The 55,354-nt window shown below is 69.4% G+C and carries 59 protein-coding genes and 1 tRNA gene (2 of these 60 only partly in view); 27 read left to right on the top strand and 33 right to left on the bottom strand.

Annotated features, from left to right (window positions below; genetic code table 11):
• The 9 genes in view from rplP to rpsJ are tightly spaced (at most 42 nt apart) and all read right to left on the bottom strand, a layout consistent with a single transcriptional unit that may run on beyond the window.
• On the bottom strand, positions 1-194 hold the 5' end (the start) of the coding sequence (gene rplP, locus OG446_RS22980) for a 50S ribosomal protein L16 (RefSeq protein WP_003966953.1). It extends 226 nt beyond the left edge of the window; only the first 194 of its 420 coding nucleotides appear in the window; the start codon lies at positions 192-194; its stop codon lies off the left edge, out of view.
• Positions 195-199: 5 nt separating this feature from the next.
• Positions 200-1,036, bottom strand: coding sequence for a 30S ribosomal protein S3 (rpsC, locus tag OG446_RS22975; protein ID WP_328895810.1), 837 nt, complete (start codon positions 1,034-1,036; stop codon positions 200-202).
• On the bottom strand, positions 1,036-1,383 hold the full coding sequence (rplV, locus tag OG446_RS22970) for a 50S ribosomal protein L22 (protein WP_026290933.1): 348 nt from the start codon (positions 1,381-1,383) through the stop codon (positions 1,036-1,038). Before rplV ends, rpsC begins: the two co-directional genes overlap by 1 nt.
• Positions 1,384-1,425: 42 nt before the next feature.
• Positions 1,426-1,707 carry a 30S ribosomal protein S19 gene (gene rpsS / locus OG446_RS22965; protein WP_023539342.1) on the bottom strand — a complete coding sequence of 94 codons (282 nt, stop codon included), beginning with the start codon at positions 1,705-1,707 and terminating at the stop codon, positions 1,426-1,428.
• Between the two features lie 12 nt (positions 1,708-1,719).
• The gene (gene rplB, locus OG446_RS22960; protein ID WP_024494973.1) at positions 1,720-2,556 is read right to left on the bottom strand and encodes a 50S ribosomal protein L2; all 837 of its coding nucleotides are present in this window, start codon (positions 2,554-2,556) and stop codon (positions 1,720-1,722) included.
• Between the two features lie 39 nt (positions 2,557-2,595).
• Entirely contained in the window at positions 2,596-2,919 is a 324-nt protein-coding gene (gene rplW / locus OG446_RS22955; protein WP_014154589.1) for a 50S ribosomal protein L23, read from the bottom strand.
• Complete coding sequence (rplD, locus tag OG446_RS22950) at positions 2,919-3,569, bottom strand: 50S ribosomal protein L4 (protein ID WP_266781659.1); 651 nt, start codon at positions 3,567-3,569, stop codon at positions 2,919-2,921. Before rplD ends, rplW begins: the two co-directional genes overlap by 1 nt.
• Before the next feature lie 4 nt (positions 3,570-3,573).
• A complete protein-coding gene (gene rplC / locus OG446_RS22945) occupies positions 3,574-4,218 on the bottom strand; it encodes a 50S ribosomal protein L3 (RefSeq protein WP_136328436.1) in 645 nt (214 codons plus the stop codon).
• A 14-nt stretch (positions 4,219-4,232) separates the two neighbouring features.
• Entirely contained in the window at positions 4,233-4,541 is a 309-nt protein-coding gene (rpsJ, locus tag OG446_RS22940; protein WP_003948644.1) for a 30S ribosomal protein S10, read from the bottom strand.
• 506 nt (positions 4,542-5,047) lie between these two features.
• Here rpsJ and OG446_RS22935 point away from each other — a divergent pair.
• Together OG446_RS22935 and OG446_RS22930 are read left to right on the top strand one after the other, a co-directional pair.
• Positions 5,048-6,718, top strand: a complete 1,671-nt coding sequence (locus tag OG446_RS22935) for an RNA ligase family protein (protein WP_328895809.1) — start codon at positions 5,048-5,050, stop codon at positions 6,716-6,718.
• Positions 6,718-8,886, top strand: a complete 2,169-nt coding sequence (locus OG446_RS22930; protein WP_328895808.1) for an RNA repair domain-containing protein — start codon at positions 6,718-6,720, stop codon at positions 8,884-8,886. Before OG446_RS22935 ends, OG446_RS22930 begins: the two co-directional genes overlap by 1 nt.
• Before the next feature lie 4 nt (positions 8,887-8,890).
• Here OG446_RS22930 and OG446_RS22925 read toward each other — a convergent pair whose 3' ends face one another.
• A complete protein-coding gene (locus OG446_RS22925; protein ID WP_328895807.1) occupies positions 8,891-9,100 on the bottom strand; it encodes a DUF397 domain-containing protein in 210 nt (69 codons plus the stop codon).
• On the bottom strand, positions 9,097-9,975 hold the full coding sequence (locus tag OG446_RS22920; protein WP_328895806.1) for a helix-turn-helix domain-containing protein: 879 nt from the start codon (positions 9,973-9,975) through the stop codon (positions 9,097-9,099). The genes OG446_RS22925 and OG446_RS22920 overlap by 4 nt, the downstream gene beginning before the upstream one ends.
• Positions 9,976-10,138: 163 nt before the next feature.
• Here OG446_RS22920 and OG446_RS22915 point away from each other — a divergent pair, with 163 nt between their 5' ends.
• Positions 10,139-10,564, top strand: a complete 426-nt coding sequence (locus OG446_RS22915) for an ATP-binding protein (RefSeq protein WP_328895805.1) — start codon at positions 10,139-10,141, stop codon at positions 10,562-10,564.
• Positions 10,565-10,766: 202 nt separating this feature from the next.
• Here the strand turns inward: OG446_RS22915 and OG446_RS22910 are convergent, their stop codons facing one another.
• Entirely contained in the window at positions 10,767-11,444 is a 678-nt protein-coding gene (locus OG446_RS22910; protein WP_328895804.1) for a DUF4232 domain-containing protein, read from the bottom strand.
• A 280-nt stretch (positions 11,445-11,724) separates the two neighbouring features.
• On the bottom strand, positions 11,725-13,020 hold the full coding sequence (locus OG446_RS22905; protein WP_328895803.1) for a GNAT family N-acetyltransferase: 1,296 nt from the start codon (positions 13,018-13,020) through the stop codon (positions 11,725-11,727).
• A 206-nt stretch (positions 13,021-13,226) separates the two neighbouring features.
• On the opposite strand from OG446_RS22905, the gene OG446_RS22900 reads away from it, so the two are divergent.
• The 4 genes from OG446_RS22900 to OG446_RS22885 all read left to right on the top strand — a co-directional run bounded on the left by OG446_RS22900 (position 13,227) and on the right by OG446_RS22885 (position 16,330).
• Entirely contained in the window at positions 13,227-13,730 is a 504-nt protein-coding gene (locus OG446_RS22900; protein WP_328895802.1) for a DUF6301 family protein, read from the top strand.
• Positions 13,727-14,170 carry a TY-Chap domain-containing protein gene (locus OG446_RS22895; protein WP_328895801.1) on the top strand — a complete coding sequence of 148 codons (444 nt, stop codon included), beginning with the start codon at positions 13,727-13,729 and terminating at the stop codon, positions 14,168-14,170. Before OG446_RS22900 ends, OG446_RS22895 begins: the two co-directional genes overlap by 4 nt.
• A gap of 21 nt (positions 14,171-14,191) precedes the next feature.
• A complete protein-coding gene (locus OG446_RS22890; protein ID WP_328895800.1) occupies positions 14,192-15,811 on the top strand; it encodes a hypothetical protein in 1,620 nt (539 codons plus the stop codon).
• Between the two features lie 261 nt (positions 15,812-16,072).
• Entirely contained in the window at positions 16,073-16,330 is a 258-nt protein-coding gene (locus OG446_RS22885; RefSeq protein ID WP_328895799.1) for a hypothetical protein, read from the top strand.
• Positions 16,331-16,376: 46 nt separating this feature from the next.
• Here the strand turns inward: OG446_RS22885 and OG446_RS22880 are convergent, their stop codons facing one another.
• Positions 16,377-16,850, bottom strand: coding sequence for a hemerythrin domain-containing protein (locus OG446_RS22880; RefSeq protein WP_328895798.1), 474 nt, complete (start codon positions 16,848-16,850; stop codon positions 16,377-16,379).
• Between the two features lie 82 nt (positions 16,851-16,932).
• On the opposite strand from OG446_RS22880, the gene OG446_RS22875 reads away from it, so the two are divergent.
• On the top strand, positions 16,933-17,394 hold the full coding sequence (locus tag OG446_RS22875) for a GNAT family N-acetyltransferase (protein WP_328895797.1): 462 nt from the start codon (positions 16,933-16,935) through the stop codon (positions 17,392-17,394).
• A 119-nt stretch (positions 17,395-17,513) separates the two neighbouring features.
• Here the strand turns inward: OG446_RS22875 and tuf are convergent, their stop codons facing one another.
• The 6 genes from tuf to OG446_RS22845 all read right to left on the bottom strand — a co-directional run bounded on the left by tuf (position 17,514) and on the right by OG446_RS22845 (position 23,518).
• Positions 17,514-18,707, bottom strand: coding sequence for an elongation factor Tu (tuf, locus tag OG446_RS22870; RefSeq protein WP_148020219.1), 1,194 nt, complete (start codon positions 18,705-18,707; stop codon positions 17,514-17,516).
• A 159-nt stretch (positions 18,708-18,866) separates the two neighbouring features.
• Positions 18,867-20,996 carry an elongation factor G gene (gene fusA, locus OG446_RS22865; protein ID WP_328895796.1) on the bottom strand — a complete coding sequence of 710 codons (2,130 nt, stop codon included), beginning with the start codon at positions 20,994-20,996 and terminating at the stop codon, positions 18,867-18,869.
• 38 nt (positions 20,997-21,034) lie between these two features.
• The gene (rpsG, locus tag OG446_RS22860) at positions 21,035-21,505 is read right to left on the bottom strand and encodes a 30S ribosomal protein S7 (protein WP_014047773.1); all 471 of its coding nucleotides are present in this window, start codon (positions 21,503-21,505) and stop codon (positions 21,035-21,037) included.
• 2 nt (positions 21,506-21,507) lie between these two features.
• The gene (rpsL, locus tag OG446_RS22855) at positions 21,508-21,879 is read right to left on the bottom strand and encodes a 30S ribosomal protein S12 (protein ID WP_003948652.1); all 372 of its coding nucleotides are present in this window, start codon (positions 21,877-21,879) and stop codon (positions 21,508-21,510) included.
• Positions 21,880-22,182: 303 nt separating this feature from the next.
• Complete coding sequence (locus OG446_RS22850; protein WP_328895795.1) at positions 22,183-22,869, bottom strand: hypothetical protein; 687 nt, start codon at positions 22,867-22,869, stop codon at positions 22,183-22,185.
• A gap of 205 nt (positions 22,870-23,074) precedes the next feature.
• On the bottom strand, positions 23,075-23,518 hold the full coding sequence (locus tag OG446_RS22845) for a helix-turn-helix transcriptional regulator (protein ID WP_328895794.1): 444 nt from the start codon (positions 23,516-23,518) through the stop codon (positions 23,075-23,077).
• A 198-nt stretch (positions 23,519-23,716) separates the two neighbouring features.
• Between OG446_RS22845 and OG446_RS22840 the strand changes: the two genes are divergently transcribed.
• Both OG446_RS22840 and OG446_RS22835 read left to right on the top strand, forming a co-directional pair.
• A complete protein-coding gene (locus tag OG446_RS22840) occupies positions 23,717-24,466 on the top strand; it encodes a hypothetical protein (protein ID WP_328895793.1) in 750 nt (249 codons plus the stop codon).
• Positions 24,463-24,657, top strand: a complete 195-nt coding sequence (locus OG446_RS22835) for a hypothetical protein (protein ID WP_328895792.1) — start codon at positions 24,463-24,465, stop codon at positions 24,655-24,657. Before OG446_RS22840 ends, OG446_RS22835 begins: the two co-directional genes overlap by 4 nt.
• 376 nt (positions 24,658-25,033) lie before the next feature.
• Here the strand turns inward: OG446_RS22835 and OG446_RS22830 are convergent, their stop codons facing one another.
• Positions 25,034-25,294, bottom strand: coding sequence for a hypothetical protein (locus OG446_RS22830; protein ID WP_328895791.1), 261 nt, complete (start codon positions 25,292-25,294; stop codon positions 25,034-25,036).
• A 301-nt stretch (positions 25,295-25,595) separates the two neighbouring features.
• On the opposite strand from OG446_RS22830, the gene OG446_RS22825 reads away from it, so the two are divergent.
• From OG446_RS22825 to OG446_RS22810, 4 genes are all read left to right on the top strand, one after another.
• Positions 25,596-26,006, top strand: a complete 411-nt coding sequence (locus OG446_RS22825) for a hypothetical protein (protein ID WP_328895790.1) — start codon at positions 25,596-25,598, stop codon at positions 26,004-26,006.
• A gap of 122 nt (positions 26,007-26,128) precedes the next feature.
• Entirely contained in the window at positions 26,129-26,737 is a 609-nt protein-coding gene (locus tag OG446_RS22820; protein WP_328895789.1) for a phage tail tube protein, read from the top strand.
• An 84-nt stretch (positions 26,738-26,821) separates the two neighbouring features.
• Positions 26,822-27,112 (top strand): hypothetical protein, encoded by a 291-nt coding sequence (locus OG446_RS22815; RefSeq protein WP_328895788.1) that lies wholly within the window; start codon positions 26,822-26,824, stop codon positions 27,110-27,112.
• A gap of 65 nt (positions 27,113-27,177) precedes the next feature.
• Positions 27,178-27,510, top strand: coding sequence for a hypothetical protein (locus OG446_RS22810; RefSeq protein ID WP_328895787.1), 333 nt, complete (start codon positions 27,178-27,180; stop codon positions 27,508-27,510).
• Positions 27,511-27,581: 71 nt separating this feature from the next.
• Here OG446_RS22810 and OG446_RS22805 read toward each other — a convergent pair whose 3' ends face one another.
• Positions 27,582-28,286 carry a hypothetical protein gene (locus tag OG446_RS22805; protein WP_328895786.1) on the bottom strand — a complete coding sequence of 235 codons (705 nt, stop codon included), beginning with the start codon at positions 28,284-28,286 and terminating at the stop codon, positions 27,582-27,584.
• A 35-nt stretch (positions 28,287-28,321) separates the two neighbouring features.
• Between OG446_RS22805 and OG446_RS22800 the strand changes: the two genes are divergently transcribed.
• The 11 genes from OG446_RS22800 (at position 28,322) to OG446_RS22750 (ending at position 38,729) form a co-directional block, all read left to right on the top strand.
• Positions 28,322-29,044 carry a hypothetical protein gene (locus tag OG446_RS22800; protein WP_328895785.1) on the top strand — a complete coding sequence of 241 codons (723 nt, stop codon included), beginning with the start codon at positions 28,322-28,324 and terminating at the stop codon, positions 29,042-29,044.
• Positions 29,045-29,086: 42 nt separating this feature from the next.
• On the top strand, positions 29,087-30,286 hold the full coding sequence (locus OG446_RS22795) for a phage tail protein (protein ID WP_328895784.1): 1,200 nt from the start codon (positions 29,087-29,089) through the stop codon (positions 30,284-30,286).
• Positions 30,283-31,566, top strand: a complete 1,284-nt coding sequence (locus OG446_RS22790) for a tape-measure protein (protein ID WP_328895783.1) — start codon at positions 30,283-30,285, stop codon at positions 31,564-31,566. Before OG446_RS22795 ends, OG446_RS22790 begins: the two co-directional genes overlap by 4 nt.
• Positions 31,567-31,608: 42 nt before the next feature.
• Positions 31,609-32,553, top strand: coding sequence for a phage tail protein (locus tag OG446_RS22785; protein ID WP_328895782.1), 945 nt, complete (start codon positions 31,609-31,611; stop codon positions 32,551-32,553).
• A 49-nt stretch (positions 32,554-32,602) separates the two neighbouring features.
• Complete coding sequence (locus OG446_RS22780; protein WP_328895781.1) at positions 32,603-33,802, top strand: hypothetical protein; 1,200 nt, start codon at positions 32,603-32,605, stop codon at positions 33,800-33,802.
• An 8-nt stretch (positions 33,803-33,810) separates the two neighbouring features.
• The gene (locus OG446_RS22775; RefSeq protein ID WP_328895780.1) at positions 33,811-34,917 is read left to right on the top strand and encodes a hypothetical protein; all 1,107 of its coding nucleotides are present in this window, start codon (positions 33,811-33,813) and stop codon (positions 34,915-34,917) included.
• A gap of 3 nt (positions 34,918-34,920) precedes the next feature.
• On the top strand, positions 34,921-35,640 hold the full coding sequence (locus OG446_RS22770) for a hypothetical protein (RefSeq protein WP_328895779.1): 720 nt from the start codon (positions 34,921-34,923) through the stop codon (positions 35,638-35,640).
• 90 nt (positions 35,641-35,730) lie between these two features.
• Positions 35,731-37,188: a phage tail protein gene (locus tag OG446_RS22765; RefSeq protein ID WP_328895778.1), complete on the top strand. Its 1,458-nt coding sequence runs from the start codon at positions 35,731-35,733 to the stop codon at positions 37,186-37,188.
• Positions 37,189-37,296: 108 nt separating this feature from the next.
• A complete protein-coding gene (locus tag OG446_RS22760; RefSeq protein WP_328895777.1) occupies positions 37,297-38,214 on the top strand; it encodes a peptidoglycan-binding protein in 918 nt (305 codons plus the stop codon).
• A 13-nt stretch (positions 38,215-38,227) separates the two neighbouring features.
• Positions 38,228-38,482, top strand: a complete 255-nt coding sequence (locus tag OG446_RS22755) for a hypothetical protein (protein WP_328895776.1) — start codon at positions 38,228-38,230, stop codon at positions 38,480-38,482.
• Entirely contained in the window at positions 38,469-38,729 is a 261-nt protein-coding gene (locus OG446_RS22750; protein ID WP_328895775.1) for a hypothetical protein, read from the top strand. The genes OG446_RS22755 and OG446_RS22750 overlap by 14 nt, the downstream gene beginning before the upstream one ends.
• Before the next feature lie 73 nt (positions 38,730-38,802).
• On the opposite strand, the gene OG446_RS22745 is transcribed toward OG446_RS22750, so the two are convergent.
• From OG446_RS22745 to OG446_RS22700, 10 genes are all read right to left on the bottom strand, one after another.
• Complete coding sequence (locus tag OG446_RS22745) at positions 38,803-42,702, bottom strand: DNA-directed RNA polymerase subunit beta' (RefSeq protein WP_148020217.1); 3,900 nt, start codon at positions 42,700-42,702, stop codon at positions 38,803-38,805.
• A 128-nt stretch (positions 42,703-42,830) separates the two neighbouring features.
• Complete coding sequence (rpoB, locus tag OG446_RS22740; RefSeq protein WP_219567760.1) at positions 42,831-46,316, bottom strand: DNA-directed RNA polymerase subunit beta; 3,486 nt, start codon at positions 46,314-46,316, stop codon at positions 42,831-42,833.
• A gap of 596 nt (positions 46,317-46,912) precedes the next feature.
• Complete coding sequence (rplL, locus tag OG446_RS22735) at positions 46,913-47,293, bottom strand: 50S ribosomal protein L7/L12 (RefSeq protein WP_328895774.1); 381 nt, start codon at positions 47,291-47,293, stop codon at positions 46,913-46,915.
• Positions 47,294-47,376: 83 nt separating this feature from the next.
• Positions 47,377-47,934 (bottom strand): 50S ribosomal protein L10, encoded by a 558-nt coding sequence (rplJ, locus tag OG446_RS22730; protein ID WP_148020214.1) that lies wholly within the window; start codon positions 47,932-47,934, stop codon positions 47,377-47,379.
• Between the two features lie 273 nt (positions 47,935-48,207).
• Entirely contained in the window at positions 48,208-49,131 is a 924-nt protein-coding gene (locus tag OG446_RS22725; protein WP_328895773.1) for an LppX_LprAFG lipoprotein, read from the bottom strand.
• A 159-nt stretch (positions 49,132-49,290) separates the two neighbouring features.
• On the bottom strand, positions 49,291-50,013 hold the full coding sequence (rplA, locus tag OG446_RS22720) for a 50S ribosomal protein L1 (protein ID WP_148020212.1): 723 nt from the start codon (positions 50,011-50,013) through the stop codon (positions 49,291-49,293).
• A 78-nt stretch (positions 50,014-50,091) separates the two neighbouring features.
• The gene (rplK, locus tag OG446_RS22715) at positions 50,092-50,526 is read right to left on the bottom strand and encodes a 50S ribosomal protein L11 (RefSeq protein WP_007445924.1); all 435 of its coding nucleotides are present in this window, start codon (positions 50,524-50,526) and stop codon (positions 50,092-50,094) included.
• A gap of 177 nt (positions 50,527-50,703) precedes the next feature.
• On the bottom strand, positions 50,704-51,606 hold the full coding sequence (nusG, locus tag OG446_RS22710) for a transcription termination/antitermination protein NusG (RefSeq protein ID WP_328895772.1): 903 nt from the start codon (positions 51,604-51,606) through the stop codon (positions 50,704-50,706).
• Positions 51,607-51,681: 75 nt separating this feature from the next.
• Positions 51,682-51,969 carry a preprotein translocase subunit SecE gene (gene secE / locus OG446_RS22705; protein WP_073732696.1) on the bottom strand — a complete coding sequence of 96 codons (288 nt, stop codon included), beginning with the start codon at positions 51,967-51,969 and terminating at the stop codon, positions 51,682-51,684.
• Positions 51,970-52,075: 106 nt separating this feature from the next.
• Positions 52,076-52,148, bottom strand: a tRNA-Trp gene (locus OG446_RS22700).
• A 236-nt stretch (positions 52,149-52,384) separates the two neighbouring features.
• Here OG446_RS22700 and OG446_RS22695 point away from each other — a divergent pair.
• Together OG446_RS22695 and OG446_RS22690 are read left to right on the top strand one after the other, a co-directional pair.
• Positions 52,385-53,611 (top strand): pyridoxal phosphate-dependent aminotransferase, encoded by a 1,227-nt coding sequence (locus tag OG446_RS22695; protein ID WP_328895771.1) that lies wholly within the window; start codon positions 52,385-52,387, stop codon positions 53,609-53,611.
• A gap of 133 nt (positions 53,612-53,744) precedes the next feature.
• Positions 53,745-54,767, top strand: coding sequence for an adenosine deaminase (locus tag OG446_RS22690; RefSeq protein ID WP_328895770.1), 1,023 nt, complete (start codon positions 53,745-53,747; stop codon positions 54,765-54,767).
• Positions 54,768-54,785: 18 nt separating this feature from the next.
• On the opposite strand, the gene OG446_RS22685 is transcribed toward OG446_RS22690, so the two are convergent.
• Positions 54,786-55,354, bottom strand: the 3' portion of a protein-coding gene (locus OG446_RS22685; RefSeq protein ID WP_328895769.1) for a TetR/AcrR family transcriptional regulator. The gene runs 37 nt beyond the window's last position; 569 of the gene's 606 nt are visible here — the last part of the coding sequence; the start codon falls outside the window, past its right edge; its stop codon occupies positions 54,786-54,788.

Genomic DNA, 55,354 nt, shown 5'->3' with positions numbered 1-55,354 from the left:
CAGACCTTGCCGCCACGCTTGATGTGACGGGTCATCGCGATACGAGCGGACTCGATCTGACGGTTCGTCACGTACGCCGGGGTCAGCGCCTGGATGCCGTACTCGCCGAACGCAACCTGCGTGCCACCCTTGGACATACCGCTGCGCTTCGGGTGGTGCTGCTTGCGGTGCTTGACCCTACGGGGGATCAGCATTTCGGTCAGGCCTCCGTTCCGGTGCTCTCAGCCGCCGGAGCAGCGGCGGTCGCCTCGGCCTTGGGGGCCTCGGCGGCCGGAGCCGACTGCTGCGGCTTGCGGCCGCGACCGCCACGCTCGCCACCACGGCCACCGCGGCCGGCCGGACGGTCAGCGCCGCCACGGGCCGGGCGGTTGCCCGCACGGGCAGCAGCGTTCTCGGCGCGGACCTCGGCGATGTTCTTGACGTCGCCCTTGTAGATCCAGACCTTCACGCCGATGCGGCCGAAGGTCGTCTTGGCCTCGAAGAAGCCGTAGTCGACGTTCGCACGGAGGGTGTGCAGGGGCACGCGGCCCTCGCGGTAGAACTCCGAGCGGGACATCTCGGCGCCGCCGAGGCGACCGCCGCACTGGATCTTGATGCCCTTGGCGCCGGCCTTCATCGAGCTCTGCATGCTCTTACGCATGGCACGACGGAAGGAGACGCGGGAGGAGAGCTGCTCGGCGACGGCCTGGGCCACCAGCTGAGCGTCCACCTCGGGGTTCTTGACCTCGAGGATGTTCAGCTGGACCTGCTTGCCGGTCAGCTTCTCCAGCTCGCCACGGATGCGGTCGGCCTCGGCGCCGCGGCGGCCGATGACGATGCCCGGGCGGGCGGTGTGGATGTCAACGCGGACGCGGTCGCGGGTGCGCTCGATCTCAACCTTCGAGATGCCGGCTCGCTCCATGCCCTTCGTCATCATGCGACGAATGGCGACGTCTTCCTTGACGTAGTCCTTGTACAGCTTGTCGGCGTACCAACGGGACTTGAAGTCCGTGGTAATGCCGAGCCGGAACCCGTGCGGGTTTACCTTCTGGCCCATTACCGGGTTCCTTCCTTGCTGCTGACGACCACGGTGATGTGGCTGGTCCGCTTACGGATCCGGTAGGCACGGCCCTGAGCACGCGGACGGAACCGCTTCAGGGTCGGGCCCTCGTCCACGTACGCCTCGCTGATGACCAGCGAAGAGGCGTCAGGGTGGTCGTAGTTGTGTGCAGCGTTGGCAATGGCGCTGTCAAGCACCTTGCCAACCGGCACGCTCGCGGCCTGCGGGGCGAAACGCAGGACCGCCTGAGCCTCCGTGGCATCCATGCCACGGATGAGGTCCACCACTCGGCGGGCCTTCATGGGCGTGACGCGGATGTACCGCGCCTGGGCCCTGGCTTCCATGGTTGTCCCTTCGGTGTGAGTCATAGTCGTTTCCACCCCGCGCTAGCGGCGCTTCGACTTCCGGTCGTCCTTGACGTGGCCGCGGAAGGTGCGAGTCGGCGAGAACTCGCCGAGCTTGTGGCCGACCATCGACTCGGTGACGAACACCGGGACGTGAATCTTGCCGTTGTGCACCGCGATGGTGTGACCCAGCATGGCCGGGATGATCATCGAGCGACGGGACCAGGTCTTGATGACGTTCTTGGTGCCTGCCTCGTTCTGTACGTCCACCTTCTTGATGAGGTGGCCGTCGACGAAGGGCCCCTTCTTGAGACTGCGCGGCATCTAAACCCGCTCCTAGCGCTTCTTGTTCGTCTTGCGGCGGCGGACGATGTACTTGCTCGATGCCTTCTTCGGCGAGCGAGTACGACCCTCCTTCTGACCCCACGGCGAGACCGGGTGACGTCCACCGGAGGTCTTGCCTTCACCACCACCGTGCGGGTGGTCAACCGGGTTCATCGCGACACCGCGGACGGACGGGCGAACGCCCTTCCAGCGCATGCGGCCGGCCTTGCCCCAGTTGATGTTCGACTGCTCGGCGTTGCCGACCTCACCGATGGTGGCGCGGCAGCGGGCGTCGACCAGGCGGATCTCACCCGACGGCATACGAAGGTGGGCCATGGTGCCCTCCTTCGCCAGCAGCTGCACGGAGGCACCCGCGGAACGGGCGAACTTCGCGCCGCCGCCGGGCCGCAGCTCGATGGCGTGGATGGTCGTACCGACCGGGATGTTGCGCAGCGCCAGGTTGTTACCGGGCTTGATGTCGGCGGCCGGGCCGTTCTCGACACGGTCGCCCTGACCCAGGCCACGCGGCGCGATGATGTAGCGCTTCTCGCCGTCCGCGTAGTGCAGGAGCGCGATGCGCGCGGTGCGGTTCGGGTCGTACTCGATGTGCGCGACCTTGGCCGGCACGCCGTCCTTGTCGTGACGACGGAAGTCGATCACGCGGTAGGCGCGCTTGTGGCCACCACCCTGGTGGCGAACGGTCACACGACCGGTGTTGTTACGGCCGCCCTTGCTGTGCAGGGGGCGGACCAGCGACTTCTCCGGCGTGGACCGCGTGATCTCGACAAAGTCGGCGACGCTGGAGCCACGACGGCCCGGGGTCGTCGGCTTGTACTTGCGGATACCCATTTCTCAGTCCTCGTCCGATTCCGGACGACTCGACCTCCGCTAGGAGGTCGGGCCGCCGAAGATGTCGATACGGTCGCCCTCAGCGAGGGTCACGATGGCGCGCTTGGTGTCAGCACGCTTGCCGAAACCGGTCTTGGTGCGCTTGCGCTTACCCTGACGGTTGATCGTGTTGACCCCGGTGACCTTGACCGAGAAGACCGCTTCCACGGCCTGCTTGATCTGGGTCTTGTTGGAGCCGGGCGCGACGATGAACGTGTACTTGTTCTCGTCGAGCAGCGCGTAGCTCTTCTCCGAAACAACCGGCTTGACGAGAACGTCACGCGGGTCGGAGTAGGTCTTGCTGGTAACGGTCGCCTCACTCATCAGGCGTCGCTCCCTTCGGTCTCAGCGGTCTGGGGGCCAGACACGAAGGACTCGAAAGCGGCCTGGGTGAAGACCACGTCGTCAGAGACGATCACGTCGTACGTGTTCAGCTGGCCCGGGTCCAGGATGTGCACCTGGGGCAGGTTGCGCGCGGACAGCCACGCGGCCTCGTCGCTGCGCTCGACGACCAGGAGCACGTTGTTGCGCTCCGAGATCTTGCCGAGCAGCGTCTTGACGGCCTTGGTGGAGATCGCGCTCTCGACCACGCCGGTGACGACGTGGATGCGGGAGTGACGCGCCCGGTCCGACAGGGCACCGCGCAGGGCGGCGGCCTTCATCTTCTTCGGGGTGCGCTGCGAGTAGTCGCGCGGCTTGGGGCCGTGCACGACGCCACCGCCGACGAACTGCGGTGCGCGGGTCGAACCCTGGCGGGCGCGGCCGGTGCCCTTCTGGCGGTAAGGCTTGCGCCCACCACCACGGACTTCGCCGCGACGCTTGGTCGAGTGCGTGCCCTGACGGGCAGCTGCCAGCTGTGCGACAACGACCTGGTGGATCAGCGGAACGCTGGTCTTCGCGTCGAAGATCTCCGCGGGGAGCTCGACGGTACCGGCCTTGTCGCCTGCCGGCGAAAGGATGTCAATGGTGCTCATTACCTCAAGCCCCCTTGGCCGCGGTACGGACCAGGACGAGGCCGCCGTTCGGACCGGGGACTGCGCCCTTGATGAGGAGCAGACCCTTCTCCGCGTCAACCGCGTGGATGGTCAGGTTCTGGGTGGTGACGCGCTCGTTACCCATCCGACCGGCCATGCGCATGCCCTTGAAGACACGCCCAGGGGTGGCACAGCCACCGATCGAACCGGGGGAACGGTGCTTGCGCTGGACGCCGTGGCCGGCGCCGAGGCCCTTGAAGTTGTGACGCTTCATGACACCGGCGAAGCCCTTGCCCTTGCTCTTGCCCGTGACGTCAACCTTGACGCCGGACTCGAACACCTGGGCGGTGATCTCCTGGCCCAGCGTGTACTCGCTGGCGTCAGGGGTGCGGAGCTCCACCAGGTGGCGGCGCGGAGTCACGTCGGCCTTGGCGAAGTGACCCTTGAGGGGCTTGTTCACCTTGCGCGGGTCAATCTCGCCGAAGGCGATCTGGACCGACTCGTAGCCGTCGCTGTCGTTCGTACGCACCTGCGTCACGACGCACGGACCGGCCTTGACGACGGTCACCGGGACAACCCGGTTGTTCTCGTCCCAGACCTGGGTCATACCGAGCTTCTCGCCCAGGACGCCCTTGATGTTCTTGCTCATCTCGGCCCGTCCCCTCAGAGCTTGATCTCGATGTCGACGCCAGCCGGCAGGTCGAGGCGCATCAGCGAGTCAACCGTCTTCGGCGTGGGGTCGAGAATGTCGATGAGGCGCTTGTGCGTGCGCATCTCGAAGTGCTCGCGAGAGTCCTTGTACTTGTGCGGCGACTTGATGACGCAGTACACGTTCTTCTCAGTGGGCAGCGGCACCGGGCCCGCGACCGACGCACCAGTGCGGGTCACCGTCTCGACGATCTTCTTCGCCGAGGAGTCGATGACCTCGTGGTCGTAGGCCTTGAGCCGGATGCGGATCTTCTGTCCCGCCATGGCTACTAGTAGTCCTGTCTCTCGTAACGCTCTGGAACCCGAGGTTCTGGTAACTCCGCCTCCGACCCACGCGGTCGGGCGTGTCGCATCCCCTCTACGAAAATCTCCCGAAGAAGATCCCAACCAAGGGGGTGCGGGCCTGAGACCGCGCTGCCGGGGGAGGAACCCCACCGGGCGCCTGGCCGGTGCCACACATACGCTTCCCGAAAGATTCCCGTACGTCCGGCCCTTACAGGGCCGACGAGTACTGTGGGACTCGCTTCCGGTCCTCCCGGCGGGAGGCGCGCAGCATTGACACTCAACCGAGCAACCTGGTCAGTGTGCCATACGGGGCATGAGCCTGGCCAATCGGGCCGAGGATCTTACCCCCCGCGCCGCCGTGGTCAAACGCGGGCACGAGCGGTGGGGCCCGGCCCGTCCGCCCCGCCCCGATATTGGGTCGAGCGCCACACGCCCCCGCCCCTAGTGTGACCGGCCGGGACGGCGACTCACCGGGGGCACAGAACATGCGTACGCACTATCCGAGGACCCCGCATCTGCCCTGGTCACCCGGGGCCACCTCGGACGACGTGCGCCTGGCCGACCTCGCCGGGCTGACCGGCTCCGAGGTCGTGGTCACCGAGAAGCTGGACGGCGAGAACACCACGCTGTATGCCGACGGGCTGCACGCCCGCTCCCTCGACTCGGCGCACCACCCCTCCCGCGGCTGGGTCAAGGCGCTCCAGGGCCGCATCGGCCCGCGCATCCCGACGGGGTGGCGGATCTGCGGCGAGAACATGTTCGCCCGCCACTCGATCCCGTACGAGGACCTCGCGAGCCACTTCTACGGCTTCTCCGTCTGGGACGGGGACCGCTGCCTGGACTGGGACCTGAGCGTGGACTTCCTGCGGGACCTGGGCATTCCGACACCCCCGGTGCTGTGGCGCGGTGTGTTCGACGCCCGGGCCGAGAGGGCGCTGCGCGCGATCGGGCCGGACACGCTGCGCCAGGAGGGTTACGTCGTCCGCCCTGCCGAGAGCTTCCCGGCCGCGGCGTTCGGGCGGCGCGTCGCGAAGTGGGTGCGGCCGGGCCACGTGACGACGGACACGCACTGGATGCACGCGGAGGTGGTGGAGAACGGACTGGGCCCGGCCGCCGCCCTGTGGGCCGTGCGCTCGGGCGCCCCGGTGGACCCGGCGGCGCTCGCCGTCGCTGCGGGAACCGGTCCCGGCGACGCGGCCGCGGCTCTCGCGACGGCCGACGCCCTGGACGCACGGGGCCGCACCGGCGACGACCGGCTGGCCGGAGTACTCGCCGCCCTGCTGCACCGCACCCGCCGGACCGCACTCGCACCGGCGCTCGCCGGACCGCTCGGGATGCCGCTCGCCCGCCGGACCGCGGACCTGGTCGGTCTGTACCCCGCACTGCACCGCCCCTATCCGGACGACGAGCGCCACGCGGGCCTGGCCCGGATGGCGCTCGCCGCCGACCTGCCGGTCCTGCACGCACTGGCGGGCGTACTGGCCGAGACGCCCGAGGCCCGCGAGCAGGTGGAGTGGTCGGCGCTGCACGCGGCGGACGTGGCGGAACCGGCCGGGCTGCGGGAGTCCTTCGCGGACCTGGAGCCGGAGGCCGCCGCCCGCTGCCTGGCGCAGGCCCGCGAGGCGTACGCGCTGGGGCGCATCGGCACCGCCGAGGAAGCGGTCGCCGCGACCTGGCGGTGGCGGTCCGGTGACTTCCCCTCCCTCATCCATCTCGTCGGCCCGTCCGGCAGCGGCAAGAGCACCTTCGGCCGCGGGCTGCCGGGCATCGCCACGTACCTCTCCCTCGACGACCTGCGCGAGTCCCGCGGCTCCCGCGCCGACCAGAGCGCCAACGCGGATGTGTTGCGCGAGGGGCTGGACCGCCTCGACGCCGCGCTCGTCCCCGGCGCCACCGTGGTCTGGGACGCCACGTCGCTCAATCCGCACCAGCGCTCCCTGGTCCACGCGGTCGCCCACCGCAGGGACGCCCTGATCACCCACGCCGTGGCATGGATCGGCGCGGACGAGCTGACCGCGCGCAACGCCCGGCGCAGCCACCCCGTACCCCCGGAGGTCCTTGCCTCTCAGCTGCGCCGCTTCGTACCCCCGTATCCCGGCCAGGCCCACCGCACCTGGTACATCGGCACGAGCGGAACCGTGGAGGACCGGACCTGATGCGTACGAGCGAGGAGATCTACCACCGGGTCCGCTGGGACGCCCGCTTCGACCCGGCGCGCTTCGTCCTGGGCGTCGCCCAGCGCGGCCGCGACCCCAAGCGGGTGCCACTGGAGCGGTTCACCCCCGGCGGCGACATCCCCTGGCACCGGGTGCTGTTCTTCGAGGCGGACGGCGAGGTGGTGTGGGACCGGTCCTCGGGCACGGACCGGATCGACGCGTCGGAGGCGGGCCGGGTGCGCAGCCCGCGCCGGCTCCCCTCCCCCTTCTTCACCTCCCGCGTCCCGCACGCCTTCTCCCCTGCTACGGGCGCCTGGGAGCCGTCGCCCGCCCGGCCGCCCGGCCCGTCCGGTCCGCTGACGGTCCTCACCTGGAACACCCTCTGGGACCGCTACGACAGCGACCGCATCGACACAGCCCGACGCCGTCCCCTCCTCCTCGACGCCCTGCGCGCGGCGGACTCGGACGTCATCGCGCTCCAGGAGGTGGAGCCGGCGCTGCTGGAGCTGCTGCTGGCCTGCGACTGGGTACGGGACGGATACGTCCTCGCCACCGACCCGGCAGGGCACGACGTACCGGACTGCGGGCTGCTGCTGCTCAGCCGGCTGCCCGTGAGCGAGGCGGCTCTGCACACCCTCGGCCCGCACAAGGCGGTGGCCGCCGCCGTCATCGACACGGCCGAGGGGCCCGTCACGGTGTCCGTCACCCACCTCAGCAGCGACCACTCCCCCGAGGGGGCCGGTCGCCGGGACGCCGAACTCACCGACCTGGCAACGGGGTTGGCGGCCATCGAGGGCGAGCTGCTCCTCGTCGGCGACTTCAACGACGGCGGCGACCACCCACAGGCCCGCCTGGCGATGACGGACGCCTGGACCGAAGTCCACGGCTCCGCCGACACCACCCCCACCTTCGACCCGTCCGCGAACCCGCTCGCCGCCGTCTCCTCCCTGTCGGGCCGCGTCTCCCGGCTGGACAGGGTGCTGCTGCGTACGGAGCGGCTGTGCGCCCGGTCCGCCGTCCTGACCGGCGACGCCCCCGGCCCCGAGGGGCTGTACGTCTCCGATCACTACGGGGTACGGGTGGAGCTGGGCCCGCCCCTTGCGGTAGCTGAAGGGGTTACGGAACGGGTCGCCGCGGCCCTCCCCGGCGCCCGCGTCCACGTCGTCGGCTCCCGGCGCATGGGCTGCGCGCTGCCCGGCGCGGACCTGGACCTGGTCGCCGCGCTGCCCGGTACCCCGGAGCCGGCGGGGGTGCGCTCGCGTGTGATGGCCGCCTTCCCGGAGGCCCGGGACGTGCGGGAGGTGTCCGGTGCCCGGGTGCCCGGCCTGCGCTGGCGGCTCGACGGCCTCCGGGTGGACCTGGTCACCGTGGCGACCGGGACCCTCTCCCCCGCCGAGGCGGCCGCCCGCCGCTCCGAGCTGGGCGATGCGGCGGCGGTCGCACTGAGCGCGGTGACCGACGCCGAAGCGGTGCTCGCGGCGGCGGAACCGCACCGGGGCGCCTTCGCCTCTCTCGCCCTGGACGTCAAGGCGTGGGCGGGCGCGAGGGGCCTCGACTCCGCGCCCTGCGGCGGGCTGCCGGGCCTGGCCTGGACCGTCCTTGCCGCCCGCACCGCCCGCGAGGCGGGCGACCTGCCGCCGCTCGCGCTGCTCCGGCACTTCTTCGCGACGTGGGCGGCGTGGGACTGGGACGAGGCGGTGGGGGCGGCTGCGGCGACAGCAGACCCGGTCACGGTGCTGACGCCGACCGCTCCGGTGCGGTCCTGCACCACGCAGGTCTCCGCTGCCGGCCGCGATCTCCTGGCCGCCGAGCTGTACCGGGCGTGGGAGATCCTGGAGGCGGCGGAGGACGGCACCGACCCGCGCGCGCTGCTGCGCACGCCGCCGCGCCTGTCCGACCTGCACCCGTCCTGGGCCCTCGCCTCCGTGCCCACGGACGGCCCGGACGAGGGGCGGCTACGCGGCAGGCTCCTCGCCCTGGCCGCCGCCCTCACCGACGCGGGCGCCGCCGACTGCCGCGTCTGGCCGCGCCCGCTCACGGCCGGCGGCCGCACGGGGTACGCGATCGGGCTCGGCGCGACCCCGCCACCGGCTCACCGGCTGGCGGAGATCGGGGCGGAGGTGTTGCGGGGGATCCGGGACGCTTCATTGGCCCCGGTACGTATATAGGGGGTCAGTGATGGGCGGCGTACGGGACGAAGCCCGCCCATGCGGTCTCACCGAAGGTGAGCCGGGCGCCCTGCGCGTTCTTGGAGTCGCGTACAAGCACGGCGTCGGGGGCCACGGCGATCTCGACGCAATCGCCTTCGTTGCCGTTGCTGCTGTAGCTGCTCTTGAACCAGGCCATCTCGGAACCGCCCGGCGCGGAGGTCCTACGGATCATGTCTCTCCCAGCACTTGCTCGATGAAGGCCAGCGACTCCCGTGGCGCGAGTGCCTCGGCCCGGATGACGCCATACCGCAGTTCGAGGATACGGAGTTGCTTCGCGTCGGTCACCCGGCGTCCATTGAACGCCCCGTGCGAACGTCCCACCGCTGTACCGTCCTTGAACTTCAGAACGTCGATGTCACCGTCCATCCCAGGATGCGCCTCTCGATGCGTAGGCATCACCTGGAGGGTCACATTGCGCAACTTGCCGATTTCCAGAAGCCGTTCGAGCTGTCGCCGCCACTCCGCCGCGCCCCCGATGGGGCGCCTGAGTGCCGACTCCTCCTGGACGAAACTGAGAGCCGGGCCAGGCGACCGCTCGTAGATCGACTGCCGGCCCATGCGCGCGGCGACCATGCGTTCCACCTCGTCCTCCGAGTACGGAGGCTGCCGGGCCTCGAACAAGGCACGCGCGTGGCCAGGAGTCTGCAAGAGACCATGGAGACCGTGCGCCACATAGGCCGCGAGCTCAACCGCCTTGGCCTCCACGCCCGCCAGGTCCCGCACCTTCTTCGGGTACCGAACCGCCGCCACATCGCGCTTCATCATGGCGATCTTGCCGCCCGCGCCCAGTACCTCGTCCGACCGGTCCAGGAACTCCGGCCGGGGAATCCGCCGCCCGCCCTCGACCTTGCGGACCAGGTCCTCCCCGTACCCGATCGCGGCGCCGAACTCGCAGGCCCGCATCCCGGCGGCCTCCCGCCAGGCCCTGATCTGGCGTCCCACGGCGGCGACCACCGCGACGCCCGACTCGTCATCCGGATCGACGTCCCAGCCGGGCTCGTCCGCCCCGCCGCCGCCCTGCTCCGTACCGACCCCGTCCACACTCATCCGTGCCCCACTTCCGACGCGCGTGCCGTTCCCGCTCAACCGCCTCTGTTCCCCGCACGTCACTCCGGACAGCCGGGACAACGCTGGACAAGCCCGGGACAATCGCCGTACGCAGGGGCTGTGTCCCTGGGCACGGTACGCAGACCCGGCCACGCTGAGTGATGTGAACCAACAAACCGCCACCCCTCAACTCCCCGCCACCGAACGCACGTTCACCGTGCTGCTCTCCCCCACCCGCCGAGGCGCCCGGCTCGCCCGCCTCCTCGCCGTGGCCCATCTCGACCTCTGGGGACTGCCCTCCGAGTCGGCCGCGCACATCGTCGCGGAGCTCGCCACCAACGCCACGGTCCACGGACGGGTGACGGGCCGGGACTTCCAACTGCACCTCGCCGTCCACACGGACAGCCGACTGCGCATCGAGGTCACCGACACCCGGGGCGACCGCCTGCCCGCGCCTTCGGCCCCCGGCCCGCTCGCGGAGGGCGGGCGCGGCCTGCTCGTCGTCGAGGCCCTCGCCGACCGCTGGGGCGTCACTCCGGGCCCGGTCCCGCGCAAGACGGTGTGGGCGGAACTCGACCTCGTACCGTGACCGACCCGATCGCCGAAGCGCCTGTCTCCCCACCTGAAGGGCTGCAACACCTCCTGGCGAAGGGCCGCGGGGAGGCCGACGAGATACGTGGCGACCCGCACGACCCGCAGGGAACAAGCCAGGGGCCGGACCGTCACATGAGCGGACGGACAACCCCCTCGTGCCGGACCCCGCGAGCCCGGCATGACCCGAACGAAAGGCCCTAGCCCACCGGGCTGACCTGCATCTTCCCGGCGTCCTCGCTGCCGTCGGTGACGGCGAGTGTGCCCGCCGGCCACGTCAGGGTGAAGGGCTCGACCTCGTTCGGGGGCGTCACCACCATGTCGGTCAGCCGCACACCGGTACCGCCGGTGTTGTTGACCGGGAACGTGATGCGGAAGGCGGCGGTCCCGCCCTCCTTGAGGATCTGCGGCACGGCCTGCTCGCCGTTGCGGTCCACGGAGACGGTGTCGCCCAGGGACGTCTTCAGATCGACACCCGGGAAGCCGCTGATGCGGCAGTCGCTGCCGCCGACGTTCTTGAAGGTGACGGTGACGACGCCGTCCGTCTCGTCCGTGGTGTCGTCGGCAGCGGTGGCGTCGAGCACGCCGGAGCGGCACATGTCGACCTTGCCGTCGCTGGTGTCACCGGTGCCGGTGCCGTCGCCCTGATCGCTTCCGCCGGTGCCGGCGCCGTCGCCCTGGTTGCTCCCGCCGGTGTCGGTGCTCTGGTCCGCCCCGCCGGTACCGCCCGCCTGGCCCGCCGACGCGGTGGGGCCGGCCTGCGTGCTGCCCGCCGCGTTGTCGTCGCCGTTGCAGGCGGTGAGGGCGAGGGCGAGGACGGCGGTGAGTGCTGCGCCGATGGTGGCGGTGCGCTTGCGGGAGCGGATCGTCGTACACATGTGAATTCCCCGAATGTGTGGCGGTCGAGTAAGGAGTGCAGTCGCGGCCCGGAACGCGCGGCGAGCCGCTACCCCGCTTGACCTGCTGACACGTGAAGCATCCCGCCCACCGCTCATGTTTGGCTAACGTCTCGCATACGTCCTGCGGCCGTCCCTCGACACGGCGGCACCCGCCGTCCGACTCCGGTCACGACGCCCCGCAAAGACCTGGCACTCGCCACCACCACCGCCACCACCGCCGAGGAAGTCTTCGCAGAAGACCACTGAGCCGGCCAGACCGTCAGAAGCCGAACGAGTTGTGCGGTTCGGGGTCGGCCCGGAACATCCGGGCAAGCTGTCCGACCGCACCGTCGGCGTGCTGCCTGATGTGGCCCGCGTACGCGAGGTCGTGTGCCGACCTGCCGCCGAGGTACAGCGCGCTGAGCGCCGAGAGCGTGAGGGTCAGGTCCGCCGGCGCGTCGGTCGGCACGCACGTCACCGCGGCATCGTCCGCTCGCAGTTGCCATGTCCCGTTGTTCCCCGGACACATCCGGTCGTCGTCGATGGCGAACCTCAGCGTGCCGGGCGTCAGGTACGCGCGCTGCGTCAGGGCGCGGGGGACGTCGAGGAGGCGCGCCCAGAGGTTGTCCGACTGGCGGGTGACGCGCATCGCCCGCGGGTTCGTCAGCATCCATCGCAGGGGTTCGTCGCGCGGACGGGCGGGCGCCACGACGGTCCTGGTGAGGTCGAAGTCGATGAGCAGCCCCCACAGGGCGCGGTAGGCCACCGGGTTCATCGCCTCCAGGGCTTCGACCACGAGTGTTCCCGCCCGGTCGGCGGTCGGGGACCACGGCAGCCGGAAGTGCGCGATACCGTCCACATCGCCGTGCCGGTCGCGGTGGGCGAGGAAGCGCAGCGGCCCGTTCGTACCGTCCGCCTTGTCGGACAGCCCGTCCCATCGCCCGGGGAGTGAACTGAGTTCCCCGACGCGGTGTGCGCGCACGGAGGCGTGCACCCGGGGCCAGGCCTTCTTCGCGTCCTCGGCGCCTGTCAGCTCCAGCGATCCGGGGTCCGGTTCTGCCGGAAGGAGGGCCGCTTCGTGACGTGCCAGCTCCCAGCGGGTGCGGTAGGTCGCGGGCGAGAACCCGAACCGTCCGTAGATGCCGCCCTCGCTCGCGCTGAGCATCGCCAACGGCTCGCCCCGCTCCAGAGCCGCGTCGAACATGGCCTGCATCATCTGCCGCAGGCAGCCACGGCGGCGGTGCGTCGCGATCACTCCGGTGGAGGTGACGCCGGCCATCCTGACCGTCCGCCCGCCGGGGACCGTCACCTCGAAGGAGATGGTGCCCGAAGCCCCGACACACCTGCCGTCGGCGAACGCCGCGATGGGGTGGAAGGACTCGTCCGCGGTGTCGGCTGCGGCCAGCTCTTCGAGCTGGCCGGCGTCGGCGGGCGTGTGTTGTGGGGGCCAGGGCTCGGGGCCGCCGTGCCACGCGGCGTCCGCGGGCTCCCAGCTCGGCATGCCGTTCGCGAACGGCAAGGTCCGGTAGTACGCGGCCATCTCGTCGCGTCGCGGCGGGCGGACTTCAGTCAGCATGCCGGACATTGCACCGCTCGTCCGCGCAGGCGGGCAACCGCATATCCGTGGGCCACGTCCATGTGGGTGTCAGTGGCCCGTGCGAGGGAGCCCCTCATGGACGCTTCGGGCGTGGTCGAGGAATGGTGGGACCGGATCCAGGCGCGCGACCCGTCGGGCGCCGCCGGCCTGGTCGCGGAGGACATCGTGGTGGGGTGGCGGGGCGTATGACGCATTGGCGGGCGTTGAGTGATACCGAGGTTGTCGAACTTGCGGCACGGTTGCGGTCGTTGGACTGCACGTGGGAGCTGGGGGCCACGCCGAGTTCCAGGCGATCCGCAGAGTTCACGCGTCGGGCGCTGATGATCCGGCCGCGTTGGGACCTCCTCGACACCGGGTTCAAGCGGCCCGGCCGTGGCTCGTCCCGCAGCAGACGAGCGCAGGACGAGGGGATGGTCGAGCGCGTGCGGCTGCGCCTGACCGACTACGCGGCCGATTGGCCCCAGTCCCAGGACGCGTTCGCGAGGATGGCCGCCGCGCTGCACACGTCGTTGGGCACGCCGACGGACCGCAGGCCGGGCGCCCCTGCCTCGGTTCACTGGGCAGCCGGTGCCGACACCACGCTGCTCCTCGAACACACGGGAGACTCGGTGTACTTGGAACTGGTGACCAACAAGCGGCTGTCTCTCGACGAGGAACTTCTGCGGATGGACGAGGAAGGGCTGCTGTGACGGGCTGGGACGGATTCGGGGAAAGGCTCGCCGAGCAGCTGACCTTGCTGGGCGCCGGATCGGTGCTGATCATCCGCGAGGGCGGGGGCACGGGCCGGTATGCGCAGTTCCTGCAGAGCGACGAGGAGCTGGGGGCCGAATTGGTCGGTGATCACGGTCTCGACCCGGCGCTGCGCGCGGGAGAGGCAGGGTCCCGGCTGATCGTCGAGGCGGGCTGGCAACCGCCCGAGGACACCGTCTACGGCCACAACTGGTCGGCCGGGCTGCCCTGGCCGTCGCCGTCGGGTGCGTACCGCAAGCTGGCGGGGATGACGGTGACCGGCCTGCGCGACGGCCTGCGGATCACCGGCCCGGAGGCCCTGGTGTACGAGGCGTGGGACGGGCGCAGAGGCAATCGCGACCTCGTCCTGCCCCTGCTGGGCCTCGACCCGAAAAGCTGACGAGGGGCGGCGGGCGGCGGGATGTCGACACAGGACGCGCGCGCACAGCGGCTGGCGCGGCTCGCCACACAGGCCGACTGGTCGAAGGTGACGGAACTCCATGCCTGCGAGCAGTACGGTCCCGAGGAGCCGTCGGGGCTCTGGGCGACCGACCGCGTCACGGCCGACAACACCTGTTTGAATCTGCGCTTCGCCGCCATCGGCGACGGCGGCACGGTGAGCGGGGCGGCCGCCGAGGTACTGCCGTTCCTCGTCGAGGCGGCCCGGGATCCGGACGTGACAGTGCGCTTCGAGGTCCTGCAGACGATCGCCGACATCGCCGCCACGGGCAACACCGCCCCGACGGCGAAGGTCGACCGGATCCTCGAAGGCAGCTGTCGGCCCACCGTCGACGCGACGTGGCCGGCCGCCTGGGAGCGGGCTGCCGAGGAGCTGCTGCCGCTGCTCGACGACGGCGACTACGTCGTCCGGGGCAGCGCGGTCCTTGCACTCGCGCAGTCCGCCGCCCACGCGGACTCCCTGATCGCCGACTTCCGGGCGCGCTTCGACGCCGAGCCGGAACTCTGGCCGGCCGGATGCCTCGTGCGGGGCGTCGGTGAGCTCGCCCGCCACGCCACCCGGCGACGCGAAGAGGCTCTCGCATGGCTGCGGCACCGCATGACCGTCGAGGGTAAGGGCGAGGAACCCGACATGGACCAGGACATCGACGCCTGGATCGCATGGGACGAGGAGATCCGTCACGATGTCCGGCTCCAGGCCGTGGAGGCCCTGTGCCGCGCCCTGCCCGGGCACGCCGATCCCCTCTACGCCGCCGTCACCACCGCCGCGCTGCTCGCCTCCTCGGGCACGACGATCCACCTGCCGTGGCAGTGCGTCTCCCCGCAGGCCGACGTCATCGCCGAAGCCGACCGGCGGCTCGGAGCCGACCTGCCCGGACGGCTCGCCCTCGCACACGCGCTGTTGCGTCACGACGGTTACGAAAAGCGCGCGGGTGGCCTCAGAGTCGCCGCGAGCCTGATGTCGCGGTGGCGCTCCGCCGTACCCGCGCTCCTGCCCACCGTGGCCGGGCTCGTGGGCGATGCGCATGCGGAGAACCGTGTCTTCGCTCTGCGGGTCCTCGCCATGTGCGGAGCCGCCGCACGCCCTTGGGCCGACCTCGTCGCCACGTATCTCACTCCGTCCGGCGAACCCGGCGAACCCGACGCACTCACGTGGGAGCACGCCCTCTGGGCGCTGAGCCGGATGACTGACGACCGCTGCGTGCCGGGCCTCACCGAACTGCTCACCACCCGTGGCGGTTTCACCCACCGCCCGATGGGTTCGGCCGGCCGTTGGTGGAACCGCAGCGACCTCGACCTCGCCGAGGCGCTCGCCCCCTTCGCCGCGCACGGCGACGTACTCCTCGCCCCACAGCCCAAGGAGCCGGCGGAGGGGGAACGGATCGCACACGACTACCGCGCCGACGCGATGGCCACCGCCCGGAGCCTGTGCCGGCTCCCCTCGGACCTCCGGCAGGCCGCCCCGGTCCTGCACGCCCTCCTCGACGCCGACGAACGCCCCGTACGCCACGACGACTGGCGTTCCGTCCGCGACGACGAGGCCCTGTGTGCGGCGGCCCGTACGGTTCTGGACGCCGGCTGATCCCCGCGTCAGGCCCCTGCTCCTTCCCCTGCCCTTGGGGCGCCCCGTAACTCGCGGCGTCCGGGAAAGCACTGATGACGCCGGGTCCGCGCTTCCCTACAGTTGTGCCGACACCGGCCACGGGAGCAGCGATGGCGGAGCCAGGTACGAGACGTCCGGTTGTGCCGCCACCGGGGCCACCGCCCCGCCCGACCCCCGCGCCCGTCCTCCGCCTCGTGCCCCGGGCGCGGCGCGGCGTCCTGTGGTGGCTGGGCTGGCGGCATGCTGCTGCTCATCCTCAACGGAGGACGCAGCGCTGACGTCAACGACTGCCTGCCGGTCCTCCTGCCGACGTTCTTCATGCTCTGTCTGACCCTGCCCACGATGGGAGACCCGATGTACGACCAGGTCTCCACGCCGGTGCACCTGCTCCTCGGCCTCACCGGGCCGGTGACGCTGGTCCTCCTGGCCTACTGGCAGCTGCGTCGCCTGCGCGTGCTGCACGGCGTGCGCCTGTCCGACCTGTCGCGCCGGCCCTGACCGGCCGGACGTCCACCCGGGGGTTCGCCTCCGGTCCGCACGTCGGCTACCGACCGAGGCGCCCGCGCGCGTCCGGATGCGCCGTTCGCCAGGCCGCCATCGAGAGGTCCCACTCGTCCCCGGACAGCGCGGTGAGCGAGGCCGGGAACAGGCCGTCCTCCTCCTTCGCGATGTGGTGGTGCAGCTCGTCGACCGCCTCGCGCAGCCGTACGACGTCCTCGGCGCGCCCCAGGTCGACCTGGTCCAGGAACGCGGCGAGCTCGCGGTGCTCCGCCACCAGCGCCTCGATGTACCCGGCGTACTCCGCATCGCCGCTCATCACCGCGAAGAGCCCCTGCTCCTCCCCCTGCCAATGGGCCCGCAACTCCCGCCCCATCCGGGCCACCAGCTCCGCGGCCAGGCCCCGGTCACCGGAGTCCAGGGCACGCAGGGCGCCACCGGCCGCGTCGGTGACGGACTCGTGCTCCGCGATGAACTCCTTGATCAGCGGAATCTCCCGGCAGCCGCAGTAATGGCACATGCGCCCACTTTAGACAGGTATGAGGCATTCCCAGGCGTCAACGACCGGGGGTCCGCCGCCCGCCCTCTGACAGACTCCCGCCATGCATGCACGTACCACTCAGCCCTGGGCCCTGCGCCCCGCCACCCCCGAGGACCTCGAAGCCATAGTCGAGCTCCGGGCCGTCGTGATGCGCCCGGACCTGGTCCGCCTCGGCCGCTACGACGAGGACCGGGTACGCCGGCGGATGCGTGACTCCTACGTGCCCGAGCACGCCTCGGTGATCGTCGCCGAAGGCCGCTTCGCCGGCAGCGTCACCCTCCGCCCCCACCAGGACGGGCACTGCCTGGAGAGCTTCTTCATCGACGAGAGGCTCCAGGGGCGGGGCATCGGCTCAGCCGTGCTGAGCGGGCTGCTGGCCCGTACCGACGCCGAGGGGGTTCCGGTCCGCCTCGACGTGCTCCAGGGCAGCGCGGCCCGGCGGCTGTACGAGCGGCACGGGTTCGTCCTGGAGCGCGAGGACCCGGTCGACGTGTTCATGGTGCGTGCACCCGTACGCCCGTAGTAAGCACCCCGTACACCGGCCGCAGGAAAGAAGAAGGGCCCCGTCCCACCGCTTGCGCGATGGGACGGGGCCCTTCTCGGTGCTCTTGTGCGGAGCTACCAGGTCAGACTCTCAAGGACTTACTTGAGGATCTTGGTGACCTGGCCGGCGCCCACGGTCCGGCCACCCTCACGGATGGCGAACTTCAGGCCCTCTTCCATGGCGACCGGCTGGATCAGCGCGACGTCCATGAGGGTGTTGTCACCCGGCATGACCATCTCGGTGCCCTCGGGAAGGGTCACCACGCCCGTCACGTCCGTGGTACGGAAGTAGAACTGCGGGCGGTAGTTGTTGAAGAAGGGGGTGTGACGGCCACCCTCGTCCTTCGACAGGATGTAGGCCTGGGCCTGGAAGTCGGTGTGCGGCGTAACCGAACCCGGCTTGATGATGACCTGGCCGCGCTCGACGTCCTCGCGCTTGATGCCACGGAGGAGCAGACCGACGTTCTCACCGGCCTGGCCCTCGTCGAGCAGCTTGCGGAACATCTCGATGCCGGTGACCGTGGTGGTGGTCTTCTCGGTCTTGATACCGACGATGTCGACGGTCTCGTTGACCTTGAGGACACCACGCTCGATACGACCGGTGACGACGGTGCCACGACCGGTGATCGTGAAGACGTCCTCGATCGGCATCAGGAACGGCTTCTCGACGTCACGCTCGGGCTGCGGGATGGACTCGTCGACGGCCTTCATCAGGTCGAGGACGGTCTGGCCCCACTCCTTGTCACCCTCAAGAGCCTTGAGCGCCGAGACCTTGACGACCGGAAGGTCGTCGCCCGGGAACTCGTACTCGGAGAGGAGCTCACGAACCTCGAGCTCGACGAGCTCCAGGATCTCCTCGTCGTCCACCATGTCGGCCTTGTTCAGCGCGACGACGATGTACGGAACGCCGACCTGGCGGGCCAGGAGCACGTGCTCCTTGGTCTGCGGCATCGGGCCGTCGGTGGCGGCGACCACGAGGATGGCGCCGTCCATCTGCGCCGCACCCGTGATCATGTTCTTGATGTAGTCGGCGTGACCCGGGCAGTCGACGTGCGCGTAGTGACGCGACTCCGTCTGGTACTCGACGTGCGCGATCGAGATGGTGATACCGCGCTGGCGCTCTTCCGGCGCCTTGTCGATCTGGTCGAAGGCCGAGGCCTCGTTCAGGTCCGGGTACGCGTCGTGCAGCACCTTGGTAATGGCGGCCGTGAGGGTCGTCTTACCGTGGTCAATGTGACCGATGGTGCCGATGTTGACGTGCGGCTTAGTCCGCTCGAACTTTGCCTTCGCCACTGGGTCCTCCTGCGGAGTGGTTCTGTACGCCTTGCTTCATCGGCGCCAGGTGATCTTTGCTGGGATGCCGGGGCCGGGGGCATTCGACGCATTGCTTGCGCGCCGCGTCAAATGCCCCACCAGGCTCCGGTGATAAGCCTAAAGCGTCAACTCGGGGAGTTACTCGCCCTTGGCCTTCGCGATGATCTCCTCGGCGACGTTCCGCGGAACCTCGGCGTAGGAGTCGAACTGCATCGAGTAGCTTGCGCGACCCGAGGTCTTGCTGCGGAGGTCTCCGACGTAGCCGAACATCTCCGAGAGGGGCACGAGGCCCTTCACGACGCGAGCGCCGCTGCGCTCCTCCATGGCCTGGATCTGGCCACGGCGGGAGTTGAGGTCGCCGATGACATCGCCCATGTAGTCCTCGGGCGTGGTGACCTCGACGGCCATCATCGGCTCAAGGAGCACGGGGGACGCCTTGCGGGCACCCTCCTTGAACGCCTGCGAACCGGCGATCTTGAAGGCGAGCTCCGAGGAGTCGACCTCGTGGTAACCACCGTCGAGAAGGGTGACGCGGACGCCGACCATCTCGTAACCGGCCAGGATGCCGAACTGCATGGCTTCCTGAGCACCCGCGTCCACCGAGGGAATGTACTCACGGGGGATGCGGCCACCGGTGACCTTGTTGACGAACTCGTAGGACGCGTCGCCACCCTCGATGGGCTCGATGGCGATCTGCACCTTCGCGAACTGGCCGGTACCACCAGTCTGCTTCTTGTGCGTGTAGTCGATGCGCTCGACGGCCTTGCGGATCGTCTCGCGGTACGCGACCTGCGGCTTGCCGACGTTCGCCTCGACGCGGAACTCGCGCTTCATGCGGTCGACGAGCACCTCGAGGTGAAGCTCGCCCATACCACCGATGATGGTCTGGCCGGTCTCCTCGTCGGAGTGCACCTGGAAGGACGGGTCCTCCTCGGAGAGGCGCTGGATGGCGACACCCAGCTTCTCCTGGTCACCCTTGGACTTGGGCTCGATGGCGACCTGAATGACCGGCGCCGGGAAGTCCATGGACTCCAGGATGACCGGGTTCTTGTCGTCACACAGCGTCTCACCGGTGGTGGTCTGCTTCAGGCCCATGACGGCGATGATGTCACCGGCGCCCACCGACGCGATCTCCTCACGCTTGTTCGCGTGCATGCGGTAGATCTTGCCGATGCGCTCCTTCTTGCCCTTGACCGAGTTCAGCACCGCGGTGCCGGCCTCGAGGCGACCGGAGTAGATCCGGACGAAGGTGAGCTTGCCGAGGTGCGGGTCGCTCGCGATCTTGAACGCCAGGCCGGAGAACGGCTCGTCGTCCGAAGGCTTGCGCGAGATGACCTTCTCGGGGTCCTTGACGTCGTGGCCTTCGATGGCCTCGACGTCCAGGGGCGAAGGCAGGTAACGGACGACCGCGTCGAGCAGGGGCTGGACGCCCTTGTTCTTGAACGCGGTGCCACAGAACACCGGGGTGACCGTGACGGAGTCCGCGGTGCCCTTCGACGCGAGGGTGATCCGACGGATCGCCTCGTGCAGCTGGTCCTGGGTGGGCTCCTCGCCCTCCAGGTACAGCTCCATCATGGCGTCGTCGTTCTCCGAGACGGCCTCAAGGAGCTTGCCGCGCCATTCCTCGGCGGCCTCCTTCAGGTTGTCCGGGATCTCGACGACGTTGTACATCTCGCCCTTGGCGGCCTCTTCGGGGTACACGAAGGCCTTCATCGACACGAGGTCGACGACGCCCGTGAAGTCCGCCTCGGCGCCGATGGGGAGCTGCATGACGATCGGGACAGCGCCGAGGCGCTCGACGATCATGTCGACGCAACGGAAGAAGTCCGCACCGGTGCGGTCGAGCTTGTTGACGAAGCAGATACGCGGCACGCCGTAGCGGTCCGCCTGACGCCACACGGTCTCGGACTGCGGCTCGACGCCGGCCACACCGTCGAACACGGTGACGGCACCGTCGAGGACGCGGAGCGAACGCTCCACCTCGACGGTGAAGTCGACGTGACCCGGGGTGTCGATGATGTTGATGGTGTGGTCAACATCATTGAGCGGCCAGTGACAGGTCGTCGCGGCGGACGTGATCGTGATGCCGCGCTCCTGCTCCTGCTCCATCCAGTCCATCGTGGCAGCGCCGTCGTGGACTTCACCGATCTTGTACGAGACGCCGGTGTAGAACAGGATCCGCTCTGTGGTGGTCGTCTTGCCCGCGTCGATGTGGGCCATGATCCCAATGTTGCGGACCTTGGCCAGGTCAAGCGAAGTGGTGGCCATAAGGCTCAATCTTCTCTCGGTCTCGATGGGGTAAGCGACTACCAGCGGTAGTGCGCGAAGGCCTTGTTGGACTCGGCCATCTTGTGGGTGTCCTCGCGCTTCTTGACGGCAGCGCCAAGACCGTTGGAGGCGTCGAGCAGCTCGTTCATGAGCCGCTCGGTCATCGTCTTCTCGCGACGGGCGCGGGAGTAACCGACGACCCAGCGCAGCGCGAGGGTGGCAGCGCGACCGGGCTTGACCTCGATCGGCACCTGGTACGTGGCGCCACCGACACGGCGGGACTTGACCTCGAGCGAGGGCTTGACGTTCTCAAGCGCGCGCTTCAGCGTGATGACCGGGTCAGCGCCGGTCTTCTCGCGGAGGCCTTCCATGGCGCCGTACACGATCCGCTCGGCGGTGGAGCGCTTGCCGTTGAGCAGGATCTTGTTGATCAGCGAGGTGACAAGAGGAGAACCATAGACCGGGTCAATGATGACCGGGCGCTTCGGGGCGGGGCCCTTACGAGGCATTCTTACTTCTCCTTCTTGGCGCCGTAGCGGCTGCGGGCCTGCTTGCGGTTCTTGACACCCTGGGTGTCAAGGGAGCCGCGGATGATCTTGTAGCGAACACCCGGCAGGTCCTTCACACGGCCACCACGCACGAGCACGATGGAGTGCTCCTGCAGGTTGTGTCCCTCACCCGGGATGTAGGCCGTGACCTCGATGCCGGAGGTCAGACGCACACGTGCGACCTTCCGGAGCGCGGAGTTCGGCTTCTTCGGGGTGGTCGTGAACACACGCGTGCAGACGCCGCGGCGCTGGGGCGAACCCTCGAGCGCGGGCGTCTTGTTCTTCTCGACCTTGTCCTGCCGGCCCTTCCGGACCAGCTGCTGAATCGTAGGCACTACTTCTCCGGTTTCTGTGTGCCGTCGGTGAAACTAACCTGGAACACTCACCGACCCACGCGGTCGGGTGTGTCGAATGCTGCGGGCCACTCCCCTGGAGCAGTGGAAGCACAGATTGCGGTGGCCAAAGACGAACTCGCCGTGCGGTTGAGGACACGCACACGAGCCCAGGCACACCCCAGGCACAAGGTCTGAGCGTACCTACCTCGTCGACTCCGGTCAAAACAAATGCCCCGAGGCCGACGCCCGCTCGGGGGCGGCCCCAAGGCGCGCCCCACCTGGCGCGCCGTCCCGTGTCCCACGTCACAGGGGCTCGCCGTCGGGCGTGACGCGATTCGCGTCTCCGGACGGCCGCCGCGACGGAGGGCGCAGCCGCGGGATCGTGGGCACCCGGGAGCTTCGGCTCTTGGGGACCAGGGCGGGGGCGGAAGCGGCAGGCCTGGTCCCTCGCTCCCCGTCGGCCGCCGGTCCGGTCCGCTCGCCGGCCGCGTCGTCCTCCCGGGCCCGGTCCGCCGCGCCGCCCGGCTGCCGCCGGAGCGGGATCACGGCCGCCTGCCCGGTCGCCCTGCTCACCAGCCGTAAGGTTCGGCCGCCTGCCGCCCTCGCCTCCTGGAGCGCCGGCTCGTACTGGGCGGCGGCATCGCGCCAGCCGTTGGAGTAGGCGCGCAGCTCACGCCGTTCCATCTCCTCCCGCAGCAGCACCACGACCTCGTCGGGCGCGTGGCTCTCGAGATGGCGGCCGAGTGCGGCGAGGAGCCCGGAGAGGGTGTCCGCGTCGTCGACGGGGTCACCCACGGACGGCGGGGCCGCGTCGGGTGCGCTGTCGCCGGGAGGGAGCTTGCCGCTGGAGGAGCCCGTCGGGTCGGCGGCTTCGGCGGAGGCGGCCGGCGCGGACGTGGCCGGCACGGAGGCGGCCGGCACGGAGGCGGCCGGCTCCGCCGTAGCGGGCTCTTCGGCGGGAATCCGGGGTCGCTCTTCACGCTCGGCCACGCGCACCCCCGTTCTTCGGCCCGAACCGCGCACCGGCACAGGGTCGTGCGCATAGCGTGCGGGTGCGCGTCGCGTCACCGCTGCGCGCACGCCTGTTGGAGCGGGGGGACAGGCCGGCCCAGCTTACGGGCCCGCACCGGAGGCGGCGCGCCGGGGACGACCCATGATCCACAAGCGGCACCGGGACGCGACCCGGAGGCGTACGTCAGTCGGAGGCGAGCGGCGCCCGGCGCCCGGCGGCCGCCGCCGATTCCGAGGGCAGGAACTGGCCGGCGATCCTGATGAACATCTCCCGCTGGTCCGCCGCGACCCCCAGGCCGTCCGCCGCCTCCTCCAGCGTGAGGCGCCCTTCGCCGCCCGTGGAGTTCCGGCCGGCCGACGGCAGCGGCAGGTCCTCCTCGGTGAGCCGGCCGGACTGGATGAGCATGTCGCGCACCGGGACCTGGAGCACCTGGGCCAGCCGTCGCGTGGTCTCCAGGTCGGGCATGCTCTGGCGCTGGAGCAGCCGGGTGATGGCGGCCCGGTGGACTCCGGCCTCGTCGGCCAGGCGCGATTTTCCGCCACCGCGCGGGCTGTCGATGTCGAAGCCGCGCTGTCGGATCAGTCCCTCGATCCAGGTCGCGAAGCGGTCGAGTTCGCCTGTGGTCATGAGCGGTCGCCTCCCTCCGAAGCGAACCTCAGAGTATCGCGCTTGCGCGCACGGAATTACCCTCTCGCCCCGTCTCGTTTGTGAGGATTCGGTCGACATAAAGGCCGCACCTTCCGGCCAATAGCGTTTGCGCGCGAGCGCGCAACATGCGAACGTGCGACCACGCAACGAACCGTGTCCGGGGAGAAGGGACCGCCCATGACCACGCGCACCGAGAACGAGAAGACCGACCAGCCCGCCCGCGACGCCCTGCTCTGGATCGAACTGCTGCTGAGGCAGTTCCCGGAGCTGCTCGGCGAACTGGCACCGTCACCCCACTCCTCCTCCGCTCCCCCGCCGGACCTCGGCAGGGCGTCCGCCCCGGCGGGCCGCAGCCGCGCCGAACGGGAGGAGGCGCTGCGGGCCGAACAACTGCACGGCCTCACCCCGTCCGGCCCCACCACCGCGCCCCTGCGGCTGCACGTCTCCGACGCCATCCGCGACATCAGCGACGGCGTGGTGGAACTCGACGAGGCGGTGCACGACCGGCTGCGCCTGCCGCGTCCCCGGCGCGCCCGGGTGGCCGAGCGGCTGCTCCGCGTCGCCGCCCTGCTCGGACAGGCGGCCGAAGACCCGCTGCTCACGGCTCATATCCGGGACGAGGCCCGCCGGATGGCGCGGCGCTGCACCCGTGCACTGGGTGCGGCGGAACCCGTCGTCCGGGTCCGCGGCCGCTGCCCGTGGTGCGATTCGGTCTCCCTGCGCGCCTTCCCGGCCCGGCGCGCGGTGCTGTGCGTGAACCCCGCCTGCCGGTGCACCGGCCAGGACTGCGACTGCCGTACGGACCCGGCCCACCGGCACGCCTGGAGCGAGGGCGCCTGGGCGCGGCTGGCGGCGGAGTCCGGCGGGGACCTCACCGAGCTGAGCGGCTCGACGGTGGACAGCGCGGAGAAGGAGGTGCGCCGGTGACCGCGGCGACCTTGCTCACCGGAGCGCTGGCCGCCGACGAGGCGGGCGTGACTCCGGCGACGATCCGCAAGTGGGTGCAGCTCGGGCGCCTGACCCCCGCGGGGAAGCAGGGCCGGGCACAGTTGTTCCGGCTGGAGGACGTCTTCGCGGCGGAGCGGGCCGCGCGGCGGAAGCCGCGTACGGCCGGCTGAGGACGGCAGAGGTGAAGGGGGGGGGAGGGGCAGGCCCGCGCAGGGTCCGCCCCTCCCCCCTTCGCCATGCCCCCATCCCCCTGCCCGCCTCGCACACGGGTCCGCCATCCCGAGGCGCGGGCCCCCGCCTGGCCCTCGGGTCCGCCATCCCGGGGCGCGGGTCCGCGCCTCGCGCACGCCCCCGCCTCGCGCACGGGTCCGCCATCCCGAGGCGCGGGCCCCCCTGGCCCTCGGGTCCGCCATCCCGAGGCGCGGGCCCCCGCCTGGCCCTCGGGTCCGCCATCCCGGGGCGCGGGTCCGCGCCTCGCGCACGCCCCCGCCTCGCGCACGGGTCCGCCACCCCGGGGCGCGGGACCCCCTTCGCCCTCGGCGCGGGCTACATCCGGAACACCTGGGCGCTCTCCCCCTTGCCCCCGGAGGTCAGCGCCACCGCCTCGCCCCAGCCGCTGCGGAACCCCCGCGTCTCCGCCTCCACGGCGACCCTCGCCGCGACCTTGCCGACGACGGCGGTGAGCGTCCGGGCGACGTCCGCGGTGTACGTACCCGACTCCCCCGACTCCGCGGCCACTTCGACCACAGCGGCCATGACATCGGCCAGCCGATCCTGGGCCCCGATCACCATCGTGCTCCCGTCCACACCCGCTCCACTTCCTTGTGCCGCACGCCCAGTAACGGCGCTCCGTGCTTCAGAACCGCCACCTCTCGAATGTGTGTTCGATACCCGCAGACTAACGCACCCGGCCCCCCTCACGCGGGAGTTGCCGGCGCGTTCGAGATTGCCACCTCGCACTAAATAGTTGCGCGCACGCACGTTATGCGTCACAGTTGGTGCAGCGGCGGAGCTGCGCCCACCTTCCCTCCGGGGCGCAGCTCCGCCGTTCCCGTACCCGTACGCCCCTCGGCGGCCGACCGGCCACGAACAGGAGTGATGCCCCGTCATGAGTTCACCCCCGAGCACCTTCCCCGACGTCGAGGCCATCGTCGTGGAGCTCCTCTCCGACCGCCCGGACCTCGCGGACGCGGTCGTGGACGAGACCCCGCCGCCGGGCTTCGACGGCACCCAGCCGGCGGTGATCGTCTCCCGGCGCGGCGGTGCCTGGATCGACGACCTCCATCTCGACCGGCCGCTCATCGAGTTGGAGGCCTACGGCCCCGACAAGGTGACCGCGCACCGCCTCGCCAACGCCGCCCGCGCCGAGCTGCTCTCGGCGGTCGGCCGGACGTACGGGACGAATGTCGTGATCACCGACGTGGTCGAGGCCGACGGCCCGCGCTGGCTGCCCGAGTACCTGTACCCGGCGGCCAACCGCTACCTCACCGTCATGCGGGTCTCGCTGCGCATCGGCTGACCCGGACACCACCACCCCGGCGCGATCCCGCGCCGCCACAGACGAGGCCCTGCCACCGGCGGGGCCTTTGCCGTACCCACGGCAGGCACGACCCCACACCGATTCATCCCAAGGAGCCATCCATGGCAGGCAACAACTCGTCCGAGATCCGCGTGGCCGGCACCGGCCGCATCCTCGTCGCGGACATCAACGCCCCCCTCCCGGCCGCCTTCTCCGACGACCCGTCGGCCGACTGGGGCGTGGAGTGGACCGACCTCGGCTACACCTCCACGGACGGGGTGACCTTCTCCAAGAAGGACAAGCTGGACCCGGTCGAGACGTGGCAGTCGATCAGCCCGGCCCGGTTCATCTACGCGGACCGCGACCTGACGCTGAAGTTCTCGATGCTCCAGTTCAACGAGGACACGCTGCCCTTCTTCCTGGGCGGCGCCAAGGAAGGCATCCGCCGGGACACGACCAAGCCGGACATCGTCCAGTTCGACGTGCCGGACGGCCCGACCTTCGACGAGCGCGCGCTCGGCCTGGAGTTCACCGACGGCACGGCGGTCACCTACCGCTTCGTCATCCCGCGCGGCCAGGTGACGGCCACCGACGACATCAAGCTCGCCCGCAAGGCGGCCGCGATGCTCGGTGTCACCTTCACCGCCCTCTCCCCGGGCAACGACCAGGCGCTCGCCACCTTCGTCATGAAGGACGCCGCCTACCAGGTTCCGGCCGGCGCCGGCGCCTGATTCCCCGCCGGGGCGGGGCCGGCTCACCCCGGCCCCGCCCCGGCACCCCCGCCCCACACGCTCACGTAAGGAGAACCGCCACCCATGGCTTCATTCGACGTCAACGCCGCCCGCGCCCAGCGCATGGAGGCGCTCGGCCGCTCCTGGTCCTTCGACCTGGACGACGACACCTTCGAACTGCCCACCGAACTGGGCCGCTCCACCGCCAAGGCGCTCCGCTCCCTCGACGACAACGACGTCGACGGCCTGCTGAAACTGCTGCTGGGCGAGGAGCAGTTCGCGCGCTTCGAGCGGCACGACATCACCATGCAGGACATCGCCGCGATCCTGGAGGCGTACGGCAAGGAGACCGGGCTCGGCCTGGGGGAAGGCTGAGCCTCGACGCGTTCGCGGAAGAACACGCCGAGGCTCTGGAGGCCGACCTGCTGCGGCACTTCGGCGTGGACCTGCTCGACTGGTATCGCGGCCGGCTCACCAGCCGCCGGCTCGCGGTGCTGGTCAAGCACATGCCACGCGACAGCGCCGTCGCCCAGGAACTCCACGGGGACAGCGCCGACTGGACGGTGACGGACTACCTCCTGGCCGCCGCCGTGGACCATCTCGCCGCCGCCAACTGGATGTTCGCCTCGGTCAACACGGACGAGGACTCCGACGCGCCGGAGCCGCCGGTGCCGGTGCCGAGGCCCGGTGACACCGAAGAGCCACCGGAAGGCCCGGACTCCCCCTCGCCGGAGACGCCCGACCGCGGCGAACTCATGCGGTTCTTCGCCTGAGCCCGGCGCGCGGCCTTTCGTCCCTCACCCGGTGCCGCCCCACATGACCGCGGACAGGTCCCCGGGTGCGGTCACGAGGACACACTGACGATGAACAGCCACCCGGCCAGCACTCCGCCGATCAGAGCCGCGCACGATTCCACGAAGAAGAGAGTCCAGTGGAATTTCTCCTGCCGCGTTTCGGGTTCCAGTCTGCCATTCCGCATGCGCCCGAGATCGAGACCTCTCGTCCGCAGGATCCGCTTTCGTGCACGCTTTGACTGGGGAAGGTCCTCGAGCGTCCAGAAGGTCTCCTTCGCCCACCACTTGGCGCCATGTCGGCGGAGGCCTTGGAAAAACCCTCTGGCGAGAACCACGCATACCCAGAGCGGAATGACCGCGAGCACGCCGGCCACTGCGGACCGCACGACACTGTCTGCGGTGGCCGCGGCCCATGCGAAGACCAGGCCGATGCCCGCGGTTCCGTACAGCAGGGACAGCCCGCTGAACACTTTCGCCGACCCCGCCCAACCGGCACCTCGGTCCAGGAGACCGAAGAACAGAATGCCCGCGATGAAGACCGGGGCACCCAGGCCCAGCAGCGCCGATCCCTTTTCGCAGGCCACGCCGGCCCGGTAGCCACAGGCCGAGAGATTTCCTGCCCGGCTGAACAGTTCGATGAGGAGCGTGGCCCCGCAGAACTGGAGAAATACCCCGACCACGGCTAAAGCATGACGGAGCGGCATTTTACCGCCCGAAGCATTCTCTGTCACACCCATTCCGACTGAATCACTCATTCGGCTGACGGTATCAGAGGAAGGCGAGGATCGCTATGAGCAGCCCCGAGGAACAGATAAGGCAAATCAGGGAGGATCTGACTTCACAGGATTCACGACTCACGACTCAGATCCAGACCAAACTCGACAAGGAGAAGTTTGCCTTCCTCGTCAAGGGTGGCGAGGAGAAGAAGGCATCAGAAAAGAAGGAAAAAGCGAGTTTCGAGGCATCCCTAAAAAGTCTGATCACTTCCGAGATCGAAAAGGCCGGAGAATCTGTCTGGGCTCCTGACCGCCGGTATTTCAAAACACCGGAATTCATGGGCCTCGTAACCGGGCTGACCGCAGGCATGATCGGGGCCACCTTCGCATCGATCGGTCTCACCATCGTGAAGTACGACTTCACGCTTCTGGATCTGACGGAACGAATCAACCGGAATGTAGCGCGCATGGCCAACTTCGTCACGCGGCGCAAACAGTGGCAGAAACAGTTCCGCACGAGCGCGCACAGGGCGGAACTGGAGCTCAACAGCAGATTCCACAAACTCGACCAGCGGCTCACTCTCCGGATCAAGGAAGTCGCGAAGAAGCTGAACAAGAGGATCGACGCTCTGGACAAACGGGTCGCCGCGAATACGCGCGCCCGGCACAACACCCGCAATCAGGTGCGGTCGGGCGTCCCGCTGTCGCCCGGGACCATCCCGTCCACGCGTGCCGCCTCCGCCGAGCTCAACGAGCTGCACACACGGATCGATCAGTTGGTCTCGGCCCTCGGATGATCCGGGCGAAACGCCATCCCCTGCCGAGAAAGAGGTGGACATATGTCCCTGGTGCGATCACTCGGGAGAGCGACAACTTCCCTCAACAGCTTCAAGACCGGCACCCAGGTGGCCGGCAAGGCCGCCGACGCCCTGGGCCGGCAGGCCTCGGCCGGTGACCGCGAACTCAAGAAGATCAAGAGCTCCGCGCAGGGCTCCGCCCGCGAACTCGCCAAGATCCAGCAGTCCGCCGACAAGGCCGAGCGCTCGATGTCCAAGGCCGGCAAGACCGGCCAGAAGAGCGGCACCCAGGTCGGCAAGTTCAAGTCCGGCGCCGACAAGGCGTCCAAGGGCATGAAGGGGCTCAACAAGTCGATGAAGGGCAACCTCGTCGGCCAGCTGCTCTCCCTGCTCGCCCCGCTGGTCGAGAAGGTGGTCGAGATGGCCGCCCGGTCGAAGACCATGCAGAAGGTCCTCAAGGTCGCCTTCGACGCGATCAAGAAGGTCATCAGCTCGGTCATGAAGGCCGTCGGACCGATCATGAAGAAGGCCGGGGCGCTGATCAAGACGGTCTGGGACGGCATCAAGAAGGCGATCACCGTCGTCATCAAGGCCGTCGCCAAGGTCGTCACGACCTACTTCAACGCCTGGAAGAAGATCATCACGACGGTGATGAACGCCGTCAAGAAGGTGATCTCCAGCGTCTGGAACGGCATCAAGAAAATCATCTCGCCTGTCATCAACTGGATCCGTGACGTCATCCCCCAGGCCTTCAGCAAGGTCAAGGAGAAGCTGTCCAGCATCTGGGGCGGGTTGCAGGGCATCGCGAAACGAGCCTTCGACAAGATCACAGGGGCGGTGAAGGGCCCGATCAACTCCGTGATCCGGCTCATCAACTCCGCGATCGACAAGCTCAACCGCATCAAGGTCTCGATCCCCGGCTGGGTCCCCGGTGTCGGCGGCAAGACCTTCGGCATCAGCCTGCCGAAGATCCCGCAGCTGGCGGCCGGCGGCATCGTGGCCCCGCGCAACGGCGGTGTGCACGCCATCGTCGCCGAGGCCGGTGAGGCGGAGGCCGTGCTCCCGCTGTCCAAGCTGGACCGGCTGCTCCAGCACACCGCCCGCCGGGCCAGGGCCGACTCGGTCAACGCCACGGCCGGAGCGGTGTCCGGCTTCCAGATCGAGAACTACTACGAAGCCTCCACGGCAGACCTCCAGGAGACGGCCGCCGCCCTGCTCTTCCTGTCCAAGGCCCGCGGATGAGTGCCGCGGCGATCGGCGCCGGCGCGGACCCGTTCGCGGGAGTCGCCGGAGCGCTCGGTTCCTTCCGCGGCCGCGTCACCGGAGCCGCGCAGTCCGTGCGGGCCGTCGCCCAGGGCATCGGCCGGGCCGGAGCCGCCGCCGACCGGATCAAGGGCTCTGCCACCTCCGCCGGCACCCAGCTCCGGCAGATCAAAACCAAGGCGGACGCGGCCGGGAAATCCCTCACCAAGGCGGGCCGCACCGCCGGCCGCACGGCGACCCAGCTCCGTACCGGCGGCAACAAGGCCCGCACCACCCTCGCGCCCCTCAACTCCATCGCCACCGAGGCAGGCCTGTTCAGCACGGTCGTCGGCGTCCTGGGTGCGGGCTCCGGCGCGGTGTCCACGCTCATGGGCCTCTTCGGCGGCGCCCTCACGGTCGCCTCCGGGGCGATGACCGGCGTCAACATCGCCATGCGCGCCAACCCGCTCGGGTTCGTCCTCGGCCTGGTGAGCCCGCTGGTCGGCTACCTCATCGAGTACGCGCTCAACTCGCAGACCGGCCAGAAGATCATGAAGCAGGTCTTCGACCAGGTCCTCAAGGCCTTCCAGACCATCGGCACGTTCCTCGGCCCCGTCCTCAAGGTGTACGCCACCGTGATCTCGGCCTACTTCAAGGCCGCCTTCGCGGTCGTCACCGCGGTCCTGGCCGTCGTCGGCGCCCTGCTCTCCAAGGACTTCGGCGGCACCCGGGCCGCCGTCACCTCGGCCACCAACGCCGTGACCGGCCTCATCCGCCGCGCCTGGAGCGGGTTCCGCACGGTCATCCAGCCCGTCCTGGACTGGATCAGGAAGAAGATCCCCGACATGTTCACCCGGGTCAAGGACGCCATGTCCAGGACCCTCGACGGCATCGGCCGCTTCGTCAGCACCGGCATGCAGGGCGTCATGGCCGCGGTCACCGGGCCGGTCAAGGCGCTGATCTCCTTCGCCAACTGGGTCATCGACGGCCTCAACAAGCTCAGCTTCAACTTCTTCGGCAAGAAGTTCGGGGTCGACCTGCCCAAGATCCCCCAGCTCGCCGAAGGCGGCGTCGTCCAGCCCGCGAGGTCACCGGGCGGCTCCGCCGTCCTGCCCCTGTCCGCGCTCAGCCGGCTGCGCCCCGTCGACGCCCCGCCGCGCACCACGGGCCCCAGCGGCTCCACGGACCGCTCACGGCTGCGCTCCTACCACGCCACCGAGGGCAACGGCCCGCTCGCCGTCGCCACCGACCTGCTGTTCCTGCACGGGGCGGCGGCATGAGCACCCACCCGCCCCACGACTGAAGCGAGGTGACGGCCCCTCATGGCCGAGACCACAACCACATACGCCCAGGAGACCGCACCCGGCTCACTGATCACCCGCGACGGGCAGATCCAGTGGGCCGGACTGCTGATGGGGCCCGGTACGCCGTACGAGATCGACCGCACCGGCCTCACCGGCTGGGACGATCTGCCGGTGCTGGACACCGGCGACATCGTCCGCCCCGACCAGCACGGCGCCTGGCCCGGCGCCCGCTGGGCGCAGCCCCGGCTGGTCGGCGCGTCCGTCTGGCTGCTGCCGCGCGCGGCGGGGCACGCCCTCGACGTCGTCTCCGCCTTCCGGGCCGCCACCGGCGCGGACGGCGGCGAACAGTGGCTGGCCGTGCGGCTGCACGGCGAGACGCTGGCCGTCCGGGCCCGGGTCAGCCGCCGTGTCGTCCCGCAGGACCGGTCCTACGTGGTGCACGGCGCGGCCCGGACCAGCCTCCAGTGGACCGCCACCGACCCGCGCCGGTTCGGTGTGGTCCTGCGGGAGACGCGGGCTTCGCTGCCCGTGAGCGAGCCGGGCCTGGACTGGCCGGCCGAACCGGGCGCCACCGGCATGGGGGTCCGCTGGCCGCTGGAGTGGGGCGAGACCGGCTCGGCCGGCACCTGCACCGCCGTCAACGACGGTGCGGCGGCAGCCCACCCCGTGGTCGAGTTCCGCGGCCCGCTCCGGCGTCCGGCGCTGACCCGGCTCGGTGACGGCCGGCAGCTGAGCTACGACATCGTGCTCGGGCCCCAGGACGTCCTGACCGTCGACACGGAGTCCGGCACGGTGCTCCTCAACGCCACCGCCTCCCGGCTCTACACCGCGTCCCCCGCCTCGTCCCCCGAGCAGCTGTTCCACCTGCCGCCGGGCCGCACGGAGCTGGCCTTCCGTTCCGACGACGCCACCCCCGACCCCCGGGCCTCCGCCACCCTGCGCTGGCGCGACGCCCATTGGTGAGGCGCGGCGCCGCACGACCGACCTTCCCATCCCTTACCAGGAGGACAACATGCCCGTACGCAGCGCCTGGCTGATCAACCGCACCGAGACCGAGACAGGCCAGTCCCGGGCGGACACCCGGCTCTCCCCCACCGGCACCATGACCCCGAGCGGGGCCCTGACCAGCACCGGCGGCGTCATCCCGGGCTCCGCCGGCGGCGAATACCTCATGTCCGGTCTCTACGTCTTCGGCGAGAGCGCCGGAATGAAGGCCAGCGTCGCACCGGGACGCGCCGTGATCCAGGGCCGGGGCTCGGCCGGGGCCTACCCGGTCGTACTCACCGACTACACCGACGTGACCTTCGGCGACGGCGACGCCTCCAACCCGCGCATCGACCTGGTGGTCGTCCGGGTGTACGACGCCCAGGCCGACGGCGGAGCCCGCACGGAAGCCGTGCTGGAGGTCGTCGTGGGCAAGGCGGAGGCCACCCCGGAGCCGCCGCAGCTCCCGGAAGCCTCGCTTCCGCTCGCCCGCGTCCTGGTTCCCGCGGGGGCCTCGGTCGGCACCGGCGGCATCGCCTGGGCCGACGCCGTGTACGACATGCGCGTGTCGGCCGTGGCCGTCGGCGGCATCCTCGCCGACTCGTGGAACCGCGAGACCCCTGGCGGGTACCCGGGCCAGTACCGCGACACCTCCAGCACCCTCCAGCGCTGGGACGGCGCCCGCTGGGCGAACTACCCCCGCCAGACCGGCGGCATCGCCCCGCAGGGGGCGCTCGCCTCGGGTGAGTACACCGGCCAGTACCGCGACGAGGCCGGACGGCTCCAGCGCTGGGACGGCACCGTCTGGCGGCCGGCCGTCCCGTCCTCCGCCTGGGCGTACAACAACGACGGCGGCTACTGCGCCACCACCGCCTGGGTCGAGGCGGTCGACGACACCAAGGGCCCCACCGTCTCCGCCACCTTCACCGTGCCGGTGACGGGCGCGGTCCTGATCACCGTCGGCTTCATGGGGAACACCGGGGTCGACGGCCAGTGGTCCCGGATGGGAGTCAACATCCGCAAGGGCGGGACCCTGGTCCTCGCGGCGGACGAGGAGCGCGCGGCGGCGGTCGGGTCCAAGGCACTCACGTCGGTGTCCACCACCTTCCGCGTCACCGGGCTCCAGGCCGGCGCCGACTACACCGCGGTCTCCGCCTACTGCTCCTCCGCGACCAGCAACAAGGGCTGGTTCGACAACCGATTCATCCGCGTCGACCCGCTCGTGTGAGGCAGCCGATGACCGCATCCGTCACCACGCCCGTCTACCGCGCGCTCTTCTGCGACCTGCGCACCGACCGCCTCCTGGACGTGCTGCCGCTCACCGAGACCAAGTTCGACGACTACATAGGCAAGCCCGGCTCGCTCACCGCCACCGTCCCCCTGCCCGGGGGCGCGCTCGCGGCCCGGGCACGGGCCGCGCTCCAGCCCGGCCGCACCGCGGTCTGGCTGGAGCGCGACGGCGACATCTGGTGGGGCGGAATCCTGTGGACCTGCACACCGGTCTCCGACGAACAGGGCCGGCTGACCGTGCAGTTCCAGGCCGGCACCTTCGACTCCTACCTGGACCACCGCATCCTCGCCCACGACCTGGCGGGCACCGGAACGGACCAGTTCGAGATCGCCCACACCCTGATCACGCACGCGCAGGAACAGCCCGGCGGCGACATCGGCATCAGCCCGGGCCACGACCGGTCCGGGGTGGTGCGGGACTACGCGTACGCCTACTCCGCGCTCACCCGCGTTCGGGAACTGCTCGACAACCTCGGCCGGCTGAGCGACGGGTTCGAGTGGCGCATCCACTGTTACCGGGACGCCGAGGGCCGCCGGGTCAAGCGCCTTCAGCTCGGCCACCCGCAGATCCGGACGGGGCACACGGACATCGTGCTCAGCCACCCCGGCCAGGTGCTCACCTACAACCTGCCGACGGACTCCACCGTGCAGGCGAACGTCTGGGTGGCCCGGGGCGACTCCGCCAACACCGACCAGTCCCAGGAGTCCCAGCCGCTCACCGCCCGCGAGGAGTCCCCCGGAGACCTGGGGGCCGGCTGGCCACGGCTGGAGCTCACCTCCGACCACAGCGGTGTCACGGACGCGGCGACCCTGCGTTCGCTGGCCGCCGCCGAACTGGCCCGGCAGAACCGGCCCGAGGTCATCCCGGAACTGACCGTGCTGCTCGACGGGCGGATCACCCCGGCACTCCTCGGCGCCCGCATCCGGCTGCGGATCCACGACCTGTGGCACCACGAGGGTCTGGACGCCGCCTACCGGATCGTCGGCATCGCCGTCACCCCGCCGCAGCGCACCAAGGCCGAGACCGCCGTCCTCTACCTGGAAGGAGCCTGACCCGTGGCGATCATCCCCACCGACCTGCTCGACCGTATCCGCGCGCTGGAACGCCAGGTCAGGGACCTGATGGGCAGCGCCAACACCACTCCGGCGCTCAATCAGATCATGGGCGGCGAGGTCGTCATCGGCGACCGGGGGCGGCTGCGCGTACGCACCTCCGGCGACGAGGACCTGCTCTACCTGGGGCGGGTCCAGCCCGACCGGGGCGGTGAGGACGAGCCGCAGCAGGGGTTCGTCGTCCGCCGCGACGACGGCTCCCTGGCCCTGACCGTCTGGACGGCGGCCCCGGACACCCTTCCCGTCCAGCCGGTGCAGGTCTTCGACCGCCGGGGCAACGTGGTCTTCGCCGACGACGCCGCCCGCGGCGGACTGGCCCGCCCCTACATCCCGTACCCACTGCCCGGCCCGGCCGACGCCGCACGCTGGGAGTCCACCGGGTCGACCGACTGGACGACGCTCTACCGGGGCCCGGGGCTCGTCCAGCACCCGCGGCTGCACTGCGTGGTCGCCGCGGAGGGCACCGCAGGCGCCGAGGTGCGGCTGCTCGTCGACGGCCTCCCGCTGGGTCCGGTGGGCGTGCCGGGTGACGGCCTGACCTTCACGGAGCGGCTGCCGGCCGCCTTCGGCGCCACCGTCACGTTCGAGATCCAGGCGAAGGTCGCGGCGGTCGGCGACACCCTGCGCTGCCGTCCGCTGGCGTTGTACGGCATCCAGTCCTGAGGCGCTTCGGGACCGGCCGCGCACCCCGTGCCGGCCCGGCCCCCGACGCGTCGGACGGCCACCCCACCAACCACCGAGGAGGGCACCCGAGTGCTGCCTGTAAACATCCCCACCGTCACCGTCACCGCCCGCTACATGACCCCCGACGGCCGCCCGATGAGCGGCACCGTCGAATTCCGGCCCCCGGCGCTCCTCACCCACGCCGAGGAGGACCTCTTCCTGGGCGGTCCGACCCGCGTCACGCTCGACTCGGAGGGCAGGTTCAGCGTCGTCCTGCCCGCCACCGACGCCCCGGGCTGGAACCCCCTCGCGTGGACGTACACCGTCACCGAGAAGCTCGCCGGCCTGGCCCGCGGCGGCCGCGTCTACCAGATCGCTCTGGCGGCCGCCGTCCCCGCCGTGGACCTCGCCGACATCGCCCCGGCCGATCCGGGCACCCCGCAGTACGTGGCCGTGCCGGGCCCGCCGGGACCCGCCGGGGAGCTCGGCCCCCAGGGCCCGGCCGGGCCGGCGGGCGCGGTGCACTCCGTCAACGGCCGCACCGAGGCGGACATCGTGCTGGGCGCGGCGGACGTATCGGCCCTCGCCGCGGCCTCGGCCGGGGCGCCCGGTGGCGTGGCCACCCTGGGCACCGATGGGCTGGTCCCGACCGCGCAGCTCCCGGCGGGCGGCGGCGCCGTCGCCTCCGTCAACGGGCAGACCGGTGAGGTCGTGCTGACCGCGAGCGACCTGAGCGCGCTGACCCAGGCGGCGGGCGATGCCCGCTACCTGGCACTCGGCGGCGCCCCCGTCACCTCCGTCAACGGCCTCACCGGCGCCGTCTCCCTCGCCGCGTCGGACGTGGACGCGGTTCCGGTGGGCGAGGGGGTCCTGCTGGCGGGCGCCCAGCAGATCACGGGCGCCAAGACGTTCGTCACCCCGCCCTCCACGACGGCCGCCCCGACCACCGCCGACCACCTGACCCGGCGCGGCTACGTGGACGCGGTGTCGGCGGCCGGCACCTGGACCCCCTCGTCCATGGGCTTCCGCGGCTGGGCGTTCGACCCGGCGGCGAGTTCCGCGACCACCCCGCAGTACTGCATCAACGGCTGGGTGTACCTCATCGGCATCCCGCTGCACGCGCCGACGACCGTGCAGAACGTGGTGTTCTACATCCCGGGTTACGTCGGCGGCACGATGAGCACGTCCTCGTTCGCGGGCCTCTACACCGGCACCGGCACCCGGGTCGGGGTGACCGCCAACCTCACCACGCTGATCACGAAGACCGAGGGCACGACCGTCGTCTGCCCGCTGACGGTCCCGTACAGCGCGGGGGTGGGCAACTACTGGGTCGGCCTCGTCGTCAACGGCCCCAGCCCCAGCAACAGCGGCCCGGCCTTCCTGCGGGCGGCCAGCGTGGGCGAGGCCCCCGGCGGCAGCGCCCGGATGCCCGGGAAGTTCATCCGTCACGGCCGGCTGAGCACCACCGGCCAGACCTCGCTGCCCACCTCCTTCACCACCGACAAGGTGGTGGCCGACTCCAACTCCATCTGGGCGGCGCTCTCCTGACCCCGCCCTCGTGAAAGGGGCCCCGCACCGGGTGGTGCGGGGCCCCTTTCACCTACGCACGTACGCCCGCCCCTCACGTACGCCCCCGAACGAAGGGACCACACGACCATGGCCACTCCCCTGACCGCCGACCAACTGCTCGCCGCGTTGCACGCCGAAGGCGTCGATGTCGTCGAGTACGAGGACTGGCGCACCCACAACCGCAACCACAAGGGCGCCTGGGGCCCGCTGAACGGCGTGATGATCCACCACACCGTCAGCAGCGGCACCGACGCCTCCGTCGAGCTCTGCTACAACGGCCACTCCGCACTGCCGGGCCCCCTGTGCCACGGCGTCATCGACAAGGCCGGCACCGTCCACCTGGTCGGCAACGGCCGCGCCAACCACGCGGGCGGCGGCGACCCGGCCGTGCTCCAGCGGGTCATCGCCGAGGACTACGGCGACCGGCCGCCCGCCCCGCACGAACACGAGGGAAGCGCCGGTTCCGTCGACGGCAACGCGCGCTTCTACGGTTTCGAGTGCGTCAACCTCGGTGACGGCGAGGACCCGTGGCCGGCCGCCCAGCTCGAGGCGATCGAACGCGTCTCGGCCGCCATCTGCCGGGCCCACGGCTGGACCGCCCGCAGCGTCATCGGCCACCTGGAATGGTCCGACTGGAAGGTCGACCCGCGCGGATTCACCATGCCCTCGCTCCGGGACCGCGTCTCGGCCCGGCTGAGCGCCCCGGCCGGCGGCGCGTCCGCGTCACGGCCCGCCGGAGGAACGGCCACCCCCCGCTACCAGCCGTTCCCGGGCGCCTCGTTCTTCTCCGGCCGCACCAGCTCCCCCGTGATCACCGCCATGGGCCGGAGGCTCGCCGCCGAGGGCTGCTCGTCGTACGCCGTCGGCCCGGGCCCCCGCTGGACCGACGCCGACCGCCGCTCCTACGCCGCCTGGCAGCGCAAGCTCGGCTTCCGGGGCAGCGACGCCGACGGGGTGCCGGGCCGCACCTCCTGGAACGCCCTCAAGGTCCCGCACACGAAATGAGAGGTCCGCGCACATGTCCGATGCCGCCCGCCGCACCCTCCGCACCCTGGTCCAGACCGCCCTTGCCCTTGCCGTGCTCCTGCCCGCACTTGTCGACGCGTCCGGCGTCCCGGCGACCCTGCCCCGGGTCGCCGGGGCCCTGGCCGTCGCGGGGGCGCTGACCCGGGTGATGGCCGTACCGGGGGTGCAGGCGCTGCTCCCCGCATGGCTGCGTACGGGGCAGCCGCCGGGGGACGAGACCACAGGAGCCGCCCGTGACCGAGACTGATCCGAACAACCCGGTCGCCGTCGCCCTGGAGCTGGAACGCCTGCGCGGCACGTTGGAGGCCGGGTTCGCCCGGGCCGACGGCCAGCTGGCGCTGCTGGTCCAGCGCAGCGACCAGACCGACAAACAACTGGCGGACCACGAGTCCCGGCTCGACGCGCTGGAACGCACCCGCTGGCCACTGGCGAGCATCGGCGTCCTCACCGCGACCGCCGGCCTCGCCGTCGCCCTGTGGGGAACCATGCACTGACCCGTGCCGCGTCCGGGCACGCAGAAGGGCGCCCACCCCGTACAAGACGGGATGGGCGCCCTCTCACTCACTGCTACTGGTTGTACGGACCGTAGTCGTAGTCCTCCAGCGGAACGGCCTGGCCGGAGCCCGTGCCGAACGGCGAGTAGTCGATGTCGTCGTAGCCGACGGCCGAGTACATCGCGGCCTTGGCCTCCTCGGTCGGCTCGACCCGGATGTTGCGGTAGCGGGACAGACCCGTACCGGCCGGGATGAGCTTACCGATGATGACGTTCTCCTTGAGGCCGATCAGGGAGTCGGACTTGGCGTTGATCGCCGCGTCCGTCAGGACCCTGGTCGTCTCCTGGAAGGAAGCCGCGGACAGCCACGACTCCGTCGCCAGCGAGGCCTTGGTGATACCCATCAGCTGCGGTCGGCCGGAGGCGGGGTGACCGCTCTCCTGGACCACACGACGGTTCTCGGTCTCGAACTTCGAGCGCTCGACGAGCTCGCCCGGCAGCAGTTCCGCGTCGCCGGACTCGATGATCGTCACGCGGCGGAGCATCTGCCGGATGATGATCTCGATGTGCTTGTCGTGGATCGACACACCCTGCGAGTTGTAGACCTTCTGGACTTCGCCGACCAGGTGGACCTGGACCGCGCGCTGACCGAGGATCCGCAGCACGTCGTGCGGGTTGGTGGCACCCACGGTGAGCTTCTGGCCCACCTCGACGTGGTCGCCCTCGCCCACCAGCAGACGGGCGCGCTTGGAGATCGGGAAAGGAATCTCCTCGCTGCCGTCGTCCGGCGTGACCACGAGCTTCTTGGTCTTCTCGGTCTCCTCGATCCGGACCCGGCCCGCGGACTCCGAGATCGGGGCGACACCCTTCGGCGTACGGGCTTCGAAGAGCTCGACGACTCGGGGCAGACCCTGGGTGATGTCGTCACCGGCCACACCACCGGTGTGGAAGGTACGCATCGTCAGCTGGGTACCGGGCTCACCGATGGACTGGGCGGCGATGATGCCGACCGCCTCACCGATGTCGACCAGCTTGCCGGTGGCGAGCGAGCGTCCGTAGCAGAAGGCACAGGTGCCGACCGCGGACTCACAGGTCAGGACCGAGCGGGTCTTGACCTCCTCGACGCCGGCGCCCACCAGGGCGTCGATCAGGACGTCACCGAGGTCGACGTTGGCAGGCGCGATGACCTTGCCGTCGACGACGACGTCCTCGGCGAGCATGCGGGCGTACACCGAGGTCTCGACGTCGTCCGTCTTGCGGAGCACGCCGTCGGCACCCTTGACCGCGATCTTCAGCTTGAGGCCGCGGTCGGTGCCGCAGTCCTCCTCGCGAATGATCACGTCCTGCGAGACGTCCACCAGACGACGGGTCAGGTAACCCGAGTCGGCGGTACGCAGGGCGGTGTCCGCCAGACCCTTACGGGCACCGTGCGTGGAGATGAAGTACTCCAGAACGGTGAGGCCCTCACGGAAGGACGCCTTGATGGGACGGGGAATCGTCTCGTTCTTGGCGTTGGACACCAGACCACGCATACCGGCGATCTGACGCATCTGCATCATGTTTCCTCGGGCACCCGAGTCAACCATCATGAAGATGGGGTTCGTCTTGGGGAAGTTCGCGTTCATCGCCTCGGCAACCTCGTTGGTCGCCTTGGTCCAGATCGCGATGAGCTCCTGCGTGCGCTCGTCCTTGGTGATCAGACCGCGCTCGTACTGCTTCTGGACCTTCTCGTCCTGGTCCTCGTAGCCCTTGACGATGGCCTTCTTGGCCTCGGGCACGACGATGTCGGCAACGGAGACGGTCACGCCGGAGCGCGTCGCCCAGTGGAAGCCCGCCGCCTTCAGGTTGTCGAGCGTCGCCGCCACGATGACCTTGGGGTAGCGCTCGGCGAGGTCGTTGACGATCTCGGAGAGCTGCTTCTTGCCGACCGAGTAGTCGACGAACGGGTAGTCCTCGGGCAGCAGCTCGTTGAAGAGCGCGCGGCCCAGGCTCGTCCGCAGCCGGAAGGTGTCACCCGGCTGGTACTCGGGCTCGCCCTCCTCGGCGACCGGCGGCACCCAGCCACGCGGCGGGATGGTGCCCACCGGGAAGCGGATGTCGACGGACGACTGGAGCGCCAGCTCGCCGGCGTCGAACGCCATGATCGCCTCGGCCGTGGAGCCGAACGCGCGGCCCTCGCCCTTGGTGTCACGGAGCTCGCCGTCGGTGGTCAGGAAGAACAGACCCAGCACCATGTCCTGCGTAGGCATGGTGACGGGACGGCCGTCGGCCGGCTTCAGGATGTTGTTCGAGGACAGCATCAGGATGCGGGCCTCGGCCTGCGCCTCCGCGGAGAGCGGCAGGTGCACGGCCATCTGGTCACCGTCGAAGTCCGCGTTGAACGCGGTGCAGACGAGCGGGTGGATCTGGATGGCCTTGCCCTCGACCAGCTGCGGCTCGAAGGCCTGGATGCCGAGACGGTGCAGCGTCGGCGCACGGTTCAGGAGAACCGGGTGCTCGGCGATGACCTCTTCCAGGACGTCGTACACGACCGTGCGGCCGCGCTCGACCATGCGCTTGGCCGACTTGATGTTCTGCGCGTGGTTCAGGTCCACCAGGCGCTTCATCACGAACGGCTTGAAGAGCTCCAGCGCCATGGCCTTGGGCAGACCGCACTGGTGCAGCTTCAGCTGCGGGCCGACGACGATCACGGAACGCGCGGAGTAGTCCACACGCTTACCGAGAAGGTTCTGACGGAATCGACCCTGCTTGCCCTTCAGCATGTCGCTGAGGGACTTGAGCGGGCGGTTACCGGGACCGGTGACCGGGCGACCGCGGCGGCCGTTGTCGAACAGCGCGTCGACGGCCTCCTGCAGCATCCGCTTCTCGTTGTTCACGATGATCTCGGGGGCACCGAGGTCAAGGAGACGCTTGAGGCGGTTGTTGCGGTTGATCACACGGCGGTACAGGTCGTTCAGGTCGGAGGTCGCGAAGCGGCCACCGTCCAGCTGCACCATCGGACGCAGGTCCGGCGGGATGACCGGCACGCAGTCGAGCACCATGCCCTTGGGCTTGTTGCTGGTCTGCAGGAACGCGGAGACGACCTTGAGGCGCTTGAGCGCGCGGGTCTTCTTCTGGCCCTTGCCGGTACGGATGATCTCGCGGAGGCGCTCGGCCTCCTCGTCGAGGTCGAACGACTCCAGGCGCTTCTGCAGGGCAGCAGCACCCATGCAGCCGTCGAAGTACGTGCCGAAGCGGTCACGCAGCTCGCGGTAGAGCAGCTCGTCGCCCTCGAGGTCCTGGACCTTGAGGTTCTTGAAGCGGCTCCACACCTCGTCGAGACGGTCGATCTCGCGCTGCGCACGGTCGCGCAGCTGCTTCATCTCACGCTCGGCACCTTCGCGCACCTTGCGGCGCACGTCGGCCTTGGCGCCCTCGGCCTCGAGCTCGCCGAGGTCGGTCTCGAGCTTCTTGGCGCGGTTCTCGAGGTCCGAGTCGCGACGGTTCTCGACCTGCTGGCGCTCGACGGAGACGTGAGCCTCCAGCGACGGGAGGTCGCGGGTGCGGCGCTCCTCGTCGACGAACGTGATCATGTACGCGGCGAAGTAGATGACCTTCTCGAGGTCCTTCGGCGCGAGGTCCAGCAGGTAGCCCAGGCGCGACGGGACGCCCTTGAAGTACCAGATGTGGGTGACGGGAGCGGCAAGCTCGATGTGGCCCATGCGCTCACGGCGCACCTTGGCGCGAGTGACCTCGACGCCACAGCGCTCACAGATGATGCCCTTGAAGCGGACACGCTTGTACTTGCCGCAGTAGCACTCCCAGTCCCGGGTCGGACCGAAGATCTTCTCGCAGAAGAGTCCGTCCTTTTCGGGCTTGAGCGTGCGGTAGTTGATGGTCTCCGGCTTCTTCACTTCGCCGTGGGACCAGGTCCGGATGTCGTCCGCGGTGGCAAGGCCGATCCGCAGCTCGTCGAAGAAGTTGACGTCGAGCACTTGTCGTCAATCCCTCTTTCGGGGGTTCGAGCCCCCTCGCCTGAGCGAGAAATCGGGGCACTTCAGCAATGGTCTGAACGGGTCCGGGGAGAGCCGGCCGGATCACTGGGATCCGGCCGGCCAACCCGTCAGACCTCTTCGACGCTGCTCGGCTCGCGCCGGGACAGGTCGATACCGAGCTCCTCCGCCGCGCGGAAGACGTCCTCGTCCGTGTCGCGCATCTCGATGGACATGCCGTCCGAGGACAGCACCTCCACGTTGAGGCAGAGCGACTGCATTTCCTTGATGAGCACCTTGAAGGACTCGGGAATGCCGGGCTCGGGGATGTTCTCGCCCTTGACGATGGCCTCGTAGACCTTCACGCGGCCGGTCACGTCGTCGGACTTGATCGTCAGCAGCTCCTGGAGGGCGTAAGCGGCGCCATAAGCTTCAAGGGCCCACACCTCCATTTCACCGAAGCGCTGTCCACCGAACTGAGCCTTACCACCCAGCGGCTGCTGGGTGATCATGGAGTACGGACCCGTCGAACGAGCGTGCAGCTTGTCGTCGACGAGGTGGTGGAGCTTGAGGATGTACATGTAGCCGACCGAGACCGGCTCCGGGAACGGCTCGCCGGAGCGGCCGTCGAACAGGTTGGCCTTGCCCGAGGGCTGGACCAGCCGGTCGCCGTCGCGGTTCGGGATCGTGGCCTGGAAGAGGCCGGTGATCTCGTCCTCGCGCGCACCGTCGAAGACGGGCGTGGCGACGTTGGTGCCGGGCGCGACCTGGTCGGCGCCGATGAGCTGCAGGCGCTTGGCCCACTCGTCACCGAGGCCGGAGACGTCCCAGCCGCGGCTGGCGAGCCAGCCGAGGTGGATCTCCAGGACCTGTCCCGGGTTCATTCGGGACGGGACACCCAGCGGGTTGAGGATGATGTCGACCGGGGTGCCGTCCTCCAGGAACGGCATGTCCTCGATCGGGAGGATCTTCGAGATGACGCCCTTGTTGCCGTGACGGCCGGCGAGCTTGTCACCATCGGTGATCTTGCGCTTCTGCGCGACGTAGACGCGGACCAGCTGGTTCACGCCCGGCGGCAGCTCGTCGCCCTCTTCGCGGTCGAAGACGCGGACACCGATGATCTTGCCGATCTCGCCGTGCGGCACCTTCAGCGAGGTGTCGCGCACTTCGCGCGCCTTCTCACCGAAGATCGCGCGGAGCAGGCGCTCCTCGGGGGTCAGCTCGGTCTCGCCCTTGGGCGTGACCTTGCCGACGAGGATGTCACCGGCCGTGACCTCGGCACCGATGCGGATGATGCCGCGCTCGTCGAGGTCCGCGAGGACCTCTTCGGAGACGTTCGGGATGTCCCGGGTGATCTCCTCCGGACCGAGCTTGGTGTCACGGGCGTCGACCTCGTGCTCCTCGATGTGGATCGAGGAGAGGACGTCGTCCTGCACGAGGCGCTGCGACAGGATGATCGCGTCCTCGTAGTTGTGACCCTCCCACGGCATGAACGCCACGAGCAGGTTCTTACCGAGGGCCATCTCACCGTTCTCGGTGGCCGGACCGTCGGCGAGTACCTGCTCGGCGACAACCCGGTCGCCTTCGGAGACGACGACCTTCTGGTTGACCGAGGTGCCCTGGTTGGAGCGCATGAACTTCGCGATCCGGTACGTGGTGTACGTGCCGTCGTCGTTGGTCACGGTGATGTAGTCCGCGGAGACCTCCTGGACCACACCGTCCTTCTCGGCCTTCAGTACGTCACCGGCGTCGGTGGCGCAGCGGTACTCCATGCCGGTGCCCACGAGCGGGGCCTCCGACTTGATGAGCGGCACCGCCTGGCGCATCATGTTCGCGCCCATGAGGGCACGGTTGGCGTCGTCGTGCTCCAGGAACGGGATCATCGCGGTGGCGACGGACACCATCTGGCGCGGCGAGACGTCCATGTAGTCGACTTCGGTGCCGGGCACGTAGTCGACCTCTCCGCCACGACGGCGGACCAGGACGCGGGGCTCGGTGAAGCGCAGCTCGTCGGAGAGCGTCGCGTTCGCCTGGGCGATGACGTAACGGTCTTCCTCGTCGGCCGTGACGTAGTCGACCTCGTCGGTGACCTGGCCGTCGACGACCTTGCGGTACGGCGTCTCGATGAAGCCGAACGCGTTGACGCGGCCGTACGAGGCGAGCGAACCGATCAGACCGATGTTCGGGCCTTCAGGGGTCTCGATCGGGCACATGCGTCCGTAGTGGGACGGGTGCACGTCACGGACCTCGAAGCCGGCCCGCTCACGGGACAGACCACCCGGGCCAAGAGCCGACAGGCGGCGCTTGTGGGTGAGACCCGACAGCGGGTTGTTCTGGTCCATGAACTGCGACAGCTGGCTGGTGCCGAAGAACTCCTTGATGGAGGCGACGACCGGCCGGATGTTGATCAGGGTCTGCGGCGTGATGGCCTCGACGTCCTGAGTCGTCATGCGCTCACGCACGACGCGCTCCATCCGGGCCAGACCCGTACGGACCTGGTTCTGGATGAGCTCGCCGACGTTGCGCAGACGACGGTTGCCGAAGTGGTCGATGTCGTCGGTCTCGACGACGATCTCCCGGCCGGACTCGCCGGTCGTCTCGGTCTCCCCGGCGTGCAGCTTCACCAGGTACTTGATGGTCGCGATGATGTCGTCGCTGGTGAGGACACCGGCGTCGAGCGGCTCGTCCGCGCCGAGCTTCTTGTTCACCTTGTAGCGGCCGACCTTCGCGAGGTCGTAGCGCTTCGGGTTGAAGTAGAGGTTCTCGAGCAGCGTCTGAGCAGCCTCGCGCGTCGGCGGCTCGCCCGGACGCAGCTTGCGGTAGATGTCGAGCAGCGCGTCGTCCTGGCCCTGGGTGTGGTCCTTCTCCAGGGTGGCGCGCATGGACTCGTACTCGCCGAACTCCTCGAGGATCTGCTCGGTGGTCCAGCCGAGAGCCTTCAGGAGGACGGTGACGGACTGCTTGCGCTTGCGGTCGATGCGGACACCGACCATGTCGCGCTTGTCGATCTCCATCTCCAGCCAGGCACCCCGGGAGGGGATGATCTTGGCGGAGAAGATGTCCTTGTCGGACGTCTTGTCGATCGAGGAGTCGAAGTAGACACCCGGCGAGCGGACCAGCTGCGACACGACGACACGCTCGGTGCCGTTGATGACGAAGGTGCCCTTGTTGGTCATGAGCGGGAAATCGCCCATGAAGACCGTCTGGGACTTGATCTCGCCGGTCTCGTTGTTGGTGAACTCGGCCGTGACGAAGAGCGGGGCGGCGAACGTGAAGTCGCGCTCCTTGCACTCGTCGATCGAGTTCTTGGGGGGCTCGAAGCGGTGGTCGCGGAACGTAAGCGACATCGACCCGGAGAAGTCCTCGATCGGTGAGATCTCCTCGAAGATCTCCTCCAGGCCGGACTTGGTGGGGACGTCTTGTCCACTGTCCAGAGCAGCCTCGACGCGAGCCTTCCAGGCGGCATTACCGAGGAGCCAGTCAAAGCTCTCGGTCTGCAGCGCGAGGAGGTTCGGAACCTCGAGGGGCTCCTTGATCTTTGCAAAAGAGATGCGCAGCGGGGCGGTGCTGGCACCGTTGTTCGTATTCGCGGTCGAGGCGTTGCGCGAGGCGGCCAAGAGGGGGTCCTTCCGAGGGCTCGGACTCACTACGCGCGTACCGGTCCCAAACTGGACAGGTGGACAGATATCCCAGGTGAGGGATGAACGGTCCACGGTGCACAAGATGGGTATGCCCCTGGTGACGGGCAGGAGGCAGCTAACAGGCAGCGCAAAGGGTCAGTGTAGCCAAGCGGCACACTGATGTCCAGTCGGGGTTCTCAGAGACCCACGTTGCTCTCAACAGCTGTTCTCAACACCTATGTCTAGCCCTGCGCGGGGTGCGCTCTTCTTTACTGCCCTGTTCGCCATCGATCCATGCCTCGGATTCGGATCGATGTGACGACGCGCCTTGAGAATTGCGCGCCTCGTGCGGTTCGTCAAGGCCCCCCAGCCGGTACGGGCCCCGAGACCCGCGTCCCGCCGCCTGTCGGCGCCACCCGTGCCCCTCACGAGAGGCGCACGGCGAAGATCACCATACTCGTCACCGCGCGAAGAGCAAGGCACCCATCGCGGGTACGCCGAAAGGCGACCACCCATACGGGTGATCGCCTTTCGCGAAGTGACGCCCACGCCTCGCGGCACGGGGGTCCAGAGGAGTCAGAAGACTCGCTGGGTCACTTGACCTCGACGGAGGCGCCGGCGGCCTTGAGGGACTCGGCAGCCTTCTCGGCGGCCTCCTTGGCGACCTTCTCGACGACGGGCTTCGGGGCGCCGTCGACGAGGTCCTTGGCCTCCTTCAGGCCGAGGGAGGTCAGCTCACGCACGACCTTGATGACCTGGATCTTCTTGTCACCGGCGGCGGTGAGGATGACGTCGAACTCGTCCTGCTCGGCAGCGGCCTCGGCCGGGGCAGCGGCGGCGGGACCGGCGACGGCGACGGCCGCGGCGGCGGTGACGTCGAACTTCTCCTCGAAGGCCTTAACGAACTCGGAGAGCTCGATGAGGGTGAGCTCCTCGAACTGAGCGAGCAGGTCTTCCTGGCTGAGCTTCGCCATGATGGCGTCCTTCCACTATTCGGCAGGTGCCGGATGTATATGTCGGCGGGCGTACGTGGAGCCCGCTGGACCGCTGAGCGAAATTACTCGGCGGCCTCGGCGGGAGCCGGAGTACCGGCACCGCCCTGCTCTTCCCGCTTGGCACGAAGAGCTTCCGCGGTGCGGACGAACTTCGACGGCAGAGCCTGGAAGAGCTGCGCAGCCTGAGTCTGCTTGCCCTTCATGGCGCCGGCCAGCTTGGCGAGCAGAACCTCGCGGGACTCGAGGTCCGCGAGCTTCTTGATCTCATCGGCGGACAGCGCCTTACCGTCAAGGACACCGCCCTTGATGATGAGGTTGGGGTTGTCCTTGGCGAAGTCACGAAGACCCTTCGCCGACTCCACCGGGTCACCGGTGACGAAGGCAACCGCCGTCGGACCTGCGAACAGGTCGTCCAGCGTGTCGATCCCGGCCTCGTTGGCCGCGATCTTGGTCAGCGTGTTCTTCACCACGGCGTACTGGGCGTTCTCACCGAGCGAACGGCGCAGCTGCTTGAGCTGTGCCACGGTGAGGCCCCGGTACTCGGTCAGCACGGCGGCGTTCGAGCTGCGGAACTGGTCCGCGAGCTCGGCTACCGCTGCAGCCTTGTCGGGCCTTGCCATGAGCGTGGCCTCCTTCCGGGTGATGAGGACCGCTCAAAAGGGCCCGGAAAAGACGAAACGCCCCGGCGCAGGCGCCAGGGCGAAGCTCGACCGAACAAAGTACGGGAGCTTTTCCACAGTCACCTGCGCAGGTCGTCCGCATTCAACGGATCCTTCGGTTGCCGTCACCCTTGCGGATTTCAGCAACGACCAGCGGTCTTTGGCTTCTGCAGAAGAGTACGCGACAGGGGTCGCGCCGGGCAAATCCGTCCCGGTTCGGGTGGTCCGGAAGGTTTAGGACGCTCCCGCGGTCGCACCCTGCTGCTGCTGGAGCAGCTCCTTGAACCCGATGGTCTCGCCGGCCGGCGGCCGCTCGACCGAGACCTTGGTCCCGTAGTCGCTGTAGAACATGGTGGTGTTGAGCTCGCCGGTCTTCATCTGCCCGCGCTCGCTCTTCTTCACCAGCAGGTCGTTCTCGTCGACCCAGATGTCGATCTTCTCCGTGGTGATCCCGGCGTCGTTGAGCTGCTTCTTGAGAGCGGTCAGCTGATCGGCGTCCAGCTTCGACGTCTTGGCGGTCAGATCGGCGACGTCGACCGTGCCGGAGTAGTGCGTGGTGTCGACACCACGGACCTGCTCCTTGCCGACCTCCTTCACATCGCCGGAGGCCAGCAGCGACTTCAGTCCCTGGTCGGGAGTGCTGTTCTGCATCTGGTCCTTCATCGCCGCCCCGGAGGCGCCCCCGAGCTCGGCGAGGTCCTCGTAGGAGTAGCTGATCCAGCGCTTGCCACCGGTCTGCCGGGCCATGACCTCGCCCATGTCCGCCGCGTAGCCGTCCTTGAAGTAGCGGGCCTGCATCGTGCCGTTGCCGCCGGCCTTCTTCATGGTGTCGGCCATGGCGCCGCCGGTGTACGTGATCTCCATGCTGCCGCTGACGCCGTCGCTCCAGTCGAGCGCCCCGGACTGCTTCATGGACACGGCGCTGCCAACCGTCATGGTGCCCTCGACCTTCGCCGAGCTGGCCGCGCCGGTCTTCTTCTGCACGTCGAGCAGCGCGGCGATCGCGTCGGTCTTCACCACGCCGCTGCCGCTGCTTCCGTCCTTGCCCTTGGCCTTGCTCGTGGAGCCGTCGTCCGATCCGCCACAGGCCCCGACCGACGTCAGCGCCGCCGCCACAGCCACGGCCAGGCCAACGCGCCGTACGGTACTGGTCCTCATGTCCGCTTCCACCCCTCGTTCGGCTCTCTGTGCTCCGCACGCTAACGCACGGCACCGACAGCCACTGGTACGTACATACGAGGACGGGCCCCGCACCTCGAAAGGTTGCGGGGCCCGTCAATGTCACACGTGACACGGCGGTCGTACGAGCGCGGTGGCTCAGACGGCGGCCGGGTCCTCCTCGACGAGGAGGTTACGGGTGCGGTTGGCGTCCAGCGGGATGCCGGGGCCCATCGTGGTGGCCAGCGTGGCCTTCTTGATGTAGCGGCCCTTGGCGGCGGACGGCTTCAGACGGAGGATCTCGTCCAGCGCCGCTGCGTAGTTCTCCACCAGCTTGGTCTCGTCGAACGAGGTCTTGCCGATGATGAAGTGCAGGTTCGAGTGCTTGTCGACGCGGAACTCGATCTTGCCGCCCTTGATGTCGTTGACAGCCTTCACGACGTCCGGGGTGACGGTGCCGGTCTTCGGGTTCGGCATCAGACCACGCGGACCGAGCACGCGGCCGAGGCGGCCGACCTTGCCCATGAGGTCCGGGGTCGCGACGACGGCGTCGAAGTCCAGACGGCCCTTCGCCACCTCGTCGATGAGCTCGTCGGCGCCGACGATGTCGGCGCCCGCGGCTTCCGCGGCCGCAGCACGGTCACCGGTCGCGAAGACCAGGACCCGGGCGGTCTTGCCGGTGCCGTGCGGGAGGTTCACGGTGCCACGGACCATCTGGTCGGCCTTGCGCGGGTCAACACCCAGAGCAAACGCGACCTCGACGGTGCTGTCGAACTTCGTGGAGGCGGTGTCCTTGGCGATACGGACGGCCTCGAGCGGGGCGTAGTTACGCGCCCGGTCGATCTTGGCGTCCGCAGCGCGGAGGTTCTTGCTGCGCTTCACTTCTACTCCTGTGGTTTCAGAATGTGGAGTCGTGGTGCGGACCGGCGCTTGGTCCTACCACTGGGGGGTGGGGCTGAATCAGCCTTCGACCGTGATGCCCATGGAACGGGCGGTGCCGGCAATGATCTTCGACGCGGCGTCGAGGTCATTGGCGTTCAGGTCGGGAAGCTTCGTCGTGGCGATCTCGCGGACCTGGGCGGCCGTCAGCTTGGCAACCTTGGTCTTGTGCGGCTCGCCGGAGCCCTTGTCCACACCCGCGGCCTTGAGGATCAGCTTGGCAGCCGGCGGAGTCTTGGTGATGAAGGTGAAGGAGCGGTCCTCGTAGACCGTGATCTCCACCGGCACGACCATGCCACGCTGCGACTCGGTCGCGGCGTTGTAGGCCTTGCAGAACTCCATGATGTTGACGCCGTGCTGGCCCAGTGCGGGGCCGACCGGCGGGGCCGGGTTGGCCGCACCGGCGTTGATCTGGAGCTTGATAAGCCCCGTGATCTTCTTCTTCTTGGGAGGCATGTGCTCTCTCCGGGTCCTAGTGAGAGTTTTCGCCGTCATCCGGTCATCCGGATGCAGGCATACCGCACAACGATAACGGGTATAGCTGCGCGACCAAAAACCGAGCAGGTCAGACCTGCTGTGACAGCCGGTCTGACCTGCTCGGTAGGCATGTGTCCAGAAGCTGGCGAATAACCGCTAGTTCTTCTGGATCTGGTCGAAGCTGAGCTCGACCGGAGTCTCCCGGCCGAAGATCTCCACGAGACCCTTGACCTTCTTGGAGTCGGCGTTGATCTCGTTGATCGTCGCCTGCAGAGTCGCGAAGGGGCCGTCGGTGACGGTGACCGAGTCGCCCACCTCGAAGTCCAGCACCTGGACCTCGACCTTGCGGGACGGAGCAGGCTTGCCCTCGGCCTCGGCGGCCTCGCGGGCCGCCTTCTCCTCGGCCTCCGGGGCGAGCATCTTGACGATCTCGTCCAGGGTCAGCGGGTACGGGTCGTAGGCGTTGCCCACGAAGCCGGTGACGCCGGGCGTGTTGCGGACGACGCCCCAGGACTCGTTCGTCAGGTCCATGCGCACCAGGACGTAACCCGGGAGCTTGTTCTGCCGGACGTTCTTGCGCTCGCCGTTCTTGATCTGGACGATTTCCTCCTCAGGCACCTCGGCCTGATAGACGAACTCCTCCACGTTCAGCGAGACGGCGCGCTGCTCCAGGTTGGCCTTCACACGCTTCTCGTAACCGGCGTACGTGTGAATGACGTACCACTCGCCCGGGAGGGTGCGGAGCTCCTCGCGCAGGGCGGTGACGGCGTCGACGGGCTCGGCCGGCTCGGCCTCTTCCTCGTCGGCGGCTTCCTCGGCCTCGGGGCTCTCGTCCTCGTCGTCACCGGCTTCGGCCTCGGGGGCCTCGTCGTCGGCTTCGGCGGCGTCCTCGGTGTGCACGGCGGCCTGCTCGGCGGGCTCGCCCGCGGCGGCGTCGGCAGCTTCAGCCTGGTCCGGCTCCACAGCGTCCGCCGCCTCGACGATGTCGAGCTCGTCCTCGGCGGACTCGAAGGCGCCCGCCGTCGGCTCGACGGCGTCGTTCAGGTTCGGGTCAGACACGGTGGCTGCTTCTTCCTGGATACAAATGGGTGGAACATGCGAAAGGGGCGCCCTCATGAGGCGCCCTCCGCGGGATCAGCCGAAGACGTACTTGATGACCCGCTGGAAACCGAAGTCAATCACGGTAACAAGACCAATCATGACGACTACGAACACAATCACCACGGAGGTGTATGTCGTCAGCTGGTTGCGAGTCGGCCAGACAACCTTGCGGAGCTCGGCGACGATCTGGCGGTAGAAGAGCGCGAGACGGCCCAGAGGGCCCTTCTTGCCGCGCTTGCCGCCCTTCCGGGTCTTCTTCTTCGACTCGGGGACTTCATCCTCGGCATCAGGCATGTCGATGGAGCCCACGGCGTCCGTCACGCTTCTCACCTGATTCCGGGTCATGGCCGTGCCGCGCCCGGTGAAGCCGCACGGCAGTGCATTGAAGTACGTACATGCGCACACATCCTGGCGAAGGAGTGTGTAGCAGGGCCGGAGGGACTTGAACCCCCAACCGCTGGTTTTGGAGACCAGTGCTCTACCAATTGAGCTACGACCCTTTGTGGTTTCCACCAACCTACCGCATGTCCCCGAATGCCTCGGGTGCAGGAACGGTGCGGCTGGTGAAGGCCAACGACAGGTGAGTGTACGTGCTCAGCGGCCCGGCGTCGAACAGATAGCTCCCGACCGTTCCTGTCCGATGCTGTCCGGTCGTCGGTCCACATGGTGTCCGCCTGCTGTCCGGTCCCTGAAACCCCTGTGCCGACGGGGAATACGGTCTGCGAGCATGGGGGGCATGAGCGCTGCTACTTCTCCCTCCGAGCGCCGGGTCTCCGCCCGCATCGGTGCCATCTCCGAGTCCGCCACCCTCGCCGTCGACGCCAAGGCCAAGGCCCTCAAGGCCGCCGGCCGTCCGGTGATCGGCTTCGGCGCGGGCGAGCCCGACTTCCCGACCCCCGGCTACATCGTCGACGCCGCGGTCGAGGCCTGCCGCAACCCGAAGTACCACCGCTACACCCCGGCGGGCGGGCTCCCCGAGCTCAAGGCCGCCATCGCCGAGAAGACGCTGCGCGACTCCGGATACGAGGTCGACGCCTCCCAGATCCTGGTGACCAACGGCGGCAAGCAGGCCATCTACGAGGCCTTCGCCGCGATCCTCGACCCGGGCGACGAGGTCATCGTCCCGGCGCCGTACTGGACCACCTACCCCGAGTCGATCCGGCTCGCCGGCGGCGTACCGGTGGAGGTCGTCGCCGACGAGACCACCGGGTACCGGGTCTCGGTGGAGCAGTTGGAGGCGGCGCGCACGGAGCGTACGAAGGTCGTCCTGTTCGTCTCCCCGTCGAACCCGACCGGTGCGGTCTACAGCGAGGCGGAGGCCGAGGCGATCGGCAAGTGGGCCGTCGAGCACGGTCTGTGGGTGCTGACCGACGAGATCTACGAGCACCTCGTCTACGGCGACGCGAAGTTCACCTCGCTGCCGGCGATCGTGCCCGAGCTGCGTGACAAGTGCATCGTGGTCAACGGTGTCGCCAAGACGTACGCGATGACCGGCTGGCGCGTGGGCTGGATCGTCGGCCCCAAGGACGTGGTGAAGGCGGCGACGAACCTGCAGTCGCACGCCACGTCCAACGTCTCCAACGTGGCCCAGATCGCCGCGCTGGCCGCCGTCTCCGGGAACCTGGACGCGGTCGCCGAGATGCGCACCGCCTTCGACCGGCGCCGGCAGACCATCGTGCGGATGCTCAACGAGATCGACGGCGTCCTGTGCCCCGAGCCCGAGGGCGCGTTCTACGCGTACCCGTCGGTGAAGGAGCTGCTCGGCAAGGAGATCCGCGGCAAGCGCCCGGCCACGTCGGTGGAGCTGGCGGCGCTGATCCTGGACGAGGCCGAGGTCGCGGTCGTTCCGGGCGAGGCCTTCGGCACCCCGGGCTACCTGCGTCTTTCCTACGCGCTGGGTGACGACGACCTGGTCGAGGGCGTCTCGCGGCTCCAGAAGCTGCTGGGCGAGGCGAAGGCGTAGTACCTCCGGGATCCTGGATGGCGACCCTCGGCTCCGGCCGGGGGTCGCTTTCTTGTTCGCGCATCCGTTCGAGGGGCAACTCGATGGGGAAACCGGCTACCGCGACACCCCCTCCGTGCGGCAAGATCCCTGAATGGAGCGTGACGTACGGCTATTGCCCAAGGCCCATCTGCACTTGCATTTCACCGGGTCGATGCGGCCCACGACGCTGCTCGAACTCGCCGACAAGTACGGCGTGCGGCTGCCCGACGCGCTGACCGGCGGCGAACCCCCGAGCCTGCGGGCGACGGACGAGCGCGGCTGGTTCCGTTTCCAGCGGCTCTACGACATCGCCCGGTCCTGCCTGCGGACCCCCGAGGACATCCAGCGGCTGGTGCGCGAGGCCGCCCAGGAGGACGTGGCGGACGGCTCCGGCTGGCTGGAGATCCAGGTCGACCCCACCTCGTACGCACCCCTGCTCGGCGGGCTCATCCCCGCGATCGAGATCATCCTCGACGCGGTGGACAGCGCCTCGCTCGACACCGGGCTGCCGATCCGGGTGGTGATCGCCGCGAACCGGATGAAGCACCCGCTGGACGCCAGGACGCTGGCGCGGCTCGCGGTGCGGTATGCGGACCGGGGCGTCGTCGGGTTCGGGCTCTCCAACGACGAGCGGCGCGGCATGGCCCGCGACTTCGACCGGGCCTTCGCCATCGCCAGGGAGGGCGGCCTGCTGGCGGCGCCGCACGGCGGTGAACTGTCGGGCCCCTCCAGCGTCCGCGACTGCCTGGACGACCTCGACGCGGCACGGGTCGGGCACGGCGTACGGGCCGCCGAGGACCCGCGGCTGCTGCGCAGGCTGGCAGAGCGCGGGGTGACCTGCGAGGTGTGCCCGGCGTCGAACGTGGCGCTCGGCGTCTACGAGAAGCCGTCAGACGTACCCCTGCGCACTCTGTTCGAGGCCGGTGTACCGATGGCGCTGGGGGCGGACGACCCGCTGCTCTTCGGGTCCCGCCTGGCCGCGCAGTACGACCTCGTACGCCGCCATCACGCGTTCACCGACGAGGAGCTGGCCGAGCTGGCACGCCAGTCGGTACGGGGTTCGGCGGCGCCCGAAGCGGTCCGTACGGAGCTCCTGGCGGGCGTCGACGCCTGGCTGGCCAAGCCGGCGGGCTGACGCTCCCGGTATCTGGAGCTATCCCGTGAGCCCGCTCAGCAGCATCCGGGCGACCGAGGCGGCGAAGACGTCGAGCGGCTGCGGCGGCTCCCCGGTCTCCGTCGCGTCGTAGGCGAAGGCCCGCTGGGCGCAGGCCCCCATGAGCAGGGAGGCGGCCGCGTACGTGTCGGCGTCGGCCCGCACCCGGCCCGCCGCCTGTTCGGCGCGCAGATACGCGTCGAGTCCGCGGATGGGGATGTGGGGGCCGGTTCCGAGCTCGCGCATGGCCGCGTTGTGGCGCTCCTTGAGCCTCGGCTCGGCGTACAGGGACGCGGCGATCGGGAAGCTCTGTTCGTAGAAGAGGGCGGCCTCGCGCGCGATCTCCGTGAGATTCCGCTCCACCGTCCGCTCCCCCTCCCCCGGGTCGGCGATGAGCCGCTTCAGGACCCCGTCGACCTTGGGCAGACGCTCCTTCAGCACCACCACGAACAGCTCTTCCTTGCTGCGGAAGTGCTTGTAGAGCGCCGCCTCGGAGCAGTCGGCGGCACGGGCGATCTCCTTGGTGGTGGCCCGGGCCAGGCCGATGGTGAGCATCAGCCGGTGGGCGG

The sequence above is a fragment of the Streptomyces sp. NBC_00236 genome (genome assembly GCF_036195045.1).
Lineage (GTDB): Bacteria > Actinomycetota > Actinomycetes > Streptomycetales > Streptomycetaceae > Streptomyces.
This window is presented reverse-complemented; position numbering and strand designations above follow the sequence as displayed.

Coding starts and splice junctions, on each gene's coding strand:
- rpsC (WP_328895810.1), bottom strand. CDS start 1,036: ATGGGCCAGAAGGTAAACCCGCACGGGTTCCGGCTCGGCATTACCACG.
- rplV (WP_026290933.1), bottom strand. CDS start 1,383: ATGGAAGCCAGGGCCCAGGCGCGGTACATCCGCGTCACGCCCATGAAG.
- rpsS (WP_023539342.1), bottom strand. CDS start 1,707: ATGCCGCGCAGTCTCAAGAAGGGGCCCTTCGTCGACGGCCACCTCATC.
- rplB (WP_024494973.1), bottom strand. CDS start 2,556: ATGGGTATCCGCAAGTACAAGCCGACGACCCCGGGCCGTCGTGGCTCC.
- rplW (WP_014154589.1), bottom strand. CDS start 2,919: ATGAGTGAGGCGACCGTTACCAGCAAGACCTACTCCGACCCGCGTGAC.
- rplD (WP_266781659.1), bottom strand. CDS start 3,569: ATGAGCACCATTGACATCCTTTCGCCGGCAGGCGACAAGGCCGGTACC.
- rplC (WP_136328436.1), bottom strand. CDS start 4,218: ATGAGCAAGAACATCAAGGGCGTCCTGGGCGAGAAGCTCGGTATGACC.
- rpsJ (WP_003948644.1), bottom strand. CDS start 4,541: ATGGCGGGACAGAAGATCCGCATCCGGCTCAAGGCCTACGACCACGAG.
- OG446_RS22935 (WP_328895809.1), top strand. CDS start 5,048: ATGCGTACGCACTATCCGAGGACCCCGCATCTGCCCTGGTCACCCGGG.
- OG446_RS22930 (WP_328895808.1), top strand. CDS start 6,718: ATGCGTACGAGCGAGGAGATCTACCACCGGGTCCGCTGGGACGCCCGC.
- OG446_RS22925 (WP_328895807.1), bottom strand. CDS start 9,100: ATGATCCGTAGGACCTCCGCGCCGGGCGGTTCCGAGATGGCCTGGTTC.
- OG446_RS22920 (WP_328895806.1), bottom strand. CDS start 9,975: ATGAGTGTGGACGGGGTCGGTACGGAGCAGGGCGGCGGCGGGGCGGAC.
- OG446_RS22910 (WP_328895804.1), bottom strand. CDS start 11,444: ATGTGTACGACGATCCGCTCCCGCAAGCGCACCGCCACCATCGGCGCA.
- OG446_RS22905 (WP_328895803.1), bottom strand. CDS start 13,020: ATGCTGACTGAAGTCCGCCCGCCGCGACGCGACGAGATGGCCGCGTAC.
- OG446_RS22900 (WP_328895802.1), top strand. CDS start 13,227: ATGACGCATTGGCGGGCGTTGAGTGATACCGAGGTTGTCGAACTTGCG.
- OG446_RS22890 (WP_328895800.1), top strand. CDS start 14,192: ATGTCGACACAGGACGCGCGCGCACAGCGGCTGGCGCGGCTCGCCACA.
- OG446_RS22885 (WP_328895799.1), top strand. CDS start 16,073: ATGCTGCTGCTCATCCTCAACGGAGGACGCAGCGCTGACGTCAACGAC.
- OG446_RS22880 (WP_328895798.1), bottom strand. CDS start 16,850: ATGTGCCATTACTGCGGCTGCCGGGAGATTCCGCTGATCAAGGAGTTC.
- OG446_RS22875 (WP_328895797.1), top strand. CDS start 16,933: ATGCATGCACGTACCACTCAGCCCTGGGCCCTGCGCCCCGCCACCCCC.
- fusA (WP_328895796.1), bottom strand. CDS start 20,996: ATGGCCACCACTTCGCTTGACCTGGCCAAGGTCCGCAACATTGGGATC.
- rpsG (WP_014047773.1), bottom strand. CDS start 21,505: ATGCCTCGTAAGGGCCCCGCCCCGAAGCGCCCGGTCATCATTGACCCG.
- OG446_RS22845 (WP_328895794.1), bottom strand. CDS start 23,518: ATGACCACAGGCGAACTCGACCGCTTCGCGACCTGGATCGAGGGACTG.
- OG446_RS22840 (WP_328895793.1), top strand. CDS start 23,717: ATGACCACGCGCACCGAGAACGAGAAGACCGACCAGCCCGCCCGCGAC.
- OG446_RS22825 (WP_328895790.1), top strand. CDS start 25,596: ATGAGTTCACCCCCGAGCACCTTCCCCGACGTCGAGGCCATCGTCGTG.
- OG446_RS22820 (WP_328895789.1), top strand. CDS start 26,129: ATGGCAGGCAACAACTCGTCCGAGATCCGCGTGGCCGGCACCGGCCGC.
- OG446_RS22815 (WP_328895788.1), top strand. CDS start 26,822: ATGGCTTCATTCGACGTCAACGCCGCCCGCGCCCAGCGCATGGAGGCG.
- OG446_RS22805 (WP_328895786.1), bottom strand. CDS start 28,286: ATGAGTGATTCAGTCGGAATGGGTGTGACAGAGAATGCTTCGGGCGGT.
- OG446_RS22800 (WP_328895785.1), top strand. CDS start 28,322: ATGAGCAGCCCCGAGGAACAGATAAGGCAAATCAGGGAGGATCTGACT.
- OG446_RS22795 (WP_328895784.1), top strand. CDS start 29,087: ATGTCCCTGGTGCGATCACTCGGGAGAGCGACAACTTCCCTCAACAGC.
- OG446_RS22790 (WP_328895783.1), top strand. CDS start 30,283: ATGAGTGCCGCGGCGATCGGCGCCGGCGCGGACCCGTTCGCGGGAGTC.
- OG446_RS22785 (WP_328895782.1), top strand. CDS start 31,609: ATGGCCGAGACCACAACCACATACGCCCAGGAGACCGCACCCGGCTCA.
- OG446_RS22780 (WP_328895781.1), top strand. CDS start 32,603: ATGCCCGTACGCAGCGCCTGGCTGATCAACCGCACCGAGACCGAGACA.
- OG446_RS22775 (WP_328895780.1), top strand. CDS start 33,811: ATGACCGCATCCGTCACCACGCCCGTCTACCGCGCGCTCTTCTGCGAC.
- OG446_RS22760 (WP_328895777.1), top strand. CDS start 37,297: ATGGCCACTCCCCTGACCGCCGACCAACTGCTCGCCGCGTTGCACGCC.
- OG446_RS22755 (WP_328895776.1), top strand. CDS start 38,228: ATGTCCGATGCCGCCCGCCGCACCCTCCGCACCCTGGTCCAGACCGCC.
- rplL (WP_328895774.1), bottom strand. CDS start 47,293: ATGGCGAAGCTCAGCCAGGAAGACCTGCTCGCTCAGTTCGAGGAGCTC.
- rplJ (WP_148020214.1), bottom strand. CDS start 47,934: ATGGCAAGGCCCGACAAGGCTGCAGCGGTAGCCGAGCTCGCGGACCAG.
- OG446_RS22725 (WP_328895773.1), bottom strand. CDS start 49,131: ATGAGGACCAGTACCGTACGGCGCGTTGGCCTGGCCGTGGCTGTGGCG.
- rplK (WP_007445924.1), bottom strand. CDS start 50,526: ATGCCTCCCAAGAAGAAGAAGATCACGGGGCTTATCAAGCTCCAGATC.
- OG446_RS22695 (WP_328895771.1), top strand. CDS start 52,385: ATGAGCGCTGCTACTTCTCCCTCCGAGCGCCGGGTCTCCGCCCGCATC.
- OG446_RS22690 (WP_328895770.1), top strand. CDS start 53,745: ATGGAGCGTGACGTACGGCTATTGCCCAAGGCCCATCTGCACTTGCAT.